38 protein-coding genes and 2 pseudogenes are annotated in these 46696 nt (G+C 63.8%); 13 read left to right on the plus strand and 27 right to left on the minus strand.

Features of this window, described 5'->3' with window-relative positions; translation table 11 throughout:
- Positions 1-362, minus strand: a pseudogene (locus OBACDRAFT_RS02390) (efflux transporter outer membrane subunit); the annotation flags it as partial.
- Positions 363-519: 157 nt separating this feature from the next.
- Between OBACDRAFT_RS02390 and OBACDRAFT_RS02395 the strand changes: the two are divergent.
- Positions 520-1242: a response regulator gene (locus tag OBACDRAFT_RS02395; RefSeq protein WP_043582540.1), complete on the plus strand. Its 723-nt coding sequence runs from the start codon at positions 520-522 to the stop codon at positions 1240-1242.
- Positions 1243-1314: 72 nt separating this feature from the next.
- Positions 1315-2730 (plus strand): ATP-binding protein, encoded by a 1416-nt coding sequence (locus tag OBACDRAFT_RS30460; protein ID WP_043582517.1) that lies wholly within the window; start codon positions 1315-1317, stop codon positions 2728-2730.
- 24 nt (positions 2731-2754) lie between these two features.
- On the opposite strand, the gene OBACDRAFT_RS02405 is transcribed toward OBACDRAFT_RS30460, so the two are convergent.
- Positions 2755-3849 carry an Mrp/NBP35 family ATP-binding protein gene (locus OBACDRAFT_RS02405; protein ID WP_043582518.1) on the minus strand — a complete coding sequence of 365 codons (1095 nt, stop codon included), beginning with the start codon at positions 3847-3849 and terminating at the stop codon, positions 2755-2757.
- Between the two features lie 276 nt (positions 3850-4125).
- Between OBACDRAFT_RS02405 and OBACDRAFT_RS02410 the strand changes: the two genes are divergently transcribed.
- Together OBACDRAFT_RS02410 and OBACDRAFT_RS27815 are read left to right on the plus strand one after the other, a co-directional pair.
- Positions 4126-5358 (plus strand): PD40 domain-containing protein, encoded by a 1233-nt coding sequence (locus OBACDRAFT_RS02410; protein ID WP_052360896.1) that lies wholly within the window; start codon positions 4126-4128, stop codon positions 5356-5358.
- Between the two features lie 89 nt (positions 5359-5447).
- The gene (locus OBACDRAFT_RS27815; RefSeq protein WP_157836885.1) at positions 5448-5612 is read left to right on the plus strand and encodes a hypothetical protein; all 165 of its coding nucleotides are present in this window, start codon (positions 5448-5450) and stop codon (positions 5610-5612) included.
- Positions 5613-5621: 9 nt separating this feature from the next.
- Here the strand turns inward: OBACDRAFT_RS27815 and gpmI are convergent, their stop codons facing one another.
- The 7 genes and pseudogenes from gpmI to purT all read right to left on the minus strand — a co-directional run bounded on the left by gpmI (position 5622) and on the right by purT (position 12809).
- Complete coding sequence (gene gpmI, locus OBACDRAFT_RS02415) at positions 5622-7232, minus strand: 2,3-bisphosphoglycerate-independent phosphoglycerate mutase (protein WP_043582519.1); 1611 nt, start codon at positions 7230-7232, stop codon at positions 5622-5624.
- A 48-nt stretch (positions 7233-7280) separates the two neighbouring features.
- Positions 7281-7913 (minus strand): TatD family hydrolase, encoded by a 633-nt coding sequence (locus OBACDRAFT_RS24845; RefSeq protein ID WP_269799045.1) that lies wholly within the window; start codon positions 7911-7913, stop codon positions 7281-7283.
- 19 nt (positions 7914-7932) lie between these two features.
- Positions 7933-8115, minus strand: a pseudogene (locus tag OBACDRAFT_RS30465) (TatD family hydrolase); the annotation flags it as partial.
- Positions 8112-9008: an efflux RND transporter periplasmic adaptor subunit gene (locus OBACDRAFT_RS02425; protein ID WP_043582520.1), complete on the minus strand. Its 897-nt coding sequence runs from the start codon at positions 9006-9008 to the stop codon at positions 8112-8114. The pseudogene OBACDRAFT_RS30465 and the gene OBACDRAFT_RS02425, both read right to left, overlap by 4 nt.
- A 30-nt stretch (positions 9009-9038) precedes the next feature.
- On the minus strand, positions 9039-9239 hold the full coding sequence (locus tag OBACDRAFT_RS02430; RefSeq protein ID WP_043582543.1) for a DUF1656 domain-containing protein: 201 nt from the start codon (positions 9237-9239) through the stop codon (positions 9039-9041).
- Between the two features lie 23 nt (positions 9240-9262).
- Positions 9263-11380 (minus strand): FUSC family protein, encoded by a 2118-nt coding sequence (locus OBACDRAFT_RS02435; protein WP_052360898.1) that lies wholly within the window; start codon positions 11378-11380, stop codon positions 9263-9265.
- Between the two features lie 238 nt (positions 11381-11618).
- Positions 11619-12809: a formate-dependent phosphoribosylglycinamide formyltransferase gene (gene purT / locus OBACDRAFT_RS02440; protein ID WP_043582521.1), complete on the minus strand. Its 1191-nt coding sequence runs from the start codon at positions 12807-12809 to the stop codon at positions 11619-11621.
- A gap of 217 nt (positions 12810-13026) precedes the next feature.
- Here purT and OBACDRAFT_RS02445 point away from each other — a divergent pair, with 217 nt between their 5' ends.
- The 6 genes from OBACDRAFT_RS02445 to uvrB all read left to right on the plus strand — a co-directional run bounded on the left by OBACDRAFT_RS02445 (position 13027) and on the right by uvrB (position 20720).
- Complete coding sequence (locus tag OBACDRAFT_RS02445) at positions 13027-14214, plus strand: Gfo/Idh/MocA family protein (protein WP_043582522.1); 1188 nt, start codon at positions 13027-13029, stop codon at positions 14212-14214.
- A complete protein-coding gene (locus OBACDRAFT_RS30470; protein ID WP_269799046.1) occupies positions 14190-14315 on the plus strand; it encodes a hypothetical protein in 126 nt (41 codons plus the stop codon). Before OBACDRAFT_RS02445 ends, OBACDRAFT_RS30470 begins: the two co-directional genes overlap by 25 nt.
- A 43-nt stretch (positions 14316-14358) precedes the next feature.
- Positions 14359-16197, plus strand: a complete 1839-nt coding sequence (locus OBACDRAFT_RS02450; protein ID WP_043582523.1) for a DEAD/DEAH box helicase — start codon at positions 14359-14361, stop codon at positions 16195-16197.
- A 95-nt stretch (positions 16198-16292) separates the two neighbouring features.
- Positions 16293-17684: a tetratricopeptide repeat protein gene (locus OBACDRAFT_RS02455; protein WP_043582524.1), complete on the plus strand. Its 1392-nt coding sequence runs from the start codon at positions 16293-16295 to the stop codon at positions 17682-17684.
- A gap of 70 nt (positions 17685-17754) precedes the next feature.
- Positions 17755-18570, plus strand: a complete 816-nt coding sequence (locus OBACDRAFT_RS02460; RefSeq protein WP_043582525.1) for a M48 family metalloprotease — start codon at positions 17755-17757, stop codon at positions 18568-18570.
- Between the two features lie 89 nt (positions 18571-18659).
- Positions 18660-20720, plus strand: a complete 2061-nt coding sequence (gene uvrB, locus OBACDRAFT_RS02465) for an excinuclease ABC subunit UvrB (protein WP_043582526.1) — start codon at positions 18660-18662, stop codon at positions 20718-20720.
- A 102-nt stretch (positions 20721-20822) separates the two neighbouring features.
- Here uvrB and OBACDRAFT_RS02470 read toward each other — a convergent pair whose 3' ends face one another.
- The 4 genes from OBACDRAFT_RS02470 to rpsT all read right to left on the minus strand — a co-directional run bounded on the left by OBACDRAFT_RS02470 (position 20823) and on the right by rpsT (position 26541).
- The gene (locus tag OBACDRAFT_RS02470; RefSeq protein ID WP_043582527.1) at positions 20823-23606 is read right to left on the minus strand and encodes an alpha-L-rhamnosidase; all 2784 of its coding nucleotides are present in this window, start codon (positions 23604-23606) and stop codon (positions 20823-20825) included.
- Positions 23607-23704: 98 nt separating this feature from the next.
- The gene (locus OBACDRAFT_RS02475; protein WP_232766581.1) at positions 23705-25294 is read right to left on the minus strand and encodes an O-antigen ligase family protein; all 1590 of its coding nucleotides are present in this window, start codon (positions 25292-25294) and stop codon (positions 23705-23707) included.
- Between the two features lie 70 nt (positions 25295-25364).
- Entirely contained in the window at positions 25365-26129 is a 765-nt protein-coding gene (locus OBACDRAFT_RS02480; protein ID WP_052360900.1) for a VC0807 family protein, read from the minus strand.
- Positions 26130-26280: 151 nt separating this feature from the next.
- Entirely contained in the window at positions 26281-26541 is a 261-nt protein-coding gene (gene rpsT, locus OBACDRAFT_RS02485) for a 30S ribosomal protein S20 (protein ID WP_043582528.1), read from the minus strand.
- Positions 26542-26701: 160 nt separating this feature from the next.
- Here rpsT and OBACDRAFT_RS02490 point away from each other — a divergent pair, with 160 nt between their 5' ends.
- The 3 genes from OBACDRAFT_RS02490 (at position 26702) to OBACDRAFT_RS02500 (ending at position 30662) form a co-directional block, all read left to right on the plus strand.
- On the plus strand, positions 26702-28048 hold the full coding sequence (locus OBACDRAFT_RS02490) for an FAD-dependent thymidylate synthase (RefSeq protein WP_043582529.1): 1347 nt from the start codon (positions 26702-26704) through the stop codon (positions 28046-28048).
- 100 nt (positions 28049-28148) lie between these two features.
- Positions 28149-29576 (plus strand): Do family serine endopeptidase, encoded by a 1428-nt coding sequence (locus tag OBACDRAFT_RS02495; protein ID WP_043582530.1) that lies wholly within the window; start codon positions 28149-28151, stop codon positions 29574-29576.
- An 81-nt stretch (positions 29577-29657) separates the two neighbouring features.
- Entirely contained in the window at positions 29658-30662 is a 1005-nt protein-coding gene (locus OBACDRAFT_RS02500; protein ID WP_043582531.1) for a DNA/RNA non-specific endonuclease, read from the plus strand.
- 16 nt (positions 30663-30678) lie between these two features.
- Here OBACDRAFT_RS02500 and OBACDRAFT_RS02505 read toward each other — a convergent pair whose 3' ends face one another.
- The 14 genes from OBACDRAFT_RS02505 to OBACDRAFT_RS02570 all read right to left on the minus strand — a co-directional run.
- Positions 30679-32052 carry a sugar transferase gene (locus OBACDRAFT_RS02505; protein ID WP_043582532.1) on the minus strand — a complete coding sequence of 458 codons (1374 nt, stop codon included), beginning with the start codon at positions 32050-32052 and terminating at the stop codon, positions 30679-30681.
- 20 nt (positions 32053-32072) lie between these two features.
- The gene (locus OBACDRAFT_RS02510; protein ID WP_052360902.1) at positions 32073-33272 is read right to left on the minus strand and encodes a glycosyltransferase family 4 protein; all 1200 of its coding nucleotides are present in this window, start codon (positions 33270-33272) and stop codon (positions 32073-32075) included.
- Between the two features lie 6 nt (positions 33273-33278).
- Positions 33279-34100: a glycosyltransferase family 2 protein gene (locus tag OBACDRAFT_RS02515; protein ID WP_052360904.1), complete on the minus strand. Its 822-nt coding sequence runs from the start codon at positions 34098-34100 to the stop codon at positions 33279-33281.
- A gap of 42 nt (positions 34101-34142) precedes the next feature.
- Positions 34143-35540: an O-antigen ligase family protein gene (locus tag OBACDRAFT_RS02520; RefSeq protein ID WP_043582533.1), complete on the minus strand. Its 1398-nt coding sequence runs from the start codon at positions 35538-35540 to the stop codon at positions 34143-34145.
- An 11-nt stretch (positions 35541-35551) separates the two neighbouring features.
- Positions 35552-36700, minus strand: coding sequence for a glycosyltransferase (locus OBACDRAFT_RS02525; protein ID WP_043582534.1), 1149 nt, complete (start codon positions 36698-36700; stop codon positions 35552-35554).
- 25 nt (positions 36701-36725) lie between these two features.
- On the minus strand, positions 36726-37310 hold the full coding sequence (locus tag OBACDRAFT_RS02530) for an LbetaH domain-containing protein (RefSeq protein ID WP_052360906.1): 585 nt from the start codon (positions 37308-37310) through the stop codon (positions 36726-36728).
- 16 nt (positions 37311-37326) lie between these two features.
- A complete protein-coding gene (locus OBACDRAFT_RS02535; protein ID WP_043582535.1) occupies positions 37327-38484 on the minus strand; it encodes a glycosyltransferase family 4 protein in 1158 nt (385 codons plus the stop codon).
- Between the two features lie 20 nt (positions 38485-38504).
- Positions 38505-39707 (minus strand): glycosyltransferase family 4 protein, encoded by a 1203-nt coding sequence (locus OBACDRAFT_RS02540; RefSeq protein WP_043582536.1) that lies wholly within the window; start codon positions 39705-39707, stop codon positions 38505-38507.
- Positions 39704-41134: a hypothetical protein gene (locus OBACDRAFT_RS02545; protein WP_043582537.1), complete on the minus strand. Its 1431-nt coding sequence runs from the start codon at positions 41132-41134 to the stop codon at positions 39704-39706. Before OBACDRAFT_RS02545 ends, OBACDRAFT_RS02540 begins: the two co-directional genes overlap by 4 nt.
- 672 nt (positions 41135-41806) lie before the next feature.
- Entirely contained in the window at positions 41807-42481 is a 675-nt protein-coding gene (locus OBACDRAFT_RS24855) for a glycosyltransferase (protein ID WP_052360911.1), read from the minus strand.
- A 1-nt stretch (position 42482) separates the two neighbouring features.
- Positions 42483-43517 carry a glycosyltransferase gene (locus OBACDRAFT_RS02555; protein ID WP_043582550.1) on the minus strand — a complete coding sequence of 345 codons (1035 nt, stop codon included), beginning with the start codon at positions 43515-43517 and terminating at the stop codon, positions 42483-42485.
- A 20-nt stretch (positions 43518-43537) separates the two neighbouring features.
- A complete protein-coding gene (locus OBACDRAFT_RS02560; RefSeq protein WP_043582538.1) occupies positions 43538-44752 on the minus strand; it encodes a glycosyltransferase in 1215 nt (404 codons plus the stop codon).
- On the minus strand, positions 44752-45738 hold the full coding sequence (locus OBACDRAFT_RS28820; protein WP_043582539.1) for a glycosyltransferase: 987 nt from the start codon (positions 45736-45738) through the stop codon (positions 44752-44754). The genes OBACDRAFT_RS02560 and OBACDRAFT_RS28820 overlap by 1 nt, the downstream gene beginning before the upstream one ends.
- Positions 45738-46696: glycosyltransferase family 2 protein (locus OBACDRAFT_RS02570; protein WP_052360912.1), on the minus strand; the 959-nt coding region annotated here is incomplete at its 5' end. The genes OBACDRAFT_RS28820 and OBACDRAFT_RS02570, both read right to left, overlap by 1 nt.

Genomic DNA, 46696 nt, shown 5'->3' on the forward strand with positions numbered 1-46696 from the left:
CGGGCGCGTTCGGCCTCGGCGTTGACGGCGAGTTGCGGATAGAGAACGGCGCGTTCGAGTCCGGCGATGGCGCGGGCCTGGTCGCGGCGGGCGATGGCGGCGTGGAGGGTGGGGCTGGCGGCGGTGGCTTGGGCGGCGAGTCGGTTGAGGGTGGGGTCGTGGTAGAGGGTCCACCAGTCGCCTTTGGGGAGGTGGTCGCGGGGGGCGGCGGTTTTCCACGGGCCGGTTTCGGCGTAGGCGGCGGGGGTGGGTGGGGTGGGTTTTTGGTAATCGGGTCCGACGGCGCACGCGGAGAGGATGAGGGCGAGGAAGAGGAGGAGGGTTGAGGTGTGGAGCGTGGCGATGGCGTGGCGGCGGAACATGTGGCAGATGTGAATGGTAGCACGGGCAGGTGACAAATGTGTGACGGTTGGATTGTTTTTTGTGGCGAGGTGTTGCGTCGCGGGGGGATGACATACTTTGCCACAATTTTATCCGCGCGACTTTCGCAGGTTGCGTGCATGTTGCATGAAACCGTCCATGGAATCTTCGCCCCACATCGCCGTCGTTGATGATCACCGCGACATTCGTGAATTGGTGGGGCGTTATCTGGAACAGCATGGCTACCGGGTGTCGGCGGCGGAGAGCGCGGCGGCGTTTCGGCGTCTGCTGGAGCGGAGCGCGCCGGATTTGCTGGTGCTCGACATCATGATGCCGGGCGAGGATGGGCTGGCGTTGTGCCGGGACATCCGGGCGTCGTCGCCGCATTTGCCGGTGATTTTCCTGACGGCGATGGCGGAGGATACGGACCGGATCGTGGGGCTGGAGATGGGGGGCGATGATTATTTGGTGAAGCCGTTTAATCCGCGGGAGTTGCTGGCCCGGATCAGGGCGGTGCTGCGGCGGACGCAGGCGCTGCCGGCGCAGCGGGCGGCGTTGCAGGCGGAGCGGGTGAGGTTTGGGGATTGGGTGCTGGATGTGAACCGGCGCGAGGTGACGGGGGGGGACGGGGTGGCGGTGCCGTTGAGCACGGCGGAGTTTCGGTTGTTGTGCGTGCTGCTGGAGCGTCCGGGCATGGTTTTGAGCCGGGATCAGTTGCTGGACCTTACGGCGGGGCGGGCTGCGAGTGTGTGGGACCGGAGTATCGACAGCCAGATCAGCCGGCTGCGGCGCAAGGTGGAGCGGGATCCGAAGTCGCCGGAGTTGATCCGCACGCATTGGGGGGATGGATACTGTTTTACCGGAAAGGTGGTGGTGGAATGAGCGCGGGCGCGAAGTTGGTGTCGAGAGAGGGGGGGGGGGAGGGAGCGTCGTTGCTGTCGTCGTCCGTTCTGGATGCGCAGCCTGACGGGGCAGTGGATGGCATTGATGCTGGCGGCGCTGGTGTTGTCGCAGGTGGTTTTTCTTTGGATCAACCGGCGCGAGCGGGCGCACACGGTGCGGGCGGTGCAGCGGGATGAGTTTTTGCTGAGGACGGCGTCGGCGGCGCGGTTGCTGGACACGACACCGGTGGCGTTGCATCGGGAGATTTTGCGGGCGGCGAACACGACGGTGGGCCGGTATTGGATTTCGGATACGGGGCCGGGGAGCGCGGCGGAGTGGCAGCGGGCGGCGGGCGATCAACTGGTGGCGGCGTGGGAGGGAACGGGACGGGTGGCGGACCGGGGCGCGGTGGAGGTGGACGCGGCGTTGAGGTGGGAGGAACTGGGGCCGGGCGACTGGCCGGGGGAACGGCGGGCGCGTATGTTGAGACTGGATACGTGGAACGGGTTCGGCCTGGCGCTGGAGGTGCGGGACGGGCTTTGGTTGAACTCGGTGTATGCGAAGCCGTGGGCGAAGGCGGATTCGCCGCCGCTTTACCATGTGTGGTTCATCGTGACGGCGGTGCTGCTGTCGCTGGTGTCGGTGCTGGCGGCGCGGCGGGTGGGGCGTCCGTTGCGGCGGTTGACGGAGTCGGCGGAGCGTCTGGGACGGGGCGAGGAGGTGGCGTTGCTGCCGGAGGAGGGGGCGGAGGATATCCGGCGGACGGCGGCGGCGTTCAACCGGATGCAGTTGCGGATTCGGAGGTTTGTGGAGGATCGCACGCAGATGATGGCGGCGATCAGTCACGATTTGCGGACGCCGATCACGTCGTTGCGGTTGCGGGCGGAGTTTGTGGAGGATGCGGAGACGCGCGAGAGGTTGATCGCCACGCTCGACGAGATGAAGGCGATGACGGAGGCGACGCTGGCGTTTGCGCGCGAGGAGGCGGCGATGGAGCCGACGCGGACAATCGATCTGGATGCGTTGCTGGAGAGTTTGTGCGACGATCTGGCGGCGCTGGGCTGGGATGTGTCGTTTTCCGACGGGGGGCGGGCGCCGTGGCGGTGCCGTCCGGATGCGCTGCGGAGGGCGTTGCGCAATGTCATTGAAAATGCGATACGCTATGGCGACCGAGCGCGGGTGCGGCTGGTGACGCCGGCGGCGGCGGGCGGCGGGGAGGCGGGGGAGTGGCTGGAGATCGTGGTGGAGGACGATGGGCCGGGCATCGCGGAGGCGGACCGGGAGCGGGTGTTCGCGCCGTTTGTGCGGCTGGAGGTTTCGCGGAATCGTTCGACGGGCGGCGTGGGGCTGGGGCTGGCGATTGCGCGGACCATCGTGCGTTCGCATGGCGGGGATATTTTGCTGGCGAATCGTTCGAAGGGTGCGGCGCAAGCCGGGGGCGGAGCCGCGGCGGGTCTGCGGGTGACGATCCGGTTGCCGCGGGATTGAGGGAGCGTGCCTTGGGAATGTATTTTATCCGGCGGGGGGCACCGCGCCGGGTTTTTGGGCGAGGCGGGCGAGGAGGGTGTCGGCGATTTCGGTGAAGGTGAGTCCGGCGAGTGAGTCCGGCGCGGTGATGGCGACAGGCTCGCCCGCGTCGCCTCCGGCACGGATTTCGGGGATGAGGGGGACTTCGCCGAGGAGAGGGGCGCCAAGGGCGTCAGCGGTGGTGGCGCCGCCGCCTTGTCCAAAGAGGTAATGGCGCTGGCCGGCGGGATCGACAAAGTAACTCATATTTTCCACGACGCCGAGGAGCGGCACGTTGACTTTCTGGAACATGAGGCCGCCTTTGCGCGCGATGTGCGTGGCGGCGGTCTGGGGCGTGGTGACGAGCACGGCGCCGTCGAGGGGGAGGGTTTGCACGAGGGAGAGTTGCGCGTCGCCCGTGCCGGGGGGGAGGTCAACGAGGAGGAGGTCGAGTTCGCCCCATTTCACGTTTTGCACGAATTGCTGGACGGTCTTCATAATCATGGGGCCGCGCCAGACGACGGGGGTGTTGTCGTCCACGAGGAAGCCCATGCTCATGACTTTCACGCCGTGCTTTTCCATCGGGATGATGAGGTCGCCTTCGATGAAGGGGCGGCCTTCGAGGCCGATCATGAGGGGGACGCTGGGGCCGTAGATGTCGCAGTCCATGAGGCCGACGCGCGCGGGGCGTCCACGGGCGGCGAGGAGGCGCGCGGCGGCGCAGGCGAGGTTGACGGCAAAGGTGCTTTTGCCGACGCCGCCTTTGCCGGAGGCGATGGCGACGGCGTGCCGGATGGTGGAGGCTCCGCCTTGCGCAGCAGTGGCACCGGCACCGTGGACGGGGGGGGGGGGGGGGCGGGTGGGAGTGACGGCGACGTCGATGATGACGTCGCGCACTTCGGGGAGGGCACGCAGGCATTTTTCGACTTCGGCCTTGAGGTGGAGCGGCACTTTGGGATCGGAGGTGGTGAGGGCGAGCGAGACCTTGGCCGTGCCATCAACGAGGGCGGCGCCCCGGACGAGGCCGAAGGACACGATGTCGCGGCTGAAGCCGGGATATTTTACCTGTTTGAGATGTTCCTTGAGTGCGTCGGGTGTCATGTCGAATTGCGGATTACAAATTAAGGGAGGTTCTAAAAGTTGAAGAAAACAGCGAAGACGCAAAGCCGCAAAGATCAGAGTAAAGCGTTTTGAATTTTATCTCTCATTTGTAGTTGGTTAATTGATAAACAATCTGGAATTTTTCTTCCTTTGCGCCTTGGCGACTTTGCTGTTCAAAAACGTATTTTTAGGAGTTTCCTTACGAATTACAAATTGATGTGGCGCAAGCGGTGGTTTGGATCATTCGTAATTGGTCATTTGTAATTCGTCATTTCCATGAACCCTTTCTGTTTCCACAGTCGCAGTCGTAATCTGTTTTCCTTAATCACCGTGTTCGCCGTGAGTCTGGCGGGCGTGGTTTTCACGGCGGGCGCGAGGGCGCAGCAGCGTGATTTGGGGGACATCACGGTGACGGGAGATGGCAAGACGATCCCGGTGCGGGTGTCGGCCACGAGCGCGGACTTGGATAATCTGGCGAAGGTGGCGTTTGATTCGCACGGACGTTACCGGCGCGTGGCCTCGGGTGGTTTCGATGTCCGGTTTACCGCCGTGGGCGGGAATCAGGTGCAGGTGTCGGTGACGCGCGGGGCAGAGGCGACGCCAGTGGTTTCGCAGGTGGTGGCGGGCACAAGTGCGCGGAGCGCATTGCTCGCGGCGGCGGACGTGGCGGTGAAAGCCACGAGCGGTCTCAATGGCTATTTTAACACGCGGCTGGCGTTTATCAGCGAGCGTTCGGGCAAGCCGGAGGTTTACACGAGCGATTTGTTTGCGGGGGAAATTCGCCAGATCACGCACGATAATGCGCTGGCGGTGTCGCCGCGCTGGTCGCCGGATGGGCAGGGCATCATCTACACGAGTTACTTCCGGCGCGGTTTTCCCGACATCTTCAAAATGGACCTGAACACGCTCCAGCGCAGCACGCTGGTGAGCTTCAAGGGCACCAACACGGGTGCGCGTTACAGTCCGAACGGCGCGCAAATCGCCATGGTGCTTTCGGGTGAGGGCAACCCGGAGCTTTACATCAGTGATTCGCAGGGACGGGGGGTGCGGCGGTTGACGCGCACGGCGTCGGTCGAGGCCTCGCCGTGTTTCTCGCCGGACGGGTCTCAACTGGTGTTTACGTCCGACGCCGCGGGCGGGCCGCAGCTTTATGTGATGTCCACGGCGGGCGGCGGCGCATCGCGTCTGCCGACCAATCTGAGTCGTTACTGCGCGGAGCCGGACTGGAGCCGGGCCAATCCCAACAAGATCGCCTTCACGGTGCGCATCGGGAGCGGGTTTCAGATCGCTGTCTATGACATGAGCACGCGTTCGGCTGCCGTGGTGTCGAAGGCTCCGAATGACGCCGTGGAGCCGTCGTGGCTGGCCGACGGGCGGCATCTGATCTATACGCAGAGGTCGGCCAACAAGCGTTCGCTCCATATTCTGGATACAGAAACGGGGCGCTCGATGCTGGTCTCCGCGGGGCAGCTTGGGCAGTGCTCGCAGGCCAGCGTGTGGCCGAATTGAGCGGGTGTTTGCGAGAAGGAGCGGCGGTTTTCCTGCTAATCCGCCGTCGGATGCGGGCGAGACGCCCGCATCACGCGTAGGGGCTTCGCTTGCGAAGCCCGCGTATGCAGGACGTGGCATCGAATGGCGTGCGCGGGCGTCGCAAGCGACGCCCCTACAGCGGGCGAGACGCCCGCGCCACTTCAAACGAGGCGCGTTGCGACTCGCCGGCTCCGGCGGTTGAAAGCCGCCGCTCCGTCAAGGACGCCGCATAACATCAGCCGTTAACGGAGGATCAAGCTCTCGCCGGTCATTTCGGCGGGCTTGGGCAGGCCCATGAGATCGAGGATCGTGGGGGCAATGTCGGCCAGGCGACCGCCTTCGCGCATCTTGGTGACACCGGCCTTCAAACCCTCGCCCACGGTGAACACTTCAACGAGGTTGAGCGTGTGCGCGGTGTGGGGACCGTTGACCGTCTCGTCCCACATCTGCTCGCAGTTGCCGTGGTCGGCGCAGACAACGGCCTTGCCGCCCATCTGCTTGATCGCGGCAAGCAATTCGCCGACGCCGGCGTCGGTCGCTTCGCAGGCCTTGATCGCGGCGGGCAGCGAACCGGTGTGGCCCACCATGTCGGGGTTGGCGTAGTTGACGGCGATGAAGCCGTATTTTCCGGAAAGGATCGCCTCCTTGGAGAGACGCGTCACCTCGGCGGCGGACATTTCCGGCTGCATGTCGTAGGTGGGCACCTTCGGACTGGCGGGACAGGCGCGGTCTTCGCCGGGGAAGGGTTCGCCGCGGTAGTTGTTAAAGAAGAAGGTCACGTGCGGGTTCTTCTCCGTCTCGGCGCAGCGGAATTGCGCGATGCCGGCGTCGGACACGACCTGGCCGAGGATGTTTTTGAGCTTCTCGGGCTTGGGCGAAATGACGTTCACCGGCAGGCCCGCTTCGTATTCGGTCATCGTGGCGTAGTAGAGATCGAGTTTTTTGCCGCGATCGAAGCCTTTGAAATCATCAATGACGAAGGCTTTGGTGATCTCGCGCGGGCGGTCGCCGCGGTAGTTGTAAAACAATACAGAGTCGCCGTCGGCAAAGGTGGCGAGGGGTTTTGGCGTCGCGCCGGTGGCGTCGGCATTGACGATCCAGGTGGGGGCAACGAATTCGTCACCCTTCTGCGTGTCGCTCGTGGGATGGTCGTAGTAGCTCTGGATGGCGGTGGCGGCGTCGGGCGCGGTGGCCTCGGCGCGTTTGCCGGTGAGCATGTCGTAGGCTTTGGATACGCGCTCCCAGCGGTTGTCGCGGTCCATGACCCAGAAGCGTCCGCACACGCTGGCGATCCTGCCGATGCCGAGTTCGCGGCACTTGGCGTCAACCTGTCGCACGTAACCGATGCCGCTGCTGGGCGGGGTGTCGCGCCCGTCGGTGAAGGCGTGGATGAAGACGCGGTCGGCGGGCACGCCGTCGGCCTTGGCCTGGGCGAGAAGGCCGTAGAGATGTTCGAGCATGCCGTGTACCCCAGCGTCGGATACGATGCCCATGAGATGGAGCTTGGCAGAGGGGTTTTGTTTGACGCGTGCGATGGCGGCGAGCCACACGGGGTTGGCGGCGAGTTTTTTCTCGGAGAACAGTTTGTTGAGGCGGACGAGTTCCTGGTCAACGATGCGGCCTGCGCCGATGTTTTCGTGGCCGACTTCGCTGTTGCCCATGATGCCGTCGGGCAGGCCGACGTCGAGTCCGGAGGCTTTGACGAGCGCATACGGATAGGTGGCGTGGAGCATGTCGTCGGCGGGCTTTTTTGCCAGGTTGACGGCGTTGGTTTTGGCCTGCTCCGGGTGGGGATTGCGGCCCCAGCCGTCGCGGATGACGAGAAGAACGGGTTTGCGTGTGGTGGCGGACATAATAGGACAACACTGTCTGGCGTTTGGCGTGTGGAGTGAAGTTTTGTTTTAATTAAAAAAGAACCTCTGCGCGTTGGCCGTGGTGGTCGCGGCGAACTCGGTATACGGCACGCCAAACACTTCCGCCGCGGCGAATTCGGCGGTGTGGCGCAAGTAGGCGGGTTCGTTGGGTTTGCCGCGGTGGGGCATGGGCGTGAGGTAAGGCGCATCGGTCTCGATCATGAGTCGCGCCAGCCCCTGCACACGCGCGGCTTCGCGAACGGACTCGGCATTTTTGTAGGTGAGCACTCCGGTGAAAGAGCCGTAGCCGCCGCGTCGCAACAGCTCGCTCATCTCCGCCGGTCCTTCGGTGAAACAGTGAAACACGACGCGCTCCCACGGGATGCCGGCGTCGTCGATCATGGCAACGCATTCGGCAAACGCGCCGCGCGAGTGAACGATGAGCGGACACGCGAGGCGGCGCGCGATGGCGAGTTGCGCGGTGAAGGCTTCGCGTTGCCAGGCAAAGATGCGCGCAGCGGCGGCGGGGTCGTTTTTGGGAAGGTGAAAGCGGTCGAGCCCGCATTCGCCGAGCGCAACGGGGCGGCGGGGGGGGGGGGGGGCGAAGTGGCGCGGGCGTCCCGCCCGCTCCGATCCAATACGCCTCGATTTGCGCGACTTCGTCGGCCCAATTTTCCGCAACGGAACAAGGATGCAGGCCCACGCTGTAGTGGACGAAGCCGGGATGCTGGCGGGCGATGTCGCGGTAGAGGCTCCAGTCGTCGGAGGCGGTGCCGATGGTAATCATGGAGGCGAGTCCGGCGTTGCGCGCGCGGGCAAGCGCATCGGGCAGCGTGCCGTGGCGGTGGAAGGTTTCGAGATGCGTGTGCGTGTCGATAATCATAAACTCCCCTTTCCCTGTTCGTTTCCCTCAACCACCACGGTTGCAGTCATACCTGCGTGGATACGCATGCCGTCGGGCATCCGGTCGATGCTCACCCGCACCGGGATTCGCTGGGCGAGGCGCACCCAGGAAAATGTCGGGTTGACGTTGGCCACAAGGTCGGTTCCCGGCGAGTTCTCGCGGTCGGCCACCGCCGGGGCGATGCTCTCCACGCGGCCGCGCAACTCCTGCGGGTGTCCCATCAGACGGATGCTCACCGGAGCGCCTTCGCGGATGTGCCGGATTTTGGTCTCCTCGAAGTATCCGGCAACGTAATACGAGTCGCTGTTTACCACCGCCAGCATCGACTTGCCCGCCGATGCATAGTCGCCGAGGTCGATTTGCAGATTGGCCACATGCCCGTTGACCGGCGAGCGCACCTGAGTGCGCTCCAGATTGAGCCGGGCCAGATCGAGGGCGACCAGCGCCTCCTTGAGCGCAGCCGCGGCGGAGGTGTCCCCGCTTTCGGCCTGCTCCAGCGCTTCCTGCGTTATCACCGACACGGAGACAAGCTGGCGGCGGCGCTCCAGTTCGCGGTGGCGCTGCTCCATGTCGGCGCGTCGCATCGCCACGGCTGCCTCGGCCTGACTGACCGCGAGTTGATAGCGCGCGGAGTCGATCACAAACAGCGTGTCGCCCTTGCGCACCTGCTGGTTGTCGCGCACGCGCAACTCCGTGATTACGCCCGACACATCGGGGGCCACGGCAACGATCATCGCCCGCACCCGACCATCGCGCGTCCACGGACTCTCCATGTAGTGACGCCAGAAGCGCCAGCCCAGAAACACTGCCAGCGCCACCACCAGCAGGGTGACGGAAACGCGCGCGCTCATCGTAAGGATTTTTTTCAACATGGTTTGAGTTGGGTTGGAAACAAAGGTTTGTCAGAACGTCAGCAAAACAAGGCCCGCCAGCAGCAGCACATAGAGGGCGGTGTTGAACAGCGGCGGATGCCACGCCAGCCGGTAAAAGCGCAGCCACTCCAGCCCCCTGCGCAGCGGCAGCCATAGCAGCGCCGCCGCCAGCATGTATCCTAATATCGGTGACAGATAAACTCCATGCACGCTGATCTCTTTTATTATCATGATATGACTCATCTTTTGCCGGTTCACTCTTCGGCTGCTTTCGCGGTGGTTTGGGGCAGGCGGAAAAACTGCGGATGCTCCTTCAGCGTCGCCTGCAGTCCGCACAATGCCGCCAGCGTGCGCAACGCCTCCGGATGAGAATCCCGCCCCGCGTCCAGCACCGCGCCCAATGCCTTGTCGATCAACGGCAGCGGTGTGATCTCCAGCGGATTTTCCGGATGACGCGACAGGTTGCGAAAATGAGCGGCGGTTGCCTTGAGCGCCCGGCGCACGTGCGCCCCCACGTCCTTCGGCATGGATGCGCGCAGCCGCTGCAACGCTACGCAATTCAGTCCGATGCGCAGCGTCGCCAGCGCCCCCTGCAACGTTTCCCGGTCATCGGCGCGTGCTATGTCCAGTCGTGAACGCAAGCCCCCGATCCGGTCGAGCATCCTGCTCTCGAAACGCACGCGTGACTCCTCTTCCAGCGCAACCAACGCCACATCGCGCATCATGCCCGTCAGCAATCGTCGCACCGCCCACGCCGCCCCCGTGGGGCGCAGGAGGGCGAGCGCCAGCACGCCTGCCCCCAGACCCGTCAGCAACGCAAGGGTAGAGTTGAAGAACACATCGAAATGTGGGGCCAAATTATTCGCCATGCCCAGCAGCGCGAAAACGTGCAGGCACAGCGGGGTCGCATACCGTGCAAACCGTGGCTTCATCATAAAAACTCCGCCCGGAATAAAAAACACCGCGAGCGACGCCACCAGCAGGGGGAACCCGTCGATATTGGGAAAAATCACAAACAGATAAACCGTCGCAACCACGGCGGAGAGCACCGTCATTTTCAGAAAAATCCCGCCCGCCCGCACCGGATTATCCTGCACCGCCATGATGCACGACACCACCCCGCACAAACTCACCGCAGATGCCCCCTGATCCCACCCCGTCACAATCCAAAACGCACTCGTCGCCAGTATGCCCGTCACCGCAACGAATGCCGAAACCGCCGCGAGGATATGATCCCGGTAAGGTTCCGGCGTCTCGTCGTCCTCTTCAATGACAGTAGCGGCCATTTTGCTCTCCGTCCGCCCCGCTTCCAATGCCGCAACCAGCCCGGGCACCTCCGCCCAACCCACCAGCAAATCGCGCACGCGCAGCAACAAATTATACTCCGCCACGCGTCCATGGTCCTGGCGCATGTCCTCAAACCCTGGCGCCGCCGCCCTCAAATCGTCCACCAGACCTGCATTCGCCTCCTCCTGCCCTTCCGTCATCGCGCCAATGTGTGCCGCCGCCCTCTGGAGCAGAGGCATCAGGGCTTCCAGGGACTCCGGACGCTCCCGGCGGAGCAGCGACATCCGATCATGCACCGAGATCAGCAGCGCCGACAAGGACAGCAACCGGCGCTGTATTCGACGCACCACGACGTCCGCCCGCCGAATCTCAGTCGTGTCGCGCGCCGCATGCACACGCACTGACTCCAGAGAAAGATTGTCCGCGATCAGATTTCTCAAATCGGCCAGCCCGCGCGCATCATCAAACCTCCCCTGCAATGTATCCATTATCCAAACACGTGTATCCCTCGTGCATGTCCTCACCCGGTCAAGCAACACCTGCCCCGTGCGGCGGGGCAGCACCAGCCTGCTCATCAACGTCGCGCAGATGATGGCCAGTGTTATTTCCAGACACCGCCCCACCGCCGCATCAAACGCCGTCGATGGGGCCAGCACTGCCTGAAAACCGACCAGCGCCGCCGTGTAACCCGCCAGCATTGCCCCATAGGCCGCGGGCGCGTCGCGCAACCAAACCGAGGCATACAGGCATGCGCCGATCCACACGGCCATCGACACCACAAAAATCTCACGGGCATCGTAAAACAATGCCACCAACACCACCGACATCGACGCCCCCACGATGGTCCCCGTCACGCGGGCCAGCGACTTGGACAGCACCATGCCGGAAAACGGTTGTGACACGATGTACACTGTCATCAAGGCCCAGCCCGGCTGCGGCAGGTCGAGCCGGAACGCGATCCAGAGCGCGAGCATGGCCGCCGTGAATGTTTTGAGGGAAAACACCACCGCGCTTTGCTCCAGCCGCCAGGCTGCGACGCCCGGCATTGCCAGCATACGGTTTACGATGGTTGCAACGGCCTGCATGGAAAAAAGAGTCCGATATTCAAACGCCAGTCATTGGCCGCTCACAAGTCTGCAAAAAGTGTCAAAAGGATTTTATTTGTGATTATTTTCTATTTTAGTTATTGGCGTGTTTGATGTTATGTAAGTTGAAAGATCGTTTTAGATCTGGCACAAAACCAGGCCGTAATCCGCCATGCCGCCCATGGAGTGCGGCGATTGATCGCCCACTCCACATGAAATTGCTCCAAGGTCTTACGTTTTATCCCACCGTGATCTTTACCGCCGCGGCCACGGCGCGCGCACGGTCACGAGCTTCCTCGGGCGTGTCGCCGCTCGCCACGGCGACGCCCAGACGGCGGTGGTGGTGGCACTCCGGTTTGCCGAAAATGCGTATTTGACTTTCCGGTACAGCCAGCGCCTCCGCCACGCCGGACACGGTCGGCACGCCGTTGCCGTAGCCAAGAAGCGCCACGCTGTGCGCCGGACGCAGCAACTTGATCGGCGGCACCGGCAGGCCGAGGATCGCGCGGGCGTGCAGCGCAAATTCCGTCAGCGCCTGACTTCCGATTGTCACCAGTCCCGTGTCGTGCGGACGCGGGCTCACTTCGCTGAAAATCACCTCGTCGCCGCACACGAAGCACTCCACGCCGAAAATTCCGTGGCCGCCGAGATTGCCGACCACCGTTTTGGCGATGCGTTGAGCCTCCGCCCACGCCGCGTCCGACATCGGGCACGGCTGCCAGCTCTCGCGGTAGTCGCCGTCGATCTGCACATGGCCGACGGGCAGGCAGCATTGGATGCCGTTGACCGCCGACACCGTGAGCACGGTGATTTCGTAGTCGAATTTTACAAAACCCTCCACGATGCAACGCCCCGCGCCAGCGCGCGCGCCTTCCTGCGCATATTTCCACGCCGTCGGCATGTCCGCCGCCGTCTTGACGACGCTCTGGCCGTGTCCGCTCGACGACATCAGCGGTTTCAACACGCAGGGGAAACCGAGTTCCCTGCCCGCTGCCAGCGCTTCGGTTTCGGTGCCGACAAAACGGTAGGGCGAAGTTGGCAATTTCAGTTCCTCGGCAACGAGTCGCCGGATGCCTTCGCGGTTCATCGTCAGGCGTGCGGCACGTGCGGTCGGGATGACGCGTTGCCCGGCGGCTTCGAGTTCGACGAGCACGTCGGTGGCAATGGCTTCGATTTCGGGAACGATGAGGTCGGGTTTTTCCTCCGCCACCACGCGGCGCAGCGCGGCTCCGTCGGTCATGGAAAACACATGGTGGCGGTGCGCGACTTGCATGGCGGGCGCGCCGGCGTAGCGGTCGCACGCGATTACTTCGCAGCCGAGGCGTTGGAGTTCGATAACGACTTCTTTGCCCAGTTCGCCCGAACCGAGCAGCAGGACGCGCGTGGCGCGTGGTGAGGACGGAGGAGCGAAGGTGCCGGGAGTAAACATGTCCGCCGAGAAAGCAGGATTTGTGCGCGCAGGCAACGCCGCAGGCTGTGGGCTGAAAATGGCCAATCGCGCGCGATTACCGATCACCGGTTGCCATATCCGGCAACGCCCGCAACCGAAGCCCGTAACTGAGGATCGACAGGTTTGGGCGTGTTTGGTTCTTTTCGGGAGATTCTTTGCCAGCTTCCCAAAGCAAAACCCTGACCTGCACAATTCCATGAAACTCCCACGCAAACTACGTTATGGCATGATCGGTGGCGGACGCGGCGCATTTATCGGCGCGGTCCATCGCATGGCGGCGGCGCTCGATGGCCACATCGAACTCGTTGCCGGTTGCTTTTCCGCCGACCCAACAAAATCCCGCGAATCGGGCGCGGATCTGCATCTCGATCCAACGCGCGTTTACGCGGATTTCACGGAGATGGCGCGGCAGGAAGCGGCGCGACCAGCAGGCGAGCGACTGGATTTTGTCAGCATCGTCACGCGCAACAACACGCACTTCGCCATCGCCTCAGCCTTCTTGAAGGCGGGGTTCAACGTCATTTGCGAAAAGCCCGTCACCTTCAATCTCGCCGAGGCGCGCAAACTCCGCGAACTCGTTCGCCGCTCCGGAAAAATTTTTGCTCTCACGCATAATTACACCGGTTATCCGATGGTAAAAGAAGCCCGCGCCAAGGTGCTTGCGGGCGACCTCGGACGCATCCTCAAAATCGTGGTCGAGTATCCGCAAGGTTACGCCATCGGGAATGTTGATGTGCCTCAGACCGACGCGAAAAAGGCGAAAATCTCAGGCTGGCGCGCCAATCCCGCCGTGGCAGGCGCATCCAATTGTATCGGAGATATCGGTACGCACGCGGCCAACCTCGCGCACTACATCACGGGACTCGACATCGACGCGGTGTGCGCCGACCTCACCGCATTCGCGTCTGGCGGCACGCTCGACGACGACGGCAATTGCCTGCTGCGCTTCAAAGGCGGGGCGCGAGGGATTTTGTACGCGTCGCAGATTTCCAACGGAGACGAAAATAACCTCAACATTCGCGTTTACGGAACCAAGGCCTCGCTCGAATGGCATCAAGAAGACCCCAACGAACTCGTCGTCAAAACGACGGATCGCCCCGTGCAAATCTTGCGTCGCGGCAACAGTTACCTGAGCGCCGCAGCGCAGGCCGCCACGCGTCTGCCGTTTGGACACCCGGAGGCGTTCATCGAGGCTTTTGCCAACGTGTATCGCTCCGCAGCCGCAGCCATCGCCGACGAAGTTTTTGCACACAAACGCAAAACATCTGCCGCCAGCTACGATTTCCCGACGATTGACGATGGTGTGCGCGGCATGGCGTTCATCGAGACTGCCGTCAAAAGTTCCCGCGCCAGCGCCAAGTGGACGAAATTCCCCAAAGTGTAATTCCCGTCCTCCGTCTCCCCCCCCCCCCCCTCCCCGCCGTCCGCCGTCCGCCGTCCCACTACTCACTACCCGCTACTCGCTACTCCCGCCTGCCTGCCTGATTTTTCTCCTCTTCATTTTCTGCGCAATCGTCCACGGTGGCGCATGGAAACACGCAAATTTGCCGAACTCGGGTTGTCGCCGGAACTCTTGAAAGCCGTCGATAAAATGGGTTTTGAAGAAGCCTCGCCCATTCAAGCCGCCGTCATCCCGCTGCTGCTCGCCGGAAGCGACGTAGTCGGCCAATCCTCCACCGGTTCGGGCAAAACCGCGGCCTTCGCCCTCCCCGCCATCGAACGCGTGGACACCAAACTCAAGGCCGTGCAAGTCCTCATCCTTTGCCCCACGCGCGAACTCGCCGTGCAAGTCGCCGAGGAAGTCAACAAACTCGCCAGCTTCAAACGCGGTGTCATGGAAGTGCCCATCTACGGCGGCCAATCCTACGAACGCCAATTCCGCGCCCTCGCCGCCGGAGCGCAAGTCGTCATCGGCACCCCCGGACGCGTCATGGACCACATGGAACGCGGCACCCTCAAGCTCGACAAACTCAGCATGGTCATCCTCGACGAATGCGACCGCATGCTCGACATGGGCTTTCGCGACGACATCGAGCACATCCTCAAATCCGTGCCCGAACAGCGCCAGTCGCTCTTCTTCTCCGCTACCATGCCGCGCGAAATTCGCGACATGATCAGCCGCTTCATCCCCAACCCCGCCTGGGTCAAAATCGAAACCCAGATGCAAAGCGCGCCGCAGGTGGACCAAGTTTATTTTGAAGTTGATCGCCGCTCCAAACTCGAAGTCCTCACGCGCCTCATCGACCTCAACGATTTTCGCTACGGCATCATTTTCTGTTCGACCAAAATCATGGTCGATGAACTCGACGAAAACCTCCACGCCCGCGGCTACGCGTGCGACCGCCTGCACGGCGACATCACGCAAGCGCAACGCACGCGCACCATGGAAAAATTCAAACGTCGCGGTTTCGAATTTCTCATCGCCACCGACGTTGCCGCGCGCGGGCTCGACGTCGACGACCTCGAAGTCGTTTTCAATTTCGACCTCCCCAACGACGCCGAGGACTACACTCACCGCATTGGCCGCACCGGCCGCGCCGGACGCAAGGGCAAGGCATTCACTTTCGTTTCCGGACGCGAACTCTGGAAACTCCAAAGCATGGTGCGCTTTGCGCGACTCGACATCCGCCGCGAACGCGTTCCCTCGCTCGACCAAGTGGAAGAGGCGCGCGAAAACGTATTCTTCGAAAAACTACGCGCCACGCTCGACGCCAAAAAATTCCGTCCGCAAGACCGCTTCATCGACCGCCTTCTTGAACAAGGTTATCCCAGCACCGACATCATTGCCGCGCTGCTGCACTTGATGCAGGGGGGGGGGGGGGGGGATAAACCCGCTCCATCGACTGTTCCTGCTAAATCTTCCGCCCGTTTCGCGCCTCCTCCCGCACCTCCCGCCTCTCCCGCCTCTCCTGCCTTTCCCGAGCCTTCGGCCCCCGCCGCCTCTGCCCGACCCGCACGTTCCGCATCGCGTTCAAAACCACCCCGCGAAGCCGACATCCCAGACTACACGCAGGGCGAACTCCCCGCAGGTGACGATTTTGCTGACGATGCCCGCGCCGACGCCGGCTCCTCGCGTCCCAAAAAAGCGAAATTCGAACGCGCCGCCCGCACGGGCCGCGAACCCGGATTCACGCCGGTGTTCTTCAATGTTGGACGCAAACAACTCATCACCCCCGCCGATCTCGTGGGCAAAGTCGCTGGCGTTACCCGCCTGCCTGCCGCCGTGGTCGGTGCGATCGACATCCACCAACGCCACACGCTGGCCGATATCGCAGACGAGCACGTGGATCTTGTCGTGAAAAAACTCACCGGCATCCGCATCAAAGGCGAATCCCTCCAACCCATGCGTGCGAGCGATGCTTCGTGAAAAATTAAGCAATAATTGCCGATAATTGCCAACAATCGCAGACATCAACGTTGACCCGCTTCGCCAGTAGCGGTTTGTTTCTCCTTTTCTCCCCTATGCAAGAGATCCCCGTTCAATCCCTCGATCCACGACTTCAGAAACAAGTCGAGAATGCCCAGATCGCTCTCCAGCGCGGCAATTTCGACTACGTTGTCGAGCTTTGCTCGCAGGTCCTCAAAAACGCGCCCGGCTGCCTGCCCGTCCGCCGACTCCAGCGCATCGCGTTGATGAGAGGTCTCGAAACGAAGAACAAAGCCGTCGTCAAAGCCCTTGGCTCCATGACCCAGGTGGGCTTCCTGTTCGCCAGTAAGAAAGATCCTGTCAAGGTGTTGGAAAACGCGGAGCGGATGCTCATTGCCGACCCGACCAATACCGGTGCCCTGAAACAGATGGCCGATGCCGCCACGGCGATCGGCCTCCATGAGACGGCCGCCTTTGCCTGGGAATGCATCCGCGACCTCCAGCCCAAAAACCACAAAACCCTTGTCACGCTGGCGGAGATGTTCCTCGCCGCCAAAAAACCAATCGAAGCCCTCAAGGTGGCCGACGAACTCCTCCGCCACAAACCGCAGGACGGCGAAGCCCTCGCCCTGATGCGCCGCGCCTCCGTCGCGCAGACGATGGACAAGGGCAAATGGGAAAACAAAACCTCGTTCCGCGAAAAACTCCGCGACGAAAAACAAGCCGTCTCGCTCGAACAGGCGTCCAAGGTCATCACCTCCAGCGAAATGACGGAACGCCTCGTCGAAGAGGCCAAGGCGCGTCACGCCGCCGAGCCGGAAAACCTCAACCACCTTCGCGCCATCATCGACGGTTATCGCCGCCTCGGCGATTCCGCCTCCGCGCTCGAATGGGTGCGCAAGACCGTGCAGATTCCCGCCGCCGCCGCGGACGCCTCGTTTGAGAAACTCGCCACCGAGCTTGAGATTGAGCTGTTGGAAAAAACCGTGCGCGAAGCCGAGCAAGTCGTTGAAGCCACTCCCGATGACGAGGCTGCGAAGTCCGCGCTTGAGACGGCGAAGACCACTCTCTCGCAATTCCGCCTCAAAGAAGCGCAAGACTACTGCGAACACTATCCCAACGACTACGCCGCGCGCTTCAACCTCGCCAATCTTTACTACGAGGCAGGCGACTACGAAGACGCCATCGCCAACTACCAGCAGGCGCAGAAAAATCCCAAGGTGCGCATTCATGCCCTGGCCGGCATGGGCAAATCCTTGAAAGCCCGCCGCATGTTCGATCTGGCCATTGCGCAGTTCCAGATTGCGAAGGGCGAATTGAGCATCATGGACGACCTCAAGAAGGACGTCATTTATCAACTTGCCGAGTGTTACGAATCGATGGGCCGCACGGACGACGCCATCACCGAGTTCAAGCTGATATACAGCGAAGACATCGGCTTCCGCGACGTAGCCGACAAGATCAACGCCTACTATTCCAACCGCTGAGCGGTCGCTCCTTCCCGGTTTTGTTTCCCGGCTTGCGCGCAACAGGCCGCCTGGCAATTTTGCCCGGTTTATGAAACGCAATTTTATTACAACTTCGTTCCGCATCCTGCTCCTCGCCCCTGTGCTGGGCCTTGGGTTGTTCATCACCGGTTGCGCCACGGTGCAGGATACCGGACGCAAACAACTCCTGCTCACCTCGGCTGACGAGGAGGCGAAGATGGGCATTCAGTCCTTCGACCAGATCAAGAAAGAGGAAAAAATCTCCACCAACGCCGCGACCAACGCCCGCATCCAAAAAATCGGCAAACGCATCGCCGCCGCCGTTGGACGCGACCTGCCCAACGCGCAGTGGGAATTTGTCGTATTTGACTCGCCCACCGTGAACGCCTTCGCGCTCCCCGGCGGCAAAGTCGGCGTTTACACCGGCCTCATCAAACTGGCCTCCAGCGACGACGAAATCGCAACCGTAATGGGACACGAGATCGCCCACGTTTCCTGCCGTCACGGCGGCGAGCGCATGTCGCAGCAGATGGTTGCGCAACTCGGCGGCGTCGCCCTCGCGCTCGGCACACAGAACAGCCAATATCAGGCACTCTACGCGCAAGCCTACGACACCGGCTCGCAACTCGCCATCATGCTCCCCTACTCGCGCAAACACGAGACCGAGGCCGACGAAGTGGGCCTCCGTTACGCCGCCAACGCCGGTTACGACCCGCGCGCAGCTGTCACCTTCTGGCAAAAAATGGCCGCCCAAAGCGCCGGTCAGGAACCCTTGCCGATCCTCTCCACCCACCCCTCCAACGCCGACCGCATTTCCAATCTGCAACGCCTCGCCCCCAGCCTGATGCCGACCTACGAAGCCGCCCGCGCCCGCCTCGGCAACTGACAGAAATAAGCTGACAGAAATAAGTGGCGCGGGCGTCCCGCCCGCATTCTGTGTTGAAGAAGCGGGCGAGACGCCCGCGCCACTTTATCATGCTCTTCAAACTCCACGCCGACTACCAGCCGACGGGCGATCAGCCGCAGGCGATCGAAGCCCTGGTAAACTCGATCCAGGCGGGCAACAAACACCAGACCCTCCTCGGCGTCACCGGCTCGGGCAAGACGTTCACCATGGCCAACGTCATCGCCCGCTGCGACCGACCCACGCTCATCATCTCGCACAACAAAACACTGGCGGCACAGCTTTACTCGGAGTTCAAAAACTTTTTCCCCGACAACGCCGTCGAGTATTTCGTTTCCTACTACGACTACTACCAACCCGAGGCCTACATCGCAGCGAGCGACACCTACATTGAAAAAGACTCGTCCATCAACGAGGAGATCGAACGCCTGCGCATCTCCGCCGCCAGCTCGCTCGTGTCACGACGCGACGTAATCGTCGTTGCCTCCGTCTCCTGCATCTACGGCCTCGGCTCGCCCGAAGATTTTCAGGCCATGCGCATCCAACTCCGGCGCGGCGACGCCTTTGGTCGCAACGTCCTGCTCACGCGCCTCGTGGAAAATCTCTACGAACGCAACGACTACGACCTCAAGCGCGGCGCCTTTCGCGTGCGCGGCGACGTGGTGGACATCATGCCCGCCTACCTCGAACAAGGTCTGCGCGTCGAATTTTGGGGCGACGAAATCGAAGCCATGAGCGAGTTTGACCCGCTCACGGGCAACGTCATTCGCGCGCTGGAACAATTCGATCTGTATCCTGCCAACCAATACGTCACATCGAAGGACAAACTCGACGCCGCGCTCAGCGCCATCCGCACCGAACTCGACGAACGCGTGGCCTTCTTCGAGCGCGAAGGCAAATATCTGGAAGCGCAACGCATCCGCATGCGCACCAACTACGACTTGGAAATGTTGCAGGAAATGGGCTTCTGCAACGGCATCGAAAACTACTCGCGTCACCTCGCCGGACGCGCCGCCGGTGACCGTCCCATTTGCCTCGTGGATTTTTTCCTCAAGGATTTTCTGCTCATGATCGACGAGAGTCACGCCACCGTGCCCCAGATCGGAGGCATGTACAACGGCGACCAAGCGCGAAAACAAAATCTGGTGAGTTTCGGTTTCCGCTTGCCCTCGGCGCTCGACAACCGTCCGCAATCGTTCGCCGAGTTTGTGTCGATCACCGGACAAACGCTCTACGTGTCGGCCACGCCCGCAAAATACGAATTGGAAAAATCCACCGTTGTAGCGGAACAGGTGATACGCCCGACCGGATTGCTCGATCCCGGAATCGACATCCGCACGACCAAGGGACAGGTCGAAAACTTGATCGCCGAAGCGCGTCGCGCTGTGGAGGCGGGCGAGCGTGTGCTGGTCACGACCTTGACCAAACGTTTGTCGGAAGACCTGACAGCGTTCCTGCGCGAGTCGAAGATTCGCGTCGAGTATTTGCACAGCGACATCGACGCGATTGAGCGCGTGGAGATCTTGCGCAATTTGCGACAGGGCAATTTCGACGTGCTCGTTGGCATCAATTTGTTGCGCGAGGGACTCGATTTGCCGGAGGTCGCGCTCGTGGCGATTTTGGATGCGGACAAGGAGGGTTTTTTGCGCAGCGAAACCTCATTGATTCAGACCGCCGGACGCGCCGCGCGTCACGAAAAGGGTCGGGTGATTTTTTACGCGGACAACATCACCGATTCGATTCGTCGGACGCTGGAGGTAACGCGTGTGCGTCGCGAAAAGCAGCTCGCTTACAATGCCGAGCACGGCATCACGCCGCGCAGTGTGAAGCGTGCCCAGCAGTCGAGTTTGCATGTGTATGACGGCAGTGGTGTGCGCGACACCGACGACGCCAATGTGTCGATGGTGGCCGAGGGTGACGGAGATGTGAGCGCGGTGATTGCGGAGCTTGAGGACGAGATGACCTTGGCGTCGTCGCAACTGGAGTTTGAGCGTGCCGCCGTGTTGCGCGACCAGATCACGGCCTTGCGTTCGGGTGATTACAAAAAGGCCTTTGCCAGCAAGCCGTCCGCAAAAGGGAAGGCTCGCGGCGCTTATCCAAAGTCGATCGGCAAGAAGTCGTGGCGGAAATAAGGAGGGCGGGTCTCCTGACCCGCCGACGAGGTTCGCGCGTGAGCGCGAGCCTCGCACTTCTGAAATCGGACGGATGGGCGCGGCTGCGCCGCGTCTGGCGGGTCAGGAGACCCGCCCTCCGGTTTCGAGGGTGATCCGGTAGCGACCCGCGACGAGCGCGATGGTGGGACGGGCGTCGGTGCCAGTGTCTGATGCGGTGCTGGCGCCGGGATGTTGTGTCCAAGGGCGTCCGTCGATCTGCACGGCGTCGAGCGTCGCGCCGGGGGGGAGGGGGGGGAGGACGAGAGCGCGAGTGTTGGCGGGAATTTCCACATCCCAGCGGAAACTGCGTCCGGTGCGACGCCAGGCGGAGCTGATGCGTCCGTAAGGTGACTCCAGTGTGGCGGAGGCATGTGTGAGCCGATTGTCCACATGCGGTTGCAGGCGGAAGACGCGATAAGCGGGGTGCTCCGGGTCGAGCGCAATGCCGGCAACCACCGAATAAAGCCATTCGCCAATGGCTCCGTACGCGTAGTGGTTGAAGGAGTTCATGCCGACTTCGCCGAAGCCTTTGTCGGGTGTCCAACTGTTCCAGCGTTCCCACATGGTGGTTGCGCCGTTTTTGACAGGGAAGAGCCACGAGGGATAGCTTTCGTTGAAGAGGAGGTTGTAGGCGAGGTCGGTGTGTCCGATGGCGGTGAGCACGGGGCCGAGCAAGGGCGTTCCAACAAAGCCGGTGGAGAGGTGCTGGGCGCGTCGGTCGAAGCAGCGTCGCAGGTGTTTGATGGCGAGGGGACGGAGTTTTTCGGGGAACAGGTCGAAGGCGAGGGCCAGCAAGTAGGCGGTCTGCGAATCGCCGGCGAGGCGGGCGTCGGCAGTGACGTAGGCGCGGTTGAAGGCGCGAACGATTTTCGCGTGCAAGGCATCGAAGCGTCGGGCGTCGGTATCTTTTTTAAGGATACGGGCAATGCGGACCATGAGTGCGGTGGTGTGCGCAAAGTAGGCGGTGCCGATGAGGTCGCAGGGCGTGGCGGCCCAACTGGGTTGAGTGACATCGGGGGCAAGCCAGTCGCCATAGGCGGTGTCGGGGCGGAGAAGACCGTCGCTGGTTTTTTCCTGGTATCCAATCCATCGTGACATGGCAGGATAGTTTTCCTCAAGGATGCGGATATCTCCGAAATGGCGATACATGACCCAGGGGCAGATGACACCGGCGTCGGCCCAGGCGGCGTTGCCGTTTTTGCGTCCGGGATACATGGAGGCGAGGACGTCGGGGGCGACGTCGGGATAGGCACCTTGGGCGTCTTGGTCGTCGGCGAGGTCGCGGGTCCATTTGCGGAAGAAAGTGGATACGTCGTAGTTGAAGGCGGCGGTGGGAGCGAAGACCTGCGCGTCGCCGGTCCAGCCGAGGCGTTCGTCGCGTTGCGGGCAGTCGGTGGGCACGTCGAGGAAGTTGCCGCGCTGGCCCCAGCGGATGTTGGACTGGAGTTGGTTGATGAGGGGGTGCGAGCAGGTGAAGTCGCCGGTGCGGGGCATGTCGCTGTGCCAGACGATGCCGGTAAGCGCGGAGGGGGGGGGGGGGGACTTGAGTCCGGTGATTTCGACGTAGCGGAAGCCGTGAAAGGTGAAACGGGATTCGTAGGCTTCCACGCCGCCGCCGCGACAGATGTAGGTGTCGGTGGCGCGGGCGGAGCGGAGGTTTTCGGTGTAGAGAGTGCCGTCGGCTTGGAGCATTTCGGCGTAGCGGAGGGTGATTTTCGTGCCGCGCGGGGCGCGTATCCGTAGGCGGACTACACCGACCATGTTTTGACCGAGGTCGTAGGTGTAGCGTTTGGGCGCGGGTTCGGTGCGGGCGAGCACGGGGAGTTCTTCGACGGGGCGGACAGGGGGCGTGTTTTTGGAGTTGAGTTGGATAGGTTTGAGTTCGGGTGTGGCGACGGGTGTCCAGCCGCGGGTGAGGTTGCCGAGGCGGGTGGCTTCGCTCCAGCGGGAGAGTTCGCGGCGGGCGTCGTAGGTTTCGCCGTGATAGAGGTCGGAAAAGAGGAGGGGGCCGGTGGTAGCGCGCCAGGTGGCGTCGGTTGCGATCCATTGCACGGTGCCGTCGGCGTTGACGATGCGGAGGGCGGCGAGGAGGGCGGGTTCTGTGCCCCAGTGTTGGCGGTGTCTGGGGGCTTGGGTCCAGCCGAGGTTGCCGGCATACCAGCCGTCGGCAAGGATGGCACCGATGGCGTTGTCTCCGGCTTGGAGGGCGGTGGTGACGTCGTAGGTGAGGTATTCGATGCGGTTGTTGTAGGAGGTCCAGCCGGGGGCAAGGACGTCGCGGCCTATGCGTTGTCCGTTGATCCAGGGTTCGTAGAGGCCGCGGGCGGTGATGTAGAGGCGGGCTTCGCGAGGGGCAGTGGCGAGGGCGAAGGTTTTGCGCAGGTGTGGGCAAGGAGCGAGTTCGTCGCCGGTAGGCGCGGGGCGGTCGAGGCTGATCCAGCGGGCACCGACGTTGCGCCACGCGGTTTCGTCGGTGGTGAGGAAAGCGGTTTCAAACCATGCGGTGGCGATGGCGGTGGGTTCGCCGGTGTGATCCCAGATGCGCAGGTTCCAGTGGTAACGGGTGTGGGCAGAGAGCGCGGGGCCAGCGTAGGGAACTAGATGGGAGTCGGCGGACTCGACGCGACCGGAGTCCCAGAGTAGTTGGGTGGTGTCGGTGGTGGTGGAGTTGGCGGATGCGGCGGCGATTTGGATTTGATACGCGGTCTGGCGGGCACCGATGCGGGAGTCGTTGAGTTTCCAGGAAAAACGCGGAGCGGTTTCATCGAGTCCGAGCGGGTTGACGAGCAATTCGCATCGGAGATCGGCGGGACGCGGGGAGGCGACGCGGTTTGGGCGGCGGGTGGTGACAGAACGGGTGGACATGCACGTCATCATAGCCGGCGAGGGTTGCGAGATGCCTTCATTTCTCGGCTCCCGTTTAGCAGAATCGGGCCACGTGCGCGCAAGGGCGCAGGATGCTGTTATTCGCTCGGTTCGAGTTCCATCCAGCGTCCGTAGATCACCCACAACAGGCACCAGGTGCCGAGAATGGCGGGGTTGTGCATCTGAAAATCAACCCACGAGTGGATCATCGTCATCACGAGCCCAAGCACGCCGACGAGCATGGGGATGCGCCGGATGATGTCGTTGCGCACGTAGGACACTCCCCAGTAGCCGAGCATGGCGGCAGGGAAGAGCAGGCCGACGATGCCGAGTTCGGCCAGGCCTTGCGCGTAGTCGTTGTGCGCATACTCCCAGCGCAGGTAACGGGGGCGTTTGGGGTTTCCGATGGTGTAGATTTCCGGGTACTGGCGCTGGTAGATGGGAAACATGTGCCGGAAACTGCCCGCGCCGGTGCCATAGATCAAGTTGTCCTCTGCCATGTCCAGGGTGGCCTTGGTGGCGGTGACACGGGACTGGACGGACATGTTGTTATCCTGCTTGAAGAGTCGTTCGATACGCTGGAGAGAACTCTCGATGTTGAGGTATTTGGCCGAGACGCCGATGAACACAAGGAAGCACACCACGATCAGCACACCGACGGCACGGTTGGGTGCTTCGGTCTTGCCGGCGATGCCCCAGATGATGGCCCCGATCACGAAGACAAGGATGAAGCCGATGAGGAGCAGGGCGGCGGCGCGGGAGTTGGAGAGAAAGGCGAGGAGTCCGCAGAGAACCGCGCAGAAGGCGAAAACAGGGGAGGGACTGGTGCGCTTGAGCCGACGCGAGGCGCGCAGGTAGTGCCACACCATCAAGACGCAGGCTGCGACGAGGATCAGGTTGAAGAAGGCACCGCCGTGATTTTTATAGAGGATTGTGGCGATCGGGGTGAGACCGGGTTTGATGTTGATGAGCCAGAGGATTTTTTTGGCTTCGGTCACGCGTTGCAGGATGCCGAGCACGGCGAGGACGGAGCCATTGACGACCACGACGCTCAGCAATGCGACGAGGACGGAGCGTCGCGTGATGCCGATCCAGACCGCGCAGGCCATCAGCCAGATGCCGCTGTAAATGAGGAGTACACGCCAGGGGTTGATGTCGCCAAACGGAGCATCCACCGATGCGGGCAGCCAGCTGATGGGGGAGGCGGGTTCCATCCACCAGCCGCGTTCGTCGCGCATGTAGGAGAAGGCGGGGTTGAGGGCTCCGATGAGGATGTAGATGAGAAACCCCAGTCCGATCCAGAAGATGGGGAAGCGCAGTAGCCGGGGCCAGATGACGAGGGTAAAGGCCGAGCCGGTGGGCGAGATGTCGGCATTGTAGCGCCGTTTCCAGAGGGCCAGGGTGATGGCCGCAACCGCCAGTCCGAACGCGATGCTCTGCCCCCAAATATACATGGTGCCGAGAGCCCAGGGCAGGAAGCACAGGTAAAGGCATGCGACAACGAGCAGCTTGAATTCCAGCGGATGGGCGGGCTTGGCAACGTTATCACCTCGGAATGACTGCATCGGTGTGCGCTCTTGGCGCTTGACGGAAATGGCTTGGGAATGACGCACGTTGAGCAGCGAATGCATTTTTCCCATCTGCGGGAAGCGGAAAGTGGCAGGGGGGGGGGGGGGGGGGAGGGGCAACAGTTGGCAACTGCCGGGACCGAAGGCCGGCAGTCTGTCAACCGTCGCTCAGCCGGACGCGTTTCGTCCGTCAGGCGTTTTTTTTCTTTTTCTCTGGCTGGGGGTGGAAGATTTCTTCGAGCGGCATGTCGGTGAGGCGCGTGATGCCACGGAGAAGCTGCCACAAGGCGACGATCAGCATAGCTGTGCTGGGCAGGGCGATCACGGGCCAGCTTAGGAGATTCATCTTGGCCAGTTGTCCGTTGAACTCGGGCGTGCCGGACGTGCTGGTAATGATCCAGCGGGCAAGGAAGTAGTTGAGCACGGCGCTCACGAGGAAGCTCAGGAACACCAGATAGCTGGCTTTGCGCAGGAGTTGGTTAAAGGCACCCTGATTGTTGCGGGAGGCGAGGGCGGCTTCGACTTTGGGCACGTTGATGACTTGGTCGTTGTAGAGAAACTGGCGGATGAGGGGGCGGCGGCTCTTCATTGAGGCCAGCACGGCCAGAGCAACGATGGTCGGCACGGCGGCCTCTTTGACGGCGAACCAGATGGGATCGAGCTTCATCAGCCCAAATATCCCCGTGGCCAGTGTGCCGACCACGCCGATGATCGACACGAAGTTGGCCGTGCGCCGCCGCATGTAGTCCATCGCGCCGTAGCCCAGCGGGAACGCCAGCGCGATGACCAGCGCCAGATGGGGACCGAGACGTTCGGGAGCGCTCAGCTTGGCGAGGATGAAAAAGGGCAGTCCGATATTGCAGACCAGATTGATGAGCAGGTTCTCGCGCTTGGGCGGCGTGGAGGGTGCCGGGGGGGGAGGGGGGGGGGGGGGGGGCAGGGTGGTTGTGTTCATATCCATATCCATTCGGCGTTCCGTGTTCGGTGTTCAGCGGTCGGTGTTTTCTGGCATCCCAAAAACAATAAACCCCGCCGGGCTGCGGCAGGGCTCGATGACAGACAGTTGGGAGAAATGTCCGAGTGGGACGGTTGAGTGGCGCGGTCCCTTATTTGGCGAACACCGTCTTGGCGACGTGCGACTTGGCACGGGCGGCGGCGTTTTTGTGCACGACACCTGACTTGGTGGCCTTGTCCATGGCAGAGGCGTAGGCAGCGGCGGCGGCCTTGGCTGCTTCCTTGTCCTCACCGGCAGAAGCTTTTTCGAACTTCTTGTGCAGGGTTTTGAGGCGGGTTTTGACGGCCTTGTTGCGAGTGGTGAAGCGCGCGGTTTTACGGGCGGCTTTGATGGCGGATTTGGTGTTGGCCATAACGTGTTCTATAAATGTAAACCGCAGAGCAATCCAAAGCAGGCGAGGTGAGTCAAGGGTTGTTTCAGAGGATTTTGCAGATGGCACCATTGTTGTGCTGTTGGTTGTTGCGTTGCGCGCTTGCGCCCGGCGCGGGTTTTTGCGGCCATCGGACCCCAATATGCGCATCACCGGCCTTGCTCTCGTTCCGCCACCCACCGCCGCCGACCAGCCCAAGGTCACGCCCGAACTGCTGGCCTCTGTCCTCGCCCGCTACTCGCGCTCCAACGACGGCCTTGCCAATATCCTCTCCAAAGTCGATCTCGCCAACCCCGACGCCTCCATCGACCGCATCCTCAAATTCGTCGATTACGGCCACGCCTCCATCGGCGGCCTCACCGGTGGCATCGCCATCGCCCTCGATGACGTGTCGATGTGGCTCGCATACAAAATCTTTGAAATTGCCCAGATGGCCGACGGCCAGGAGTCGTCCACCCGCTACATAACCCTTGCCCCGTCCAGCCTTCCCGATCCCGCCGACATTGGCATCCCCGCCGATCTGGCCGCGCGTTGGACGGAAGTGATGGCTCGCGCCTTCGCCACCTACCAAGCCGAATATGCCCGGCTCGATGCCCTTGGGGAGAGCGAACCTCACCGCGTCCGCATCCCCGCCGGGGCCAAGCCCGCCGTCGTCACCCGCATCCGCAAAAACTACGCGCTCGACCGCGCCCGCTATTTTATTCCCTTTGCCACGCGCACCAACCTTGCCCTTGTGCAAACCTCGCGCATGTGGGCTCAGACCGTCAAAACCCTCGCGTCGCTCCCGCAACCCGAAGCCCGTGCCGCCGCCGATCTGCTCCGCGCCGAACTGGTGAAACAATCCCCGCGCCTCACCCGCCACAGCACCGCCGACGCCTCGCACGAAGCGCAGGCCGCCCAAGAACTCGCCATCTCCTGCCGACTCGGCCTCGCCCGCCTGATGACCGCGCCACTGGCCGACCAGACGTGGGTCCACGTTGACCGCGCCGCCGCGCCCTTTCTCGCCGAGGAGCAATCCATCGCCGACGCCCTTCGCCACCGCGCCAACCGCTACGGTGCGCAAGGCACCGCGACCCGCCGCATGCGTGTCACCTTTGCCTGGAACAACCTTGCCATCGCCGAACTCCGCGACCTCAACCGCCATCGCACCGGTTGCCGTTACACGCCGCTCATCCAAGCCGGCTTTTATCTCCCGCCTGAGATTCGCCATGCTGACCACCAGCGCCTTCTCGACGACCAGGCCGCGCTCACCCGCGAACTCCTCCAACGCGGTTCCCCGGCCTACACCTACTCGCTGCTCCTTGGCGCGCAGACGCCCTTCGAGCACGGCACCCATGCCGACAAATTTATTTACGAAGCCGAATTGCGCACCGGCATGGGCGCGCACTTCCGCTATGCCGAGCACCTGAGCGCGGCCCTGCGCGGCTTTTTCGAGCAAGTGCCCGAAGCGCGCGATTGGGTCGTGGAAGGCACTGCCGAACCCGAGTAGACCTTGTATCTGGTCGGAACCTTGCGAATTGGCAGCGGTCGATTTCCCTTCAACCCTGCTGCCAACTCATATCGGACGCAGTTTTATCGATAAACGACTTATGAAAATCCGAAACATCCTGACTCTCCTCACCGCCGCCCTTGCCGGTGCCACGCTCACTCTGGCCGTCATGGCCAAGGACGCCGCCTCCTCCAGCCCCCCCCCTCCCCCCCAGCTAAAAATAGACACCACTCCTCTCGCCAAAAACATCGGCGGAGTTGTTACCAGTTACGCCGACGTCCTCGACACCGCGCAAAAAGCCGTCGTTTCCGTCTATCCCTCCAAAACCGTCCGCTACACCCTGCACCCCTTCTATCGGCAACTCTTTGGCCGCAACGCGCCCGAAGACCGTGAAGAAAAACAACAAACCGGCATTGGCTCCGGCGTCGTTGTTTCGTCCGACGGCTACATCCTGACCAACAACCACGTCATTGACGGAGCCGACGAACTCAAAGTCGCCTTTGCCGACGGACGCGAATTCACCGCCAAACTCATTGGCACCGATCCCAAGACCGAAGTTGCCGTCATCAAAATCGACGCCACCGACCTGCCCGCCATCACCCTGGCCGACAGCGACAAAATCCGCGTTGGCGACATCGCCTTCGCCATTGGCAACCCCCTTGGCGTCGGCCAGACCGTCACCCAAGGCATCATCTCTGCCACCGGACGCACCGTTGGCATCCTTGCCAGTGAAGGCGGCTACGAAAATTTCATCCAGACCGACGCCTCCATCAACCCCGGCAACTCCGGCGGCGCGCTCGTTGACGCCCAAGGCCGCCTCGTTGGCCTCAACACCGCCATCGTCACTCCAACCCGGGGCAACATTGGCCTCGGCTTTGCCGTCCCCGCCAACCTCGCCGCCGGCATCATGCGCAGCCTCATTGAAACCGGCACCGTGCAACGCGGCTACCTCGGCGTTGCCGGCGAAGAACTCACCGACGAACTCGCCACCTCCCTCGATCTCAAAAAAGGCACCCGGGGCGTTATCGTGAACGACCTCCCCGCCGACGGTCCCGCGGGCAAGGCCGGTCTGCGTCGCAACGACATCATCACGGCCATTGACCAAAAAAACATCACTGTCTGGACCGACCTGCGCCTTCACATCAGTTCCCTTCCCCCCGGCACCGAAGTCACTCTCAAATACCTGCGCGACGGCAAAGAGCGCACTGCCAAGATCAAGCTCGGCTCCCTTGACGAAGCGGCTGGCGATGAACTCCTTCCCGGCGTCCGTGGCGAGCCGCTGGGAGACAAAGACCGCAGCCGTCGCTTTAGTCAGGGCGATAGGGGACTCACCGGCGTCATCGTCATCGAAGTTGCGGACAACTCCCCCTACGCCGGACGCATCCCCGAAGGACTCGTGATTGTGGAGATCAACGGTAAGTCCGTCACCGATACCGCCTCTGCCAAGGCCGCCCTCCGCAAAGGGCAGAACCAGTTCCTTGTGTATTTCCGCAATAACTACCAACGCCTCATCGTGTCGGTGAAATAAACAGGGAGGCGGCGGTCGAAAACCGCCGCTCCGTTGACTCCAGTCTGGAAAACCAGTGCGTGGGGCACTTCGCTCGCGTCCATGTGCGCTCGCAGATCGTCTTCGTTTGGCAAAAGCTCTCGCTCCTCGCGTTCCAGACGCGGCGGAGGTGGCGTGTGGCAGCGGTTGATTCGCCGGACGAAACTCGGCGGCTGGGTGACGCTTGCCCTCGGCGTGACGCTGGGCGTGTGGTTTGCCTTCCAACCTCCGGCCCGACAGCAGGAAGTCACGCGGCTGGCGCGCAACACCTTTGACCGCCAGAAAAAGATCAACCTTTTCCAATTCGCGGGCGACCTCTGGCGGCTCTATTATGGACAGGATTTTGTTGCGATCACGACCGCTGCACCGGGCGACCACACGTTCATCTACGGCGGCGTGCCGCGTTCGCCGGGGATCGATCATCAACTGCGCACGTTGACCAACACCGCCTATGTCGTCGGCTACTCGGATGTGCTGGGCAATCCCGTGTGGGCGGCCTATCGCATGAGCGACATCTCGCCTCTGCCCGAGCCTGCGGCGCGTCCCGAAACCTTCGATGTGGACGCCCGCACCATCGCCCGCATCACACCCGGCGACTACACCGGGAGCGGTTACGACCGGGGGCATCTCGCGCCCAATTACGCCATCGCCACGCGCTACGGTGAGAAGGCGCAGCGGGAGACGTTTTTGATGAGCAACATCATCCCGCAACGTCACTCGCTCAATGCGGGATTGTGGAAGCAGCTCGAAATGAAAATCGCCGTCAACTATCCCGCCCGTTTTGGCGAGGTATGGGTGCTGGCGGGCCCGGTTTTTGGCCCGAAACCAAAGACGCTGCGCGGCGGCGTGGCAGTGCCCGAGGCGTGCTACATGATCGTGCTCGACGAGAGCGACGGACGCCTGCGCTGCCAGGCGTTTATCTTCCCGCAAAACGCGGAGGGCGACATGGGGCGTTATCTCGTGACGATCGACGAGATCGAGCAGCGCACGGGACTGGATTTCCTGCACGAACTGCCTGGCGAGGCCGAGGCCCTGCTCGAATCGCGTCGCGCCGACAGCGTGTGGTAACGGTCGCCGCCAATGTTTACCGTCCGCCCTTGCCGGCGAGCATGACGTGCACGGTTTTGAGGACGATGGCCGCGTCGAGCAGGAAGGAAAAATGGCGGATGTAGTAGAGATCGTATTCGAGCTTGCGCAGGGTGTCGTCGATGCCGGCGCCGTAGGGATAATTGATTTGCGCCCAGCCGGTGATGCCGGGGCGGACGAGGTGGCGGAAATGGTAGCACGCGATGCGGCGCTCATAGTCGGCCACGAGCACGTCCCACTCGGCGCGCGGCCCGATCATGCTCATGTCGCCTTTGAGCACGTTCCACAGTTGCGGAAGCTCGTCGAGGCGGCTGGCGCGCAGGAACCTGCCCAGACGGGTGATGCGGCTGTCGTTCTTCACGGTGTAGTTGCCGCCGCCGCCCGGCGAACTGGCGCCCTCCGGGGCGGGACGCATGGTGCGCAATTTGTAGAGCGTGAAGGGCACGCGATTGCGGCCAATGCGTAGTTGTTTGAAAAATACAGAACCGCCGTCCTCCCACTTGATGGCGATGGCGGCGGCCGCGATGAAGGGCGCGCCGAGGACGAGCACAAACAAAGAGAGGGCGATGTCGCTGAGGCGCTTGAGGTGGTTGAACACCGGAACGCGCGCCATCTTGAATCCCTCCTGAAAAAGCCAGGTGAGATTGAGCCGGTAGAGGGGAATCTTGCGCCAGTAAAGCTGATGAAAAAGCTCCAGCGTGTAGGTCGGCACGCCCTCAAAATAGAGTTCCTCCAGGCGACGCGACACGTCGGGCGGGAGGGAGCGGCCGGTCTCGCGCAGGACAACGGCTTCGACACCGAGGCGTCCGGAGGTGATGTCCTCGATGAGGTCGCCAAGGAGCGGGCGTCCGTCGTCGGGTCCGTCGTCGGGTCCAAGCCGGGCGTAGCGGATTTCGCGGTCGAGTTGCAGCCGCGTGGCTTCCACGGAGAACACGTCGGCGTCGGCTCCGGCGTAGATGACGAGGCGCTTGGCGCGGCGGCGCTGGAGTTTGAGATGGAGAAGCCGGCGGGTGAGGAGCGTGGCCGGGGCGATGATAAGAAACGAGAGCCCGACGACGGCGCGGCTTTGCTGCAACGGATAGCCGGCGGGCACGAAGACGAAGGTGATGAGAAGCAGCGCGATGGTGGCGGCGAAGCAGGCAAGGATGTGCTGGCTGAGGTAGTCGGCGGAAAGAAAATCGGTGCGGGAATTGTATCCGTCGATCAGATGCAGCGCGGCAAGCAGCAGCAGGAACGGCACGAGCAGGGGCCAGAGCAGGGGCGTTTGCCACGAGGTGATGCCACGCAGGATGGCCACGAAGTTGATGAGAACAAACACGGAGAGCAGGTCGCCGAAAATCAGCGCGGTCGTGAAGGGTCGTAGGGCTTTCATGGTGAAAGTGGCGTGAAGGGTTAACGCAGTGCTTTTCCCCAGGCATCGAGTGCATGCGGGAAGGCGTGGGCGCGGGCAAAGGCGAGGGCGGAGCGGGCGGCGGTGTCGCAGGCAGCGGGAGCGAGTGGCGTGTCGATCCAGCGGCGGAGCGCCCGGACGAAGGCGGCGGTGTCGTGAGGCGGGGCGGCGAGGCCGAGTTGGTTGCGCTCGACAAGCCGGGTGAGTTCGCAACCGGCATGGCCGGCAAAAAGCACGGGGCGGCCAACGGCGGCGATACCGTAGAGCTTGCTGGGAAAGACGAGGTGTTCGCAGCCTTCGCGCAGCGTCACCCAATGGGCGTCGGCGGCGGCCAGTGAGACGGCGAGGTGCTGGCGCGGTTCGTGCGGGCGAAAGACGACGTTCTTCAGACCGCGGGCGGCGACGGTGCGTTGCAGCCAGGATTTGCGTGCGCCTTCACCGACGAAAATGAATCCGAAGCGCGGGTCGTCACGAAGCGTAGCGGCAACGTTGATACAGGGAGTGAAGTCATGCACGCGACCGAGGTTGCCGGAGTAGGCGACGATGAAGCGGGGGCCGTTGGTCTGGTCGTCGAGTGCCCAACGTGCACGCACGGCGGCTATGTCTTCGGGCGGCGGAGGGGTGAGCCCGGCGGGGGCCCAGTTGGGGATGATGGTGAGGCGGCCGGGCGGCACGCCGCGGGCACGAAGGAGCGCGGCCATGTCCTCGCCGAGTGTCACGCAGCGGGCGGCGTCGCGCCATGCGCGGTCGCGGCGCGGGCGAAGCAGGGAGACGAGCGGGAGCGCGGGCCAGCCGGGACCGGCGGCGGAGAGGAGTTCGGGGTAGATGTCCTGCGTCCAGTGGATGAGCCGGGCTCCGCGCGCGTGGCAGGCCTGCGCAGCGGTCACGCCGATGAGCGGCGGATCGGTGAGCGCAACGACGGTGTCGGAGGGCGTCAGCATGGCGTGCAATTGACGGAGCGCGGCGGCGCGAAAGGCGCGGAACTCCAGGACGCGCATAAAGCCGCGGCGGCGGGAAGGCGTACCGATGCGGTGAATACGAACATTGTTGCGTGTTTCGTTTTCCGGCAGCGAGGCGTCGTGGCGCGAGGCGACGACGGCGATGGCGTGCCCGCGTGCGGCCAGGCCTTCGGCAAGGTCGGTGAGGAGTTGCCCGGTGGCCGTCGTGGACGGGTGGTAGAACCGGTTGAGGAAAACGATCATGAGTGGCTAACTGATTTTGCGCAGGCGGCGGAGTTCGCGGGCGGATTCGCGTTCGTAGCCGGCGAGGAGGCGGCAGTAGGCGAGGCCGGGGGAGCCATCGAGAAAGCCTCGGCGAAGCAGATACTGGTAAATGAAGCGGATGGCGCCGCGTGCGGGAAGGCGGTAACTCAACTCTTTGAGCGCGCGGCGGCGTGCGAGGGCGTCGCGCGAGAGGAGGGCGCGCAGCAACTGGCGGGGCGGGCGGCAGGTGGCGGCGGCGTGGGCTGCTTCGGAACGGGCGTAGCGGGCGAGTTTTTGCGCAATGGTCTCCTCTGATTCGGAGGAAAGGTTATGATGGTAGTTTTCCCGGAGCCTGCCCATGCGCATGTCGGGCGCTTCACGCTGGCCGTGGCCGGCCTGAACAAAGCGGAAGCGTTTCCGGTGGATGAGGCGGGCCTGCCAGGCGGGATAGTCGGTGCAGTGCGGTATCCAGCGTCCGCGAAAAATCATGCGCGGTGCGATGTAATAGCCGTCGATGAGTTGGAGGTCGTCGGTGGCGAGGCGGACGCGGATTTCGTCGAGCAGGGCGGGCGTGAAGGTTTCGTCGGCGTCGAGGTGAAAGACCCAGTCGTGCCGGAAGTCGATTGTATCGGAAGCGTGGTTACGCTGTTGGGCGAAGTTGTGGAAGGGGTTGACGAAGACACGGGCCCCGGCAGCGCGCGCGATGTCGGCGGTGCGGTCGGTCGAGCCGGAGTCGAGCACGACGATGTCATCGCACCCGGCAATGCTGGCGAGGCACGCGGGCAGGTTGCGTTCTTCGTTGAGGGTGAGGATGACGGTGGAAAACATGGACTGCGCTGCGCTTCGGGGGGGGGGGGGGAGGGGAGGCGTTCAGGGTTTGGAGTTGAAGGTTGGAGCGAGTTGCCGATGGCGGAGGGTCACGAAGAAAAAGGTCCACCAGGTGGCGACGACGGCGGGGTTGGCGAAGGGAAATTCAAAAAATGAATACGCGACGATGAGCCCGCACCCGGAGGCGAGAAAGGCGGTGAAACCGTCGGGCGTTCGATGGCGGCGGATGACGTCGGTGAGGGGAAGGGCGATGGCGAGCAGGAGGAGGGTGGTGCCGACGAGGCCGGTTTCGGCGAGTGACTGGAGCCAGTCGTTGTGCGCTTCGTCGTAATAGGGACGGAGCCGGTCCGCGGTGGGGGTGAAGGTGTAGTAGGGGAGGAAGGTTACGGCATAGGTTTCGAGTCCGGTGCCCCAGATGAGGTGATCGCGGGCGAGATGCCAGGTGTCACGATAGAGTTCCGGGCGTCCGTAGCTGATGGAGTCGTTTCGAAACTCCGCGTATTGCCGGCGCGTGTCCTGCCAGCGGTCTTTGACGATAGGGCCGGCAAATTCGGTGGTGACGAGGGCTCCGATGCCGAGGACGGCGAGTGCGGCGAGGACGGGCCAGCGGCGGCGGGGAGCGGCGCGGAGCGCGAGGCGGAGTCCGGTGAGGGTGGCGGCGAGCAGGAGCAGGCCGGTCATGAGGGTGCTGCTGCGCGAGGTGCTGAGCGGCACGCCGAGGGCGATGATGGCTGCGCAGCAGAGCGAGGAGGGACCGATGGAGCGACCAAAGGGGGGATGACTGACGAGGCGGGACTGGCGGGCGGCGAGGGCGGCGAGTGCGAGGGCGGCGGCGACGTGGAGCGTGGCGAAGGCCCCCCAGTGATTGTGGTAGGTGAAGGTGGAGAACCAGGCGGGATTGCCGGTGATGAAGCGTCCGAACCAGGGACCGGCGGCTCCGAGAAATTTTTGCAGGGAGCCGAGCACGGCCAGCGCCGTGGCATTGAGAACGAGGACGAAGACGAGGAGCCGGAGGCGGGAGCGGTTTTGGACACAAAAGGCGAGGTTGAGGCCGGCGAGGTAAAGTCCGCCGAGCAGCCAGAGTTCAAGCAGACTGCGCGATGGATCGGCGGAGGAGGGCAGGGCGGCAAGGTGCGGGATGGGACGGAGGACCAGTGTATCGAAAAACTGGATGCGGGCGTGGCTTGGGTTGCACGCGCTGGCGATCACCATCGCGGCGAGGAGAAGCATCGGGGAGAGCCAGAGCGCGAGGCGGCGGAGGGTTTCGGGGGCGGTGCGGCGGCGGGCGGCGACTTCCCAGGCGAGCAGCGCGAGCGCGGGGGTGGCGAGGGCGGCGAGGAGGGGTTTGGCCCAGTCGATCTTGCCGCCGAGGAGCCAGGAGGCGGCGATGACGAGCAGTCCGGAATGGCAGAGGGAGAGGGTTTCGCGGCGGAGTTGCATGCAACGAGGGATTACGCGGTCTGTGCCAGCAGGGCCGGGCTCTGCTTTGAGAGTGTCGGATAAAAATCGAGCAGGCGGCGGGCGGTGGCGGTCCAGCTGTAGTTGGTTATCGAATACGAATGACCGCGGTCGCCGGTTTCGGTCAGGGCGTCGGGAGGGAGGGCGAGGGTGCGGTCGAGGGCGGCGGGGAAATCATCCCATGAGACGCACCAGCCGGAGCGCTCATGGTTGAGCGCGTGCCAGGGCGTGGTGTCGGTGACGAGGACGGGGACCCGGGCGGCGAGGCTTTCGACGATGGTCTGGCCGAAGTTTTCCGAGTGCGTGGGCAGCACAAAGAGGCTGGCGATGGCGTAGGGCGGGGGACGGTTGAGGCCGTTTTCGATGCACACGGAGTGTTGAGCGCCGATTTTGCCGGCGTAGTCGCGCAGGGTTTCTATGGTGTAGTGCTCGGGGATGCCGGCGATGAGGAGCGTCCAGCCGGGGCGGGCTTTGGTGGCCCAGAGTTGGATGAGTTCACGGACGCGTTTTTTTGGGTGAAAGCGTCCGTAGAAGAGCGCCACGCGTTTGCCGGCGAGCACCGGGCAGGCGGCGAGCCAGGCGCGGCGGGCCTGGTCAAGCGCGTTTGTCGTGGGGGCATGGATACCATTGGGGGCGACGCAAACGGATGCGCCGCCGCTGATGTCGGAGAAGTTGACGGCTTCGGCCTGGCTGGTGGCGTGCCATCCGGCGGCGGCCTCGATGGCGCCGGGGTGCACGAAGCGGCTGGCTAGTTTTTTGCGTAGGGCGTGGTGGTTGCGCGCCCAGGGTTCAAGCATGCCGCGGGGCGCGATGATGAGGGTGGAGCCGTGGCGGCGCGCGGCTGCGTGCGCGTAGTGGAGGGTGCGCAGCCAGAGTCCGTGATGATGGATGACGGCGGCGGGTGTGGATTGGAGAAAGGCGTTGAGTTCACGCGAACAGGCGAGGAGGCGCGGGGCGTTGCCGGTGGCGATTTGGAGCGTGATGCCGCCGGGGGGGATCGAGCGGGGGCGGTAATCGAGCGCGGCGAGGCAGACGCGAGCACCGGCTGCGGCCTGGGCGCAGGCAAGCGCCAGGACGGATTGCGAGGGGCCGCCGTGGGCGGGATCGAGGCTGGCTACGATGTGGAGGACGTCGAAGGACATTGCGGCAAGGGTTTGCGGGCGGGATTCAGAGGGTGGGTCCGGGTCGCGGGTGCAGGGGGCGGCAGGGGTGGCCGGCGCAGACGGTGCGGGGGGGCTGGTCGCGGACGACGACGGAACGGGCGCCGATGACGGCAAGTTCACCGATGGTGACGCCGGGACCGACAAACACGTCGGCGGCAAGCCAGGCGTTGGGGCCGATCTCGATGGGGGCGGTGACGAGTGGCATTTCCCAGCGGGTGAAATCGTGTGTACCCGCACAGAGATGACAGCCTTGGCTGATGTTGGCACCGCGTCGCAGGGTGATGGGGGCGAGGTTGTAGAGGCGCACGCGGCGGCCGATCATGGCGCGGGGTTCGAGCCGGAGTTTTGCAGGGAAATAAACAGTGGCGCTGGGGAAGATGACGACTTTGCCGGGTTCGGGGATGTCGGCGCCGAAGAGTTTCAATAGGAGGGCGCGCCAGTGGTGGCATTTTTCAGGCGTGGGGCGAAAGAGCAGGGTTTCGACGAGTTGCCAGAGGCGTTGTTTGAGCACTTCGGCGCGCGGCCAGGGCGAGGCGCAGCCTTGGGCCAGAAAGGGCGGTTCGCCGGGATCGGGTTGGGAGGAGGGCATGGACCGGGTTTAGGGTTCAGGGTTTGGAGTTTAGAGTGGTGAGGTCGGCTTCGAGTTCAGCGGCGAGGGCGTCGTAGTCGAAATGGCGGGCGGTGGCGCGGGCGGCGGCAGCGAGGGTGGCGCGATCAGAGGGGTTGCGGAGGAGGATCGTGAGTTGCGCCGCGAGGGCGTCGTCGGGATTGGCGGAGCGGTGGTCGAAGAGGAGTCCGTTGACGCCGGGGAGAATGAGGTCGCGGTAGCAGGGCAGGGCGGAAAGCACGGGAGCGGCGCCCGCTGCCATCGCCTCGATGGGGGCGACGCTCAGGCCTTCGCCCTGCTCGGCGCGAGTGGGGTAGCAGAAGATCGAGAGGGTCTGGTAAAATTGAGCGAGCGCCGCGGAGTCCCAGGCGGGAGGGAGGAAGCGGACGCGGTCGGCAATGCCGTGCTCGCGGGCGAGGGCAAGGAGGGCGTCGCGGTGGGCCTCGCCGCCACCGCCGTCGGCGGGCGTGACGGGGCCGATGAAGACGATTTCCCAGGGGGGCAACTCGCGGTCGCGGGCGAGGAGAGCGCCGGCGCGGATGAGTCCGTCGAGGCCTTTTTCGGGATGAATGCGTCCGGCGTAGCCGATGCGGAGAATCGGGGCGGCGGCGGATGGCGGTTGCGGGGCGGGGGACTGGAGCGCGTGCCAGTCGATGCTGTTGCGGAGGATGCGGAGGCGGTTGTTGGTATCGGGATTTTCGTGACGAACACGCGTGGCGACGGCTTCGCTGGTAGCGTAGATGCGATCGAGTTTTCCGTAAAGGCGCACCTGGCCCTTGGGCATGCGGCCGAGGACCACGGTGACAGGCGCGCGGTGGCGCAGGCCGGGCATGCGAAGGAGGATGGGGAGGGTGACGTTGTGCGAAATGACGAGCGCATCGGGGGGGAGCGCGCGGCGCAGGCGCAGGCTCCAGCGGAGGTCAAGGAGGAGGTTTTGCCAGAGGCGGGGGCAGTGGTCGCGTCCGGGAAGGCGGCGGATGCGGACGCCGTCAATTTGTTCCTCATCGGGCCAGTCGGGCCAGGTGCGGGTGAAGAGGGTGATGTCGTGTCCGCGCGCGGCGAGGCGGCGGGCGAGAGCAAACCAGATTTTTTCCGTGGCTCCGCCGCGCGCAGGCGGGACAGGGAGAAAACAGCCGAAGGTGATGGCGATGCGCATCGGGGTTTAGCGTTCAGTGTTCAGGGTTTGAGGTTTGAATTTGAGATTGAGGCGAGCACGGCGAGGAGTCCGTCGGTGGCAGCGGCGTAGCTGCAACGGGCGGCGCGGGACTGGGCGGCAGCGCCAATGCGGGTGAGTTCGGAGGCGGGGAGAGCCAAGATGTCGCGGAGTGTGGCGGCGAGGGCGTCGGGGTGGTCGGCGGGAAAAACCCAGCCGGTTTGCCCAGGGATAACGAGGTCGCGCTGGCAGCCGACGACATCGCTGACGAGCGCGGGGCGGGCGAGGTGCATGGATTCGTTGACGGCGAGTCCCCAGGTCTCATGGCGGCCTTGCGAGGGGAGAGCAAAGACGTCGCCCGCGAGGTAGATCGCGGGCATTTCAGACTGGTTGGCGAAGGGAAGAAAATGCACGCGCGGGTCGTCGTTGGCGTGCTGGCGGAGGGTGTCGGCGAGGGGACCGTCGCCCGCGAGAATGAGATGCGCACCGGCGGCGGGCGCAGTCTGAAGGAAGGCGGCGAGGAGGAGATCGGGGCGTTTTTTGGCGGTGAATTTTCCGGCAAAGAGGATGACCCGGTCGTCGGGTGCGATGCCGAGGCGGGCGCGGAGGGCGGCGGCGGAGGCGAGGCGGGCGGGCGTGACGGTGAAGTGCTCCTGGTTGACGCAGTGCGGGGCATCGAAGATTTTTTTGTCGGGCACGCCGTAGTGGCGGAAATAGTCGCGGTTGGCGGAACCGACGGCGAGGAAGGCGGCAAAGCGCGAATAGAGGGCGCGGAGGGCGAGGCGTTTGATCGCAGCGGCGGCGGGGGACCGGCTGGGCGCGCCGCCGAGGAGATGCGAGTCGCCGCGAAAGAGGAGCGGAGTGCGAAGGAGCCCGGCGGCGCGGCGGGCAATGAGCGCGAGGTGGGTGCGATAGTTGTATCCAAAAAGCAGGACGGCGTCGGGCTGAAAGGCGGTGAGGCGGGCGGGGAGGTCGGGGTTGCGCAGGCCGGAGAAGGTGTTGGTCGAGGGATGGGCGGAGAGGTTGGGCACGAACTCGTGTTCGTAGCCGGAGAGCAGGTCGGTGTCCCAGACAAGGGTGTGGCCGAAACCGGGGTCATGGCGGGGGCGGCAGCCGGCGTCCCAGAGATAAAAGACGCGCAGGCGGAGCGCGGTGCGCGCGGCGATCCAGCGAAACCACGGGCTGTAGTACTGCACGGGATGCGAGAGGACGACGGCGAGTTTCATATCAGGAAGCGGCGGGCGAGGTGAGGCGCGAAGACGACAACCACCACGGCTTGAAAGAGAGAGGTGAGCCAGATGCTGAGGGTAAGTTCGTTTTGAAACGACCAGGTCATGAGCACGACAAGGAGGATGCCGCCGGGGGCAAAGAGGGGGCTGCAAGCGCCCCAGCCGGTGAATTTGCGGAAGAGGCAGCCCATGAAGGCGCCGATCAGCGCCATGCCTGCGTAACCGAAATTCGCATACGCCTCGGCGGGCAGGCCGATGGCGATGGTGGTGCGTTTGGTTCCCTCTTCGTCGATCATGCCGTAGTAGATGCCGATGGTGTGGGTGGAAATGTGTCCCACGGGTTTGCCGGGCCACAAAAAACGGGGCACGAATTGACCGGGGGTATCGGCATAGGTTTTGCCGTAGAGGTAGGGCCTAGGGTATGGCGTCTGGTCCACGATGAGGCATACGATCTGGAAGAGCGAGGCGCGATCCACGAGGCTGGCAGGCTCTTCATCTTTCGACTGGCGGGCGTGCAGACTGAGAGAGAACCACTCTTGGTAAAACGCGGGCAGGGTGGCCACGGCGAGGGGGGCTCTGGGCAGGCCGGTGGTTTCGTCCCAGTGGCGCTGACGCATCGCCGACTTGCCTTGGTGCAGGATGCCGAAGAGCGCGAGGGCGAGGATGCAAGGCACCCAGGGAATCCGGCGGTTGCTCGAAGTGTAGCCCAGGATGGCGAGGATCACGGTGGCCATGCTTGTGATCATGACGAGTGAACTGAGATTGAGGAACAACTGGGCCAGGATGGCGGCAACGAGGGAGAAGCGATCGTGCTTTGGCAGTTGTCCGAGCCCCCAAAGGCGGCTGAGGGCGAAGACGGCGACGATGCCGACGCCGTAAAAAACCGCGCGCAGCACGCCGATGAGGCTGGTGGGAATGAGGTCGGTGAAGAGGTTGATCCAGATGTAAACGATCCATACGCAGAGGCCGGCGGTGAGCCAGTGGGTGGCACGGCTGGAGATGATTTCGCTGGTCCAGAATGGAGTTGTCCGGGGTCTGACAGGCGTGCCTTTGAAGGCGAGGAGAGCCGCGGTTTGGAAAGCAATGATGGCGGCGGCGGCCTTGGAAATTGTGTCGGTGGAAACTCCTGCCAGGCCTGCGTGGGCACCAAGGAGCGGCACGGCATAGGCGGGAATCACACCGAGCATAAAAACCTCGAAAACCGGGAAGTGATATTCACCGTGCCTCGCCCAGCGGAGTGAGGGCAGGGCGGCGAGGGTTATCATGGTCAGGCCGAGCAAAAGATGGAGCGGCTCGGCGACCTTGGCAAAGAACAGGAAATAAACAAAAGCCCCGGCCAGCCCTCCCAGGCCGGTCAGGTAAAGGCGATGGCTGCGCAGGCGGAGGGCGGCGTCGGAGGAGGCGTTGTCAGAGGAACTGGTCATCGCGGTGGCAACGGGACAACAGCGGCATCGAAGATGCCGGCGAGTCGGGCCGTGAGTGCGGCGGCGGTGAAAGGGCGGAAGGCGGTTTCGTCGAGGGTGGCGGGCGCGTGTTGCGCGCCGCCTTCGAACCAGCGTTCGCAGACTTCGGCGGCGAGGGCGGATGCCGTGGCCTGGGTGGTGTCGGAAAAAGCGATACGGATGCCAGCGTTGCAGGAGGCGGCGAATTGAAGCACGGGGCTGGCGTGGTGAAAGATCAGCAGCAAAGGGCGGCGGGCGAGGAGGCAGGGGAATATCTTGGAGGCGCTATAAGTTGAATCCGTTGATCCGGGGAGCGTGAGCGCCTGGGCGTGGGCGAGGTAATGCAAGGACTCGAAGTAGGGAATGCGGGCGCAGTGTTCGGTGACGTGAGTTTCGATGCCTTCGGAGCGGGCCAGCGGGAGCGCCCATCCGCGTCCGAGGGGGGGGGGGGCGTAGTCGGTGCCGATGAAATGAAAACGCTGCCGTGCGGCGGCGGCGGGATGCGAGTCGCGGAAGCGTCGGAAGGCGCGAAAGAGGACCGTGAGAGCGAAGGTCATGTCGGGGCCGAGGCGTCCGGTGTAAACGTGGTGAAAAAGGCCGTCGTCGAAGTTGACCAGCGGACGGGCGGGGATGTGGCGCGCGGCGTGCGCGAGATCAGCGTCGGCGGCACCGAAGGGGAGGGCGTGGAGAACCCGGGGGGGGGGGGGGGGGGAGGGGCTGCCTGGGACGGGCGAATGTATCCGGATAACGGATGCGGAGGGTTTCCAAATAGGCGGGAGAGACGGCGATGATGGCGGCGGCGTGGCGGACGCAGTCGGGTTCGCGGCGGCGCGCCTTGAACTGGCTGAGGGCAAACTTGAGCGCCCCGCCGGGCGGGCGGGTGCGAGTGCGGGCATAGTAGTCGTTCACCCACGGGTCCTGGTAATCGAGCACGTAGGGAACGCCAAAGCGTCGGAGCCAGCGGGGGCCGAGGGAGAAGGCGTCGAACTGCGTGGTGCTGAAAAACACGAGGTCGAATTTTTCCCGGGCAAGGAGTGCGTCGCCCGCCCGGCGCAAGGCGTATCCGCAACGCCACCACAGATTGCCGAAGCCGAGCGGACGCGTGAGGCGGGCGGGAAGACCGCGCACCCGGATCACGCGGATGTCGTCGGGGTAGGTTTGTTCAAGCAGGGGTTCGCGGACTGCGCCTTCGATGCAATCGGGCGCGAGGGCCAGCACGACCGGGTCCCAGCCGTGCGCGCGCAGGTGCGGCAGCGCGAGACGCACGCGTTGCATGTCGGGCGCGTTCACGGGCGCGAAGCGCGGGGAAATGATGAGGACGCGGGGCATGTCAGGAGGCGCGGGGGGCAAGTTCGCGGTAGATGACTTCGTAGTCGGACACCGTCCGGTCGAGACTGAATCGTTGTTCGGCGGCTTCCCGGCAGGCGCGGCGCGACAGCGTGGAGAGCCGGGCAATGGCGGCGACGCCTTCCTCGATGTCCGAGGCGAGCCAGCCTGTTTTTCCCGGTTCGATAACCTCGGGCACAGCGCCGTGGCGGGAGCCGATCGCGGGGGTGCCGCAGGCAAGCGCTTCGGCGAAGACGAGGCCGAACGCCTCTTCGCATTGCGTGGGAACGAGCAGGGCGCGCGCACTGCCAAGCAACGCATTTTTTTGCCGGTCGTCCACCGGACCGACGTAGCGGATCATGTGGTTGTCGATCCGGGGCTCGATTTGATCCTTCCAATAACGGGCGGCGTTGGCGTCGGCGGAATGGTTGCCGGCCAGAATAAGCGGATGCCCGGCCCGGAGCGCCATCTGGATGGCGAGATGCGCGCCTTTGTCGGCTTCGATCCGGCTGAGAAAAACCAAGGGGGCGTCGGCTGGCACTTCGGGTTGAAAGGTCAATCGCCGGGTATCCACGCAATTGAAGACCGTGCGCCACTCGCCACCACCGCGCCTGCCGCTTCGCGTGATGAATTCGCTGACGCCGGTGAAGATGATGCGCCGTCCCAGGCGGCGGGCGACCTTGATCTGGCGGGTTCCCGGCAACCGGTGATATGTCATGACAACGGGGATACGGGCGATGAGCAGGGGCCAGGTGTAGAGCAGGCGGCTGGAACTGTGCACGACATCCGGGCTAAAGGCGCGGGCGGCGCGAAAGAGGGCGCAGGCGTTGCGCAGGGTGTGCCGGGGGCGTTGTGAGTTTGCGCCCGGCCAGGGAAACAACCGGTCGCAGGCGGCGGTCGATTCCGCATGGGCGGCCAGGGCCACGGTGTGGCCGCGGCGTCGCAACTCTTCGAGCCACTGGGCGACCAGCCGCTGTACGCCTCCGTAGAGACCGGGCGGGACGGGGAGTTCGGGGTCGGCGGTGAGAAGGATGCGCATAGGCGGGGCAGTGTGGACGATCAGGCGAGCGCGGCTGCGGCGAGCGCGGCGTAGCGGGTGCATTGATGGTCGTGAGAGAGGCGGGAAACAAAGGCGGCGCGGGCGGCGAGACGCGCGGGCGTGATGCGGGCGGGGTTGGTTGTCCAGTGGTTGAGCGCCCGGGCGAGTGAGTCAGGTTGCCCTGCGGTGAAGAGGTTGCCTGCCCCGGGTGCGAGGGAAAGTCCTTCGCGATGTCCGGCAGTGTCGCTGGCGACCACGGCGAGTCCGGATTGCAGGTAGTGGAAAAATTTGTTGGTGATCGTGAGGTTGCGGCTGGGGATGGCGCTCACTTCGAGGGCAAGCCCGATGTCGTGGGCGGCAATGGCGGCGGGCAGTTCACCGGCTGATACCGTAGGTAAAAAATGGATACGGGAATGGAGACCGGGGGCGAGCCGGGAAAGCAGGGATTGGCGGTAGGCCGGCGTGGACTCGCCGCGCAGGTGCAGTTCCCAGAAACCGTGCACCGCTGGAAGCGCGTCGAAGAGGGTTTCCAGCCCGCGCTCCGGACCCATGACCAGCGAAAACCAGTGGAGCGAAACCGGGCGTTGTGGCGGAGTCGTGAAGACAGGTTCGGGGCCGGCGGAAAATGTGTTGTAGATGACCGAGGGGGGGGGGGCGTCGAGTTCATGTGACATGGCCTCGGCCAGTGACCGTGACGGGGCGAGCGCGTAGGGAGTGGAGCGCAGAAACCGGGTTTCCAACTGTGCCAGATAGCCGACAGGTCGTCCGTGACGCTGGCTTGGGGCGAGGTCGTGCGAAAACCAGTCCTCAAAATCCACTCCCACGCGGAGGCCGCGTTGCAGGAGTGACTCACCAAACCAGAGTCCGCCTTCGAAATGGACAATGGTGAGATTGGCAGGCTGCCGGAGCGCATGGGCGGCGAGGGCGTGGTTGGCGTAGCCCCAGACGTCGGCGGAGATTCGCGTCGTGATGGCAAACCATTCCCGTGCGAGCCGGTGCCGGAGGCGGGCGCGGAGCCAGGCGAAGCGGCGCGGGGGCGTGGCGAAGTTGACGACTGGTTCCCATGCCCAGTCCTTGCCGGCGGCGAGACTGGCGTCGCGCGCCGCGAAGTCGGCCCGGTAAGCCATGCCATGCACGGAGACGTCGTGGCCGGCGAGAGCGAGCGCATCCGCCTCCTTCTGCGGACGTGGGGCGGTGCAGAGGTGCCGGGCAATGTAAATGCGGATACGAGCCATCAGGCGAACTGGAGCAGCGAGATGTAACGCCGGGCGCAGCCGGAGAGAGTCAGGTTTTCCAGCACGTAATCCCTGGGCGCATAGAAACCGGAACGCAGACGGTCGAGAAACTGTCCGAGCGCGTCGGGAAAGGCGGTGGCATCGCAAAAACGTTCTCCGCATCGTGCGTCGAAATAGGGCACCGAGGTGGCGGGAACCTTGGGTGATCCCCACTTGAAGCGTTCGGGGTCGAGCCATTCGCCGGGGTCCCAGGCCAGGACGGGCAGACCGGCGCTCATGGCTTCCTGGTATGCCAGCCCCTGACTTTCGTGTTCGCAGAGAAACAGGAGGGCCCGGCAACGCTTCAGCGCGGATGCGTATTCATCAGGGCGATACGCGCCATAACGGATTTCCTCGAAGCTGCAACCTGCCGCGCGGAGGGTGTCGCGAACAGGGGAGATGAGGGTGCGTTCGTAGTGGTCGTGCTCCCAGCGAACTTTGTCATAAAGGAGGAAGTCCGTGGTTTTGGCAGCGCCGGGCATTGGTTTCCAGACGTCGGTTTCAATACCGACAGGCCAGATGGCGCAGCGTTGGTCGCCGTAATAGGGACGGTAGAGATCAATGGCCCATTCGCAGTGCTGCAGGTAGCGAACCACCGGATACTCATCGCAAAGGCCGGGCCATTCCGAGGGGTGGGTCATGAGGGCGACGCCGGCGACAATGGGATTGGGCAGGTCGTAACCAGCGAGGCAGGCCCGGCCCCGGCCAATGACGCCGATGCGCTCGTGCGGGCGGATGTCCCGCCAGGCCGGATTGACGCGAAAGGGAACGCGGAGTTCGCGCAGGCCGGCGGCGAGATTGAGAAACACCTTGTCGATGCCGCCGGGGATGCGCGGACCACGGATGGCCCGGCGCACGATGGGCCGGATCCAGCGGTCTCCCGGGATCCAGCGGTCGGTTTCCGGCGGAGTTTTGTAAATGAGGACGATGTCGGATCGGGCGGCCATCAGGAGAGATGAAATTGATGTTGGAGGATACGGGCTGCCTTCCATCCGATGAGCGCGGCCAGGCGTTCAAAGCGGGGTCCTGAAGCCGGACGGCGGGCGGTTGGATCAAGGCGTCGGGCTTCGCGCAGGCTGGCGCGGGCAAGGGCGCGGGCGGAGGAATGCGGCCAGGCGTGGAAGGCGTAGCGCAGGTGGTTGAGCGCGCACGCGTGGCGCACGCGTGGCGAGTTTTCGTGCGCGAGCGCCGCTTGCTGCACCAGGAGGCAGACGTCGTGTGAAGAGCGCCACGCCGCCGGGTTTTTGGTCTGGCTGAGACTGCCGGTGGCATGGGTCCGGTAGTAAACGCGCGCCTCGGGGCAATGGACGACGCCGGCGGAGGCGAGCAGCACGCGGGTGAAATATTCGCCGTCGTCGTCGAGGGAAAGGGTTTCGTTCCAAGGGCCGGCGGCATGTGCGACCGCGGCGGGGACAAGCCAGGCTGCGGGGTGCATCATGCCGCCGCCGGACCAGGAGAGCACCAGCCAGTCCAGCGGGAGCGCATCGCACCAAACAGGTTCCGGGATGAATTGACTGATGGAGGGATCATCACGAAAGCGAGTCCAGGCGGCGGACGCCACGGAGCCGGCTGGCGCGGCGGCGAGGCGGGTGATCTGACTTGCGATTTTTTCCGGGGCAAGCAGGTCGTCGGCGTCGAGAAACTGGAGGTAGTCGCCGCGGGCGCGGTTGAGCGCGGCATTGCGCGCGGCGGCGGCTCCGCGTTGGGGCTGGCGGAGGAGTTGCACGCCACGGTCTGCGTAGGATGCGGCGAGCCGGGGCGAGTCATCGGTGGAGCCGTCGTCAATCACGATGATCTCGCAACGCGGCCAGGTTTGCGCGAGTGCCGAGTCCAGCGTCGCCCCGAGCCAGCGCGCGGCGTTGTGACAGGGGATGAGGATCGAAACCAGGGGGGGGGGGGGGGGGG

The sequence above is a fragment of the Geminisphaera colitermitum TAV2 genome, assembly GCF_000171235.2.
In the GTDB taxonomy this organism is placed as follows: domain Bacteria; phylum Verrucomicrobiota; class Verrucomicrobiia; order Opitutales; family Opitutaceae; genus Geminisphaera; species Geminisphaera colitermitum.

Coding starts and splice junctions, on each gene's coding strand:
- OBACDRAFT_RS02500 (WP_043582531.1), top strand. CDS start 29,658: ATGTGCGCTCGCAGATCGTCTTCGTTTGGCAAAAGCTCTCGCTCCTCG.
- OBACDRAFT_RS02450 (WP_043582523.1), top strand. CDS start 14,359: ATGGAAACACGCAAATTTGCCGAACTCGGGTTGTCGCCGGAACTCTTG.
- OBACDRAFT_RS02520 (WP_043582533.1), bottom strand. CDS start 35,540: ATGCAACTCCGCCGCGAAACCCTCTCCCTCTGCCATTCCGGACTGCTC.
- OBACDRAFT_RS02445 (WP_043582522.1), top strand. CDS start 13,027: ATGAAACTCCCACGCAAACTACGTTATGGCATGATCGGTGGCGGACGC.
- gpmI (WP_043582519.1), bottom strand. CDS start 7,232: ATGTCCGCCACCACACGCAAACCCGTTCTTCTCGTCATCCGCGACGGC.
- OBACDRAFT_RS02530 (WP_052360906.1), bottom strand. CDS start 37,310: ATGCCCTCCTCCCAACCCGATCCCGGCGAACCGCCCTTTCTGGCCCAA.
- OBACDRAFT_RS02525 (WP_043582534.1), bottom strand. CDS start 36,700: ATGTCCTTCGACGTCCTCCACATCGTAGCCAGCCTCGATCCCGCCCAC.
- OBACDRAFT_RS02545 (WP_043582537.1), bottom strand. CDS start 41,134: ATGACCAGTTCCTCTGACAACGCCTCCTCCGACGCCGCCCTCCGCCTG.
- uvrB (WP_043582526.1), top strand. CDS start 18,660: ATGCTCTTCAAACTCCACGCCGACTACCAGCCGACGGGCGATCAGCCG.
- OBACDRAFT_RS02425 (WP_043582520.1), bottom strand. CDS start 9,008: ATGTTGAAAAAAATCCTTACGATGAGCGCGCGCGTTTCCGTCACCCTG.
- OBACDRAFT_RS02505 (WP_043582532.1), bottom strand. CDS start 32,052: ATGAAAGCCCTACGACCCTTCACGACCGCGCTGATTTTCGGCGACCTG.
- OBACDRAFT_RS02490 (WP_043582529.1), top strand. CDS start 26,702: ATGCGCATCACCGGCCTTGCTCTCGTTCCGCCACCCACCGCCGCCGAC.
- OBACDRAFT_RS02515 (WP_052360904.1), bottom strand. CDS start 34,100: ATGTTTTCCACCGTCATCCTCACCCTCAACGAAGAACGCAACCTGCCC.
- rpsT (WP_043582528.1), bottom strand. CDS start 26,541: ATGGCCAACACCAAATCCGCCATCAAAGCCGCCCGTAAAACCGCGCGC.
- OBACDRAFT_RS02395 (WP_043582540.1), top strand. CDS start 520: ATGGAATCTTCGCCCCACATCGCCGTCGTTGATGATCACCGCGACATT.
- OBACDRAFT_RS02405 (WP_043582518.1), bottom strand. CDS start 3,849: ATGACACCCGACGCACTCAAGGAACATCTCAAACAGGTAAAATATCCC.
- OBACDRAFT_RS02540 (WP_043582536.1), bottom strand. CDS start 39,707: ATGAAACTCGCCGTCGTCCTCTCGCATCCCGTGCAGTACTACAGCCCG.
- OBACDRAFT_RS02495 (WP_043582530.1), top strand. CDS start 28,149: ATGAAAATCCGAAACATCCTGACTCTCCTCACCGCCGCCCTTGCCGGT.
- OBACDRAFT_RS02460 (WP_043582525.1), top strand. CDS start 17,755: ATGAAACGCAATTTTATTACAACTTCGTTCCGCATCCTGCTCCTCGCC.
- OBACDRAFT_RS02435 (WP_052360898.1), bottom strand. CDS start 11,380: ATGCAGGCCGTTGCAACCATCGTAAACCGTATGCTGGCAATGCCGGGC.
- OBACDRAFT_RS24855 (WP_052360911.1), bottom strand. CDS start 42,481: ATGCCCCGCGTCCTCATCATTTCCCCGCGCTTCGCGCCCGTGAACGCG.
- OBACDRAFT_RS28820 (WP_043582539.1), bottom strand. CDS start 45,738: ATGGCCGCCCGATCCGACATCGTCCTCATTTACAAAACTCCGCCGGAA.
- OBACDRAFT_RS30460 (WP_043582517.1), top strand. CDS start 1,315: ATGCGCAGCCTGACGGGGCAGTGGATGGCATTGATGCTGGCGGCGCTG.
- OBACDRAFT_RS02480 (WP_052360900.1), bottom strand. CDS start 26,129: ATGAACACAACCACCCTGCCCCCCCCCCCCCCCCCTCCCCCCCCGGCA.
- OBACDRAFT_RS02560 (WP_043582538.1), bottom strand. CDS start 44,752: ATGGCTCGTATCCGCATTTACATTGCCCGGCACCTCTGCACCGCCCCA.
- OBACDRAFT_RS02430 (WP_043582543.1), bottom strand. CDS start 9,239: ATGATAATAAAAGAGATCAGCGTGCATGGAGTTTATCTGTCACCGATA.
- OBACDRAFT_RS02535 (WP_043582535.1), bottom strand. CDS start 38,484: ATGCGCATCGCCATCACCTTCGGCTGTTTTCTCCCTGTCCCGCCTGCG.
- OBACDRAFT_RS02510 (WP_052360902.1), bottom strand. CDS start 33,272: ATGATCGTTTTCCTCAACCGGTTCTACCACCCGTCCACGACGGCCACC.
- OBACDRAFT_RS02455 (WP_043582524.1), top strand. CDS start 16,293: ATGCAAGAGATCCCCGTTCAATCCCTCGATCCACGACTTCAGAAACAA.
- OBACDRAFT_RS02410 (WP_052360896.1), top strand. CDS start 4,126: ATGAACCCTTTCTGTTTCCACAGTCGCAGTCGTAATCTGTTTTCCTTA.
- OBACDRAFT_RS02555 (WP_043582550.1), bottom strand. CDS start 43,517: ATGCGCATCCTTCTCACCGCCGACCCCGAACTCCCCGTCCCGCCCGGT.
- purT (WP_043582521.1), bottom strand. CDS start 12,809: ATGTTTACTCCCGGCACCTTCGCTCCTCCGTCCTCACCACGCGCCACG.
- OBACDRAFT_RS02470 (WP_043582527.1), bottom strand. CDS start 23,606: ATGTCCACCCGTTCTGTCACCACCCGCCGCCCAAACCGCGTCGCCTCC.